At 49.4% G+C, this 47,142-nt stretch carries 38 protein-coding genes and 1 riboswitch (1 of these 39 cut by a window edge); of the genes, 11 read left to right on the top strand and 27 right to left on the bottom strand.

Features of this window, described 5'->3' with window-relative positions; genetic code table 11:
- Positions 1-272: 272 nt before the first annotated feature.
- Complete coding sequence (locus tag AB4124_RS30235; RefSeq protein WP_441975120.1) at positions 273-1,313, bottom strand: Gfo/Idh/MocA family protein; 1,041 nt, start codon at positions 1,311-1,313, stop codon at positions 273-275.
- 187 nt (positions 1,314-1,500) lie between these two features.
- Between AB4124_RS30235 and AB4124_RS30230 the strand changes: the two genes are divergently transcribed.
- Entirely contained in the window at positions 1,501-2,388 is an 888-nt protein-coding gene (locus AB4124_RS30230; protein ID WP_441975119.1) for an AraC family transcriptional regulator, read from the top strand.
- Positions 2,389-2,565: 177 nt separating this feature from the next.
- Here the strand turns inward: AB4124_RS30230 and AB4124_RS30225 are convergent, their stop codons facing one another.
- The 9 genes from AB4124_RS30225 to AB4124_RS30185 form a co-directional block, all read right to left on the bottom strand.
- A complete protein-coding gene (locus tag AB4124_RS30225; RefSeq protein ID WP_441975118.1) occupies positions 2,566-4,935 on the bottom strand; it encodes a DUF4962 domain-containing protein in 2,370 nt (789 codons plus the stop codon).
- A complete protein-coding gene (locus tag AB4124_RS30220) occupies positions 4,919-7,162 on the bottom strand; it encodes a heparinase II/III domain-containing protein (RefSeq protein ID WP_441975117.1) in 2,244 nt (747 codons plus the stop codon). Before AB4124_RS30220 ends, AB4124_RS30225 begins: the two co-directional genes overlap by 17 nt.
- An 8-nt stretch (positions 7,163-7,170) precedes the next feature.
- Positions 7,171-7,938, bottom strand: a complete 768-nt coding sequence (locus tag AB4124_RS30215; RefSeq protein ID WP_379416685.1) for an SDR family NAD(P)-dependent oxidoreductase — start codon at positions 7,936-7,938, stop codon at positions 7,171-7,173.
- Between the two features lie 15 nt (positions 7,939-7,953).
- On the bottom strand, positions 7,954-9,825 hold the full coding sequence (locus tag AB4124_RS30210; protein WP_441975116.1) for a cache domain-containing sensor histidine kinase: 1,872 nt from the start codon (positions 9,823-9,825) through the stop codon (positions 7,954-7,956).
- Entirely contained in the window at positions 9,822-10,871 is a 1,050-nt protein-coding gene (locus tag AB4124_RS30205) for a response regulator transcription factor (protein ID WP_441975115.1), read from the bottom strand. Before AB4124_RS30205 ends, AB4124_RS30210 begins: the two co-directional genes overlap by 4 nt.
- A 110-nt stretch (positions 10,872-10,981) precedes the next feature.
- Positions 10,982-12,559, bottom strand: a complete 1,578-nt coding sequence (locus tag AB4124_RS30200) for an extracellular solute-binding protein (RefSeq protein ID WP_441975114.1) — start codon at positions 12,557-12,559, stop codon at positions 10,982-10,984.
- A 125-nt stretch (positions 12,560-12,684) separates the two neighbouring features.
- The gene (locus AB4124_RS30195; protein ID WP_215162994.1) at positions 12,685-13,557 is read right to left on the bottom strand and encodes a carbohydrate ABC transporter permease; all 873 of its coding nucleotides are present in this window, start codon (positions 13,555-13,557) and stop codon (positions 12,685-12,687) included.
- Between the two features lie 18 nt (positions 13,558-13,575).
- Positions 13,576-14,538, bottom strand: a complete 963-nt coding sequence (locus AB4124_RS30190) for an ABC transporter permease (RefSeq protein ID WP_441975113.1) — start codon at positions 14,536-14,538, stop codon at positions 13,576-13,578.
- A 6-nt stretch (positions 14,539-14,544) separates the two neighbouring features.
- Positions 14,545-14,727, bottom strand: coding sequence for a tautomerase family protein (locus AB4124_RS30185; RefSeq protein WP_076321763.1), 183 nt, complete (start codon positions 14,725-14,727; stop codon positions 14,545-14,547).
- A 261-nt stretch (positions 14,728-14,988) separates the two neighbouring features.
- Here AB4124_RS30185 and AB4124_RS30180 point away from each other — a divergent pair, with 261 nt between their 5' ends.
- Positions 14,989-16,182, top strand: a complete 1,194-nt coding sequence (locus AB4124_RS30180; protein WP_441975112.1) for a glycoside hydrolase family 88 protein — start codon at positions 14,989-14,991, stop codon at positions 16,180-16,182.
- Between the two features lie 25 nt (positions 16,183-16,207).
- On the opposite strand, the gene AB4124_RS30175 is transcribed toward AB4124_RS30180, so the two are convergent.
- The 13 genes from AB4124_RS30175 to AB4124_RS30115 all read right to left on the bottom strand — a co-directional run bounded on the left by AB4124_RS30175 (position 16,208) and on the right by AB4124_RS30115 (position 32,929).
- Positions 16,208-17,290 (bottom strand): sensor histidine kinase, encoded by a 1,083-nt coding sequence (locus tag AB4124_RS30175; RefSeq protein WP_441975111.1) that lies wholly within the window; start codon positions 17,288-17,290, stop codon positions 16,208-16,210.
- Positions 17,287-17,979 carry a response regulator transcription factor gene (locus tag AB4124_RS30170; RefSeq protein ID WP_441975110.1) on the bottom strand — a complete coding sequence of 231 codons (693 nt, stop codon included), beginning with the start codon at positions 17,977-17,979 and terminating at the stop codon, positions 17,287-17,289. The genes AB4124_RS30175 and AB4124_RS30170 overlap by 4 nt, the downstream gene beginning before the upstream one ends.
- Before the next feature lie 149 nt (positions 17,980-18,128).
- Positions 18,129-18,968, bottom strand: coding sequence for a sugar phosphate isomerase/epimerase family protein (locus AB4124_RS30165; RefSeq protein WP_441975109.1), 840 nt, complete (start codon positions 18,966-18,968; stop codon positions 18,129-18,131).
- A 3-nt stretch (positions 18,969-18,971) separates the two neighbouring features.
- Positions 18,972-20,045, bottom strand: a complete 1,074-nt coding sequence (locus AB4124_RS30160) for a Gfo/Idh/MocA family oxidoreductase (protein WP_441975108.1) — start codon at positions 20,043-20,045, stop codon at positions 18,972-18,974.
- A gap of 405 nt (positions 20,046-20,450) precedes the next feature.
- Positions 20,451-21,470: a galactose/methyl galactoside ABC transporter permease MglC gene (mglC, locus tag AB4124_RS30155; RefSeq protein ID WP_100537674.1), complete on the bottom strand. Its 1,020-nt coding sequence runs from the start codon at positions 21,468-21,470 to the stop codon at positions 20,451-20,453.
- Positions 21,448-23,004 carry a sugar ABC transporter ATP-binding protein gene (locus tag AB4124_RS30150; protein ID WP_441975107.1) on the bottom strand — a complete coding sequence of 519 codons (1,557 nt, stop codon included), beginning with the start codon at positions 23,002-23,004 and terminating at the stop codon, positions 21,448-21,450. Before AB4124_RS30150 ends, mglC begins: the two co-directional genes overlap by 23 nt.
- 95 nt (positions 23,005-23,099) lie before the next feature.
- Positions 23,100-24,125, bottom strand: coding sequence for a galactose ABC transporter substrate-binding protein (locus tag AB4124_RS30145; protein WP_372238789.1), 1,026 nt, complete (start codon positions 24,123-24,125; stop codon positions 23,100-23,102).
- A 199-nt stretch (positions 24,126-24,324) separates the two neighbouring features.
- A complete protein-coding gene (locus tag AB4124_RS30140) occupies positions 24,325-25,326 on the bottom strand; it encodes a substrate-binding domain-containing protein (protein ID WP_441975106.1) in 1,002 nt (333 codons plus the stop codon).
- Positions 25,319-27,148, bottom strand: coding sequence for a cache domain-containing sensor histidine kinase (locus AB4124_RS30135; protein ID WP_441975105.1), 1,830 nt, complete (start codon positions 27,146-27,148; stop codon positions 25,319-25,321). The genes AB4124_RS30140 and AB4124_RS30135 overlap by 8 nt, the downstream gene beginning before the upstream one ends.
- A 6-nt stretch (positions 27,149-27,154) precedes the next feature.
- Positions 27,155-28,789 (bottom strand): response regulator, encoded by a 1,635-nt coding sequence (locus AB4124_RS30130; RefSeq protein WP_441975104.1) that lies wholly within the window; start codon positions 28,787-28,789, stop codon positions 27,155-27,157.
- Positions 28,790-28,988: 199 nt separating this feature from the next.
- Positions 28,989-30,347, bottom strand: a complete 1,359-nt coding sequence (locus AB4124_RS30125) for an MATE family efflux transporter (protein ID WP_441975103.1) — start codon at positions 30,345-30,347, stop codon at positions 28,989-28,991.
- Positions 30,348-30,668: 321 nt separating this feature from the next.
- Positions 30,669-31,829: a phosphoribosylglycinamide formyltransferase 2 gene (gene purT, locus AB4124_RS30120; protein ID WP_215163008.1), complete on the bottom strand. Its 1,161-nt coding sequence runs from the start codon at positions 31,827-31,829 to the stop codon at positions 30,669-30,671.
- Between the two features lie 80 nt (positions 31,830-31,909).
- Positions 31,910-31,990, bottom strand: a riboswitch (ZMP/ZTP riboswitch).
- A gap of 63 nt (positions 31,991-32,053) precedes the next feature.
- Positions 32,054-32,929 (bottom strand): LysR family transcriptional regulator, encoded by an 876-nt coding sequence (locus tag AB4124_RS30115; protein WP_441975102.1) that lies wholly within the window; start codon positions 32,927-32,929, stop codon positions 32,054-32,056.
- A gap of 111 nt (positions 32,930-33,040) precedes the next feature.
- Here AB4124_RS30115 and dapA point away from each other — a divergent pair, with 111 nt between their 5' ends.
- From dapA to AB4124_RS30100, 3 genes are all read left to right on the top strand, one after another.
- Positions 33,041-33,940 (top strand): 4-hydroxy-tetrahydrodipicolinate synthase, encoded by a 900-nt coding sequence (dapA, locus tag AB4124_RS30110; protein WP_441975101.1) that lies wholly within the window; start codon positions 33,041-33,043, stop codon positions 33,938-33,940.
- A 243-nt stretch (positions 33,941-34,183) separates the two neighbouring features.
- Positions 34,184-35,626 carry an ATP-binding protein gene (locus AB4124_RS30105; RefSeq protein WP_441975100.1) on the top strand — a complete coding sequence of 481 codons (1,443 nt, stop codon included), beginning with the start codon at positions 34,184-34,186 and terminating at the stop codon, positions 35,624-35,626.
- 27 nt (positions 35,627-35,653) lie between these two features.
- On the top strand, positions 35,654-36,106 hold the full coding sequence (locus AB4124_RS30100) for a hypothetical protein (RefSeq protein ID WP_076321779.1): 453 nt from the start codon (positions 35,654-35,656) through the stop codon (positions 36,104-36,106).
- A 30-nt stretch (positions 36,107-36,136) separates the two neighbouring features.
- On the opposite strand, the gene AB4124_RS30095 is transcribed toward AB4124_RS30100, so the two are convergent.
- Positions 36,137-36,769, bottom strand: a complete 633-nt coding sequence (locus tag AB4124_RS30095) for a YdcF family protein (protein ID WP_441975099.1) — start codon at positions 36,767-36,769, stop codon at positions 36,137-36,139.
- Positions 36,770-36,914: 145 nt separating this feature from the next.
- Positions 36,915-37,436 (bottom strand): GNAT family N-acetyltransferase, encoded by a 522-nt coding sequence (locus AB4124_RS30090; RefSeq protein ID WP_339265614.1) that lies wholly within the window; start codon positions 37,434-37,436, stop codon positions 36,915-36,917.
- A gap of 820 nt (positions 37,437-38,256) precedes the next feature.
- Between AB4124_RS30090 and AB4124_RS30085 the strand changes: the two genes are divergently transcribed.
- The 4 genes from AB4124_RS30085 (at position 38,257) to AB4124_RS30070 (ending at position 43,347) form a co-directional block, all read left to right on the top strand.
- Entirely contained in the window at positions 38,257-39,429 is a 1,173-nt protein-coding gene (locus AB4124_RS30085; RefSeq protein ID WP_441975098.1) for an ROK family transcriptional regulator, read from the top strand.
- Positions 39,430-39,447: 18 nt separating this feature from the next.
- On the top strand, positions 39,448-40,728 hold the full coding sequence (locus AB4124_RS30080) for a hypothetical protein (RefSeq protein WP_441975097.1): 1,281 nt from the start codon (positions 39,448-39,450) through the stop codon (positions 40,726-40,728).
- Position 40,729: 1 nt separating this feature from the next.
- Positions 40,730-41,911, top strand: coding sequence for an MFS transporter (locus tag AB4124_RS30075; RefSeq protein ID WP_215163016.1), 1,182 nt, complete (start codon positions 40,730-40,732; stop codon positions 41,909-41,911).
- Between the two features lie 227 nt (positions 41,912-42,138).
- Positions 42,139-43,347, top strand: a complete 1,209-nt coding sequence (locus AB4124_RS30070; protein WP_441975096.1) for a peptidase — start codon at positions 42,139-42,141, stop codon at positions 43,345-43,347.
- A 121-nt stretch (positions 43,348-43,468) separates the two neighbouring features.
- On the opposite strand, the gene AB4124_RS30065 is transcribed toward AB4124_RS30070, so the two are convergent.
- The gene (locus AB4124_RS30065) at positions 43,469-44,188 is read right to left on the bottom strand and encodes a YebC/PmpR family DNA-binding transcriptional regulator (protein ID WP_076321809.1); all 720 of its coding nucleotides are present in this window, start codon (positions 44,186-44,188) and stop codon (positions 43,469-43,471) included.
- Positions 44,189-44,367: 179 nt separating this feature from the next.
- Between AB4124_RS30065 and AB4124_RS30060 the strand changes: the two genes are divergently transcribed.
- On the top strand, positions 44,368-44,709 hold the full coding sequence (locus tag AB4124_RS30060) for a LysR family transcriptional regulator substrate-binding protein (RefSeq protein ID WP_441975095.1): 342 nt from the start codon (positions 44,368-44,370) through the stop codon (positions 44,707-44,709).
- A 75-nt stretch (positions 44,710-44,784) separates the two neighbouring features.
- Positions 44,785-45,993, top strand: coding sequence for an MFS transporter (locus AB4124_RS30055; protein ID WP_441975123.1), 1,209 nt, complete (start codon positions 44,785-44,787; stop codon positions 45,991-45,993).
- A 49-nt stretch (positions 45,994-46,042) separates the two neighbouring features.
- Here the strand turns inward: AB4124_RS30055 and AB4124_RS30050 are convergent, their stop codons facing one another.
- A protein-coding gene (locus AB4124_RS30050) for a DUF4179 domain-containing protein (protein ID WP_441975094.1) crosses the window boundary here: on the bottom strand, positions 46,043-47,142 show its 3' portion. It continues 28 nt past the right edge of the window; the window shows 1,100 of its 1,128 coding nt (coding positions 29-1,128); its start codon lies beyond the right edge, outside the window; it ends in the stop codon at positions 46,043-46,045.

Raw genomic sequence — 47,142 nt, 5'->3', positions numbered from 1 at the left:
CATCTAAGACCATTCCTTTCTTTGAGCCTGAACATCTCAAGTTTATCGGAATGGTCTTAGTGGTCAAACCCTCAATCCCTCCACCCGCATAGCGGGTGGTTTTTTGTTTCGCGCGTTTCACGCACTCAACTGGCTAAAGCCATAACAAAAAAGCCGCGAATCCGCGGCTTCATTTACCCTATATGTTTTCGTCCCCAACAACACCTGCATGAGCAGGCTACCGTCCAGCCAAAGTTGTATCAAAATGTCCTAAGGCTTCTCTCTTGTTCCCTTCAACCCTTCATGAACTCCGAAATCATGACTTTTCGTCCCGTCTTGGCACTCTCCAATGCAGCCAGCACCATCGCCATGCTGTAGACGTTGTCGCTGCAATCCGTCTCCGGCTTGATGCCGGCTTCGAGAGCATGAAACATATTTTCCAGGCAGCCGTGATGTCCGGTCTTCTCCATTTCGGGCAGCGTCCCTTCAATCCGTTCATACTTCCGGTTAAAGTTTCCTGATTGATCCCCTTCCGCCACGATCTCCGCATAAATATCATCATGGCCGTCCCAGATCGCCGTTCCTTTCTCTCCCGTTACGCGCCATGCGGCTTCCCAGGAGGTTTGGGCTCCTTCGGCGCACCAGGAACCGCGGTAATTGAACACGGAGCCGTCCGACATTTCATAGATGCATATCGCCATCGCGTTTCCGGCATACCAGGAACCCGGCGGGTTAAACTCCTGACAGTACACGGATACCGGATCGGCACCGCTGATCATTCGGGCCTGATCGAAGGTGTGAATGGCCATGTCAAGCAGCAGGGGACTGTCCATCAGGTCCCGAAACCCGCCAAAATGGGCGCCAAGGAAAAAATCCGCCCCTATGAACCCGGGCTTTCCAATCACTCCACCTTCAATCAAATCCTTGTATGCCCGAATTCGCGGATCAAATCGGCGGTTTTGCATGACGGCATGGGTTCTGCCTGCCCACTCTGCGAGCCTCACGATATCCAGGCATTCCGTCATCGATTCCGCTAACGGTTTTTCGCTGAATACATGACACCCGTGCTTAAGCGCTGCTGTGCTAATCCCATAGTGGCTGGCGGGAATGGTCACATCAAATACGATATTCGCTTCGCTTGAAGTAAGGGCCTCCGTAATATTGGTATATAGGGGACAAGAAAGTCCATGCCGATCGGCAAATGCCTTTGCAAATTTCTCCTGGATATCCACGAGGCCCACGATTTCAACGTCCTCTCGCCCTTTCGCATATTCCGCCCATGTATTCGCCATACTGCCGCATCCTGCTATCACAACTTTAAATATCGTGGTCATGCTAACTCCCCCTGAATACGTCATAATGTTGTAAACCGCTTACAATTTCACATCCTAACCCGTTGTCATCATTCCAATATTGGCTTAATGTAAATGAAGCAACTTCATTATAATGGCGAAACTCAACAATTTCTCTATACAACCTTGTGCATTACCACTCTTATCTTGCGGTCCGAGGTGAATTCACATGTCCAATCCAAAAGAGCTTCATGAAAATACGAGACTAGACTATAAAGCCTATCCTGTGCAGGTATTTAATAACTTCTGCTCCCATGCCAAAACGAAAGACTGTATCCTGTATCTCCACTGGCATGAACACTTTGAGATCATTAGCATGCGCCAAGGGCACGCGGTATTCCATATTGATACAACTCCGTATGAAGTAAAGGCTGGAGAAATGATCATCATCCCCGGCGGCAGCCTGCACGTGGGATATGCCCTTGAAGATGGCGACGTGCGATTTGATTGTGTCGTGGTGAATGCATCCCTCTTTAATGATTTCCTCCATGATCCGATTCATGTGCGTTATGTTGCTCCCTATATGGAAGGCCAGCTCCGTTTCCCGGTCAAGCCTGCCGAGAACCACCCTGCTGGCGCAGACTGCTATCCGCTGCTGGATGAAGTGATTGAAGAGCTTGTTGCCCGCCGTCCGGCCTATGAGCTCATTGCCAAGTCCAAGCTGTACACGGTGTTCGTTCTGCTGGCACGTACATTTATGCCCACACAGTTCACGGAGAAGTCGGCCGAGCCGTATTTTGCGAATCGGGATCGTTATAAAAAACTCATTCAGCACATCGAGAGCAACATCGGTGAGAAATTGTCGGTAGAGACCGCTGCTGCAGAGGTCGGTTTGAATCCGTTTCATTTTTGCAAAATGTTCAAGCGTTTAACAGGGCGCACATTCGTCGATTACGTCAACCTGACCCGGATGAATGAAGCAGAGAAGCTGCTTCGTGAACGGTCGTTGACCATCACGGAGATTGCCGGCATCGTCGGCTGCAGCAACCCGAATTATTTTACCAAGCTGTACAAACAGTACAAGAGCATGACGCCTTCTCAGGCTAGGCAGATTTAAGCGGCGAGTTTAGCCTGACTCCTTAGCTGTTATTTGCGATTGCTCCCTGCACGATGATAAATTGGCACCATGCATAGCATCAGTACTGCTTCCTATATGCAAAAAAAAACTCAACTCCAGCAAAGGCTGTATGTTGAGTCTTTTGGTATTCGTTAATCCCATCGGCGCTTCCACATCTTAATACGCTTTAAGCACTTCGACCTTTCTGGTGTTCCCATCCTCATTGGTGAAATAGATATGAACCCCATGGTCCTGATCGTCCAGAAAATATGAGACGTATTTACTCTCATGTGCCCTCATGGGAACCAGGAGGGTCGCGATGCGATGGCTTGTGGCTGATTTCGTTTCAGCATGCAGATGCCACTGGTTATCCAGCCCTTCAATCTCTTCGGGATCGACGTCAGTGAATTGATTATGCTGATTCAGCGATAGATCGCCTGATGAGCAGTACACGAATCGCCCTTCCATTTCCGCTTTGCTGCCCATCACCCGAAACGTCTGCCCGGACAGCTTCATCCGGTTCAGGGTATGAAACAGCCACTCGATGCTGGCTGGCTTGGCAAGATCCACCGTATCCACGATGACAAAATAAGATTCGTCAAAAAAATAGATCTCACGCACATACCGCTCCAGATAAGGGACATTCTCCCGATAGGCCTGCGTAGCGTACATACGGGCGTACCCATATCCCGATGACGCATCTACTTGCTCGACCTTTCCGCTGGCTTCGATGCAAAGCACCTTATCTTTTCCCGCATACTGACCATGGCCATCGATGAGAATATTGTTCGTGGAACGCGTCTGCCTGCGCCAGTTCATATGCATCGTGCTTCCAAAAGCGATGTAATATCCACTTTCAATTGCGAGAGGTTCGCCATACGCGTGCAGCAAGAATCCGTTCTGGTCACCGTGACTGTGGCTCATGGAGCCGTAACGGCTGCTCTTTGCAAGCAGCATAATGTGCTCATCCGGATCATCCATGCGGTGATGCATCGCCACCCAGTCAATATCGCGGAACCATTTGACGGCTTGGATAGTTCCTTCCTTCGCTTCCGAGACGTTATCTATAGAAAACGGAACGGTAACAGAAGGAGAAACAGCTTCCACCTGAGGGTAATCATGCCGATACAGCATATCGTCAAAGCGGAAATCCCACCAGCCGTAATTGTAAAACTTGGAGTCGGCGTCCGTATCCGCCTTAGCTACTTGTTCATAATACCACTGATATAATCCATTCCCTGTAATGCCTGCAAACTGGCGAATATTGAAAGCCGTCTTCAGACTGACGGGTTCGCCGAGATAGGACTGGTCCCCGAAGCTGGCCCGGATCGTATCCGGACTGCTGCAGTAGAGTGGAAAATCGCCCGTGCGCCCAAAGAACGGCCGTTGATAGAAATCGATGGATACGTAGTTGCGAATGAGATTGAGCGCATCGATCACAAATGCCATGCCCGTTGTCCAATAGAGCGGCCCCTCGGCCCAGCCTCCATCTTCTCCGCCCCAAGGCGAATAGAGGCAGGCGTAGTATTCCAGCGTGTAATCCAGCCATGTCTGTGCCTCAGCCTCTTCATGAAGCATGGCAATACAGGCCGGAACAAGCACGGAGGACAACGAACGAACAGCATGGCTGTCATAAGGGACATGATGGATGTTCGAGCGCTCCATCACATGGAAGGCCACCTGCTCCGTACGTCGCAGAAGAGCTCCCCTGACGAGATCAATCTCCTCTGCGCTGAGGTAATCGTGGAGCCAGTCGTATCCCCATGCAAGTGCACCAACCATCCGAAACGCGGCTTCATCGTTATAATCTCTGGATGTTGTTCCCTCCGTATCCCACCGGGCCGCGTGGAGCAGCCAAGTCTTCGCTTTGGCTATTAAAACATCATCCTGCAAAATGACCCCTGCCACGCTTAAGTGCCGGATAACATACAACGTTTCTTGGCAATCCATGTACATTTTTCTCCACAGCTTGGCGACACGCTTATTGCCGGGATAACGTTCCGGCTCCGGGATTAACGGCTTATCCAGCCACGGAAGGACCGATTTCTCGTAAAAAGCGCGCCAGCCGCAGTAATCATCATCCTTTCGGAGACCTTCCCGGAACGCCTCAATCCCCTGTTCGTCCAGCCATAACCGCGGATGACCGGTATGCGTGCGTTCGTACCTTTCCTCTCTGCCAGGCAGGGGAGTCTCGGGCAGCCCCTCCGGGACATGAAACATTCGGGATTGGCTCCAAGAAGAACGGTTATGGTCCAAGTCTGCCGTATCCTCCATTTGCTCCCCGGTCAGCAAGGCATATCGCCAATAATAAGTACCCGGCTCCAGAGGTTGCTCCGGAGTGTATAAGTTATAGGGAATCGGCGATATCGTTGTTGTCACTTCCGTTTCATACGAGGGCGAGGTCGAAATTTGCAGCATATAACGGTCGTTCTCCAGTTGTCCCGGCATCCAGGTGAAACGAGGAGGATTCTCAAGCAGCTTACTCTCTTCATCCGGTTGATATGGCACGGACAACAATCCGCTTTTCGGTTCAAACAAGGTTTTCATCGAGTACCCTCTCCTTCAACCCGTTGTTGGTCATCGTAAAGCTTCTCGCGGTCCTTCCATCGGACAGGCTGAGCCAATCCCCATCTCCCGACCGGTTCCATTCCAATGTGAGCGGCTCGGTGCCGGTACGGTAAACGGCAATGAAGCGGGCTTTCGAATCTAATCGGTGAAGCCGGATTCCTTCCATGAGGCGGCCGGGATCGTCAGCAAGCCCAGGTGACTCCACCTGTGAGCATTCCATACCCTCGAAGGCGATAAATGAGATTACCGCCAGCGGCCCTGATGCATTGGCAATGTGGAGATTGAATTGCAAGCCATCCTGGGACAAGACGTGGGTGCATCTCTCTTTTACATATGCGTATCCATCTTCGTATCCAAGATCCGTTTTAACGCGGCCCTGATCAGCATTTTGAAGTCCGCTCAGCTGTCGCATGCCAACGTGATGGAACCACCAATCCACGGCTGCCGGTTCATCCAATTCCACTTCAAACCAATCCAGCAGCCAATCTTCCGTCAATATCAAATGCCGGTCCAGAAAGGCTTGATCGTAGGCCTCATCGGCCCGAACCCAGAGATAGGAGAATTTCGTACCGGATTCATACCGAATGCATTTGCCTTCTGCCGGATTCTGAGAGCGACGTCCAACCGAGACGGTATTGTGGCAGGCTGTATGGGGATACCACTCCTTCTTCAGGATCGAACCGTACGGTACGGTTCCACGGTCTGGTGAAAGAGGCTGGTTCCCGACATGAATCATCAGATTCAGTTTATCGAAGTGACCATGTGATCCTCCATGAGGGCCGAAATCGACTAACGCCTGAAGCCCATTCGAATGCTGCGACTTTAACAGGGCAAATCCACTGTGAGGAAGAACGACGGCAAGAGTAGACAGATCGGACAAGTCATTCTCGTTTCTGCCTTCGATGTCCCATTCTTCATTACCTTCAAGTTCATGACCTGCTTGGTTTGCATGTTCTGCATCGCCTGCTTCTTGGACTTCTCGTGTAACTCGTACTTCGATGATGTCCCCTACTTCCCATACTCCTCCCGCTGTCTCCCTATGAGAACCCTTCGTCTCAGAAGAAGCCACTCCGGATCTTCCATCCCAATGGCCCGTTCCGTATAACAGAGCTTCCAGCATGCCAATCCGGCCGGCTTCTCCATTCAGTTCACGATACACATTGTCTAGCAGTCGTTGATAGCTCTTGTCTCCAAATACGGATAAACCGATTTCCGCTATTTCGGCAATTTCTCGCGCATATGGAGCCCTGCAATAAGGACCGTCGTGAAGTGCAGGCAAAAAGCCGTTTTGGCCTGATAATTGAACAAGTACCCCCAACATTCCCTGCATGGATTGGCCTTGCCCTCCTCTCAGGGAAAAAAGCTCTTCACCAACCCGGGTCCCCATTTCCGCAGCAATCAGATAAGCACGGAGTACGAATACGTGGTAATAAATGCTGCCTTCGAATTCAAGCTGATCCGGCCTGACGGCAATGCTGAGATGATGCCGCAGGCCGCCTTCCTTCACGACCAGCTGCCGCAGCTTCTCCGTTTCGCCTTGTACTGCATAGATACTGAACAGCGCGGCAATCAGCCAGGCGGTATAGTTGTTCTCGGGATTTCCGCGCTCCCGGGTCAAAATATGATGATACTCTGTCATGCTGCTCTCGAGCATGTGCAAGAACCGGTTAATCTTCCGGCGATCAGCCTCGTCGAACGACACTTGCGCATCCTCCAGCAGCAGGTAGCCGCGAAGCAATGTCGTTGCCCATATGGCCTCGGTCAAAGCCTGATGGAATGCGCGGCCTTTCAGCATCCAGGGCTGGGCATCGGGATGTACCGGGTATAGCGGAAATTGCTCCGCATAGCGGACAATCAACTTTTTTCCAAGATCGGCGTAAGCCTTCTCTCCGGTACCGGCATAGACGGCGGCAGATTGCAGGACGTATCGGGCCATGGCCTGATGCTTGAATACCAGCCACGCCCCCCTGTACGGTTCTCCTTCCACTTCGCAACCATACGTACAACGAAAGGTGCTGCAGTCCGCCTCCAGCGAATCAAACACCAATTCCGTGTGATGTTCGGGACACACGTATTGGTGCCACCAGCCGCCTGGATCAACGGGAACATCCAGCCTCCGGTCGATGACTTGATCGAGCTCGGCCTTCAGGATATCGATCGTTTGCACGCTCCACGCATACGAGTTCAGCTTCGCCTTGACCTTCATCCAATCCCTCATCGCATGAACATACCGCCGTTGATTTCGATCGTCTCCCCCGTTAGATAAGAAGACAGCTCCGAGACGAGGAACAGCACGGAGCCGGCGACATCGTCCGGGGTGCCCTCTCGGCCTAGCGGGATACCCTTGATCGTTGCTTTTCGCGCATCATCCGGGGTAAAGGTCGCATGAAACGCCGTTTGCCCGATAAAGCCGGGGGATACGGCATTCACATTAATTCCGCTTGAAGCGAGCTCCTTCGCCAAGCCTTTGGTAAAGCTCAGGACGGCAGCCTTGCTCGCTGCATAAATGCTTGCGCCCGGTCCACCGCCATTGTGCGCCGCAACGGAAGTCATGTTCACGATACGGCCTTGACCGACCGCTTTCATCCCCGAAATGACGGCTTTGCTCACGAATACCGTGCTTTTCATATTCACATCCATGACCTTGTCGTAGAGCTCCTCGGTCATTTCCGCATTCGCCAGACGCTCAACCAAATGCCCTGCATTATTAACCAGAATCGTAACCGGGCCGCCGAATGCCTTCTCTACTTCCGCTACGAGCGCCTCTGCCTGCTCCACATGCGTAACGTCTGCTTGAAATGCATGAGCCTCACCGCCAAAACCTCGAATCTCCGCTACGGCTTCTTCAGCGGCATCCTTGCTGCTCAGATAGTTTAGGGCTACCTTAGCCCCACTTCTTGCCAGCTTCAACGCAACTGCACGACCAATCCCTCCACTCGAACCTGTGACTAATGCGATGTTACCCGATAAGTTAATATGCATGTTGATCCCTCCTGATTAGGTTTGCAGCTGTTTCAGTCTGCTTTCTTGTTCACGCACTCTTTCCATTCGCGGCATCGTCATGACGATGCTTGTGCCTTGATCCGGCGAACTATGAACCGTTATCCCGTACTCTTCTCCGTAAACCATCTGAATTCGCCGATGGACATTCACGATACCGATGCCACCCCTGCGCCGCGCATGCATCCCCTCTTCATCATCGACCAGGCGGTTTTCCTCAAGCCTTTTGCGCAGTTTATGAAGCTTATGGTCCGCTATGCCTGCCCCGTTGTCCTCGACGATAACCAGCAAGTTGTCCTGTTCGATTCTCGTGTCGATCCGAATGTAATGCCATGCTTCGATCCCTTCCGGAAAAGCATGCTGAAAAATATTCTCGACAATCGGCTGTAAGGAGAGCCTGACCATCTTCTCCAATAGGAGCTCGGGCGGCGTCGCCACCTCGATCTCGAAATCGCGCCCGATCCGATGCTTTAAAATCATCATGTAATGCCGCACATGATTCAGTTCGTTGGCAATGGTGATTTCCTCCAGGTTGGTCTGAATGGAATATCGAAGCATGAAAGCCATGGCCTCCACCATGTCCGAGATCTCGTCGGAATCCTGAACGATCGCGTAACAATTGATCGTTTCCAGCGTGTTGTACAGAAAATGCGGATTGATCTGTAATTGGAGCGCCTGGAACTCTGCCCGCTGGCGCTCCAGTTGGATGTCCTGCAGCTCCAGCTGCGTTTTCTGATTGTAGAGCTCCGTGTCGTATACCTGCTCGATCATATCGGACAAGCGGCTAACCATGAGATTGTAGCTATGGATCAATCCGCCGATCTCGTCCTCCCGCGGCTTCACATCGGTGATATGCGTCCAGTTTCCCTTCTCCGTCTGCCTCATCCCGTTCTTCAGATTGCGGATCGGGTTCACGATCGATTTGCCGAATCGATAGGCAAGAATGAGCGCAATGATCAGCGTAACGAAGCCTACGATAATGGTGGTGGAGCGAATGCCTGAAATCGGCGCCCGAAGCTCATCCAGCGGCATCATAATGACGAGGCTCCAGCCCGAATACTCGGACTGGCGCGAGATGATCATCGCTTTCTCGCCTAGCACCGGTTCAATGAAGCGATGATCACCCTTAGCGATAATGCGCTTCGGCAGGTCCGTGGTCGTGATTCCCTCCATATCCACGTGATCTGGGGCATAGACGACCTCGCCTTCGCGATCCAGGATGAAGAAGAAACCCTGCTCTCCGAGATCGACGCCATTCCATAAACCCGACAACTGATCTTCATTGAACTCCACCGCGAGCACGCCTTTAACGTCGTAGGAATCCATTCCCCGGATTTTGCGGGCAACCGTAATGACGTTGTCGCGATCCTGTTCCAGCAGGCTGGTCTTCAAGATGACGATCTCCCCGTTCCCCGGCGTCTTCTCCGTCAATTCACGAAGTCGGTCCGACGGATCGATCGACATGGCGGAGAAATTCTGATTCTGATCGAAAATCGACCGGCCATGGAACCCCAGAATGTACATCATATGGGTCTGCGTGGGGTATTGAATGAAGATCTTCTGAAAGACATCCTTTCGAATGAGATGGGTGAACCGGTAATGCTCGTAGCTGTCGCTGGGGTGCATATCCAAAAATCGCTTCACCGAATCCTGCAGCAAAATCGTATTGCTGATCCGCTCAAACATCTTCAGCTGATTATCCGTTTGCCTTGCGGCGTTCGTGATGACGGTGGTCATATACTTCTCGACCTGCTCGTCAATCGCTTCGGATGATTTCATATAGAAGAAGACGCCGACCGTCGTAAGCGAGAACATCACGACGATGAAAAAGTACAGGAAGATTTGACGGGACAGGCTCCTCCGCATCATTGTATCCCCAGCATCTCCCGGTATTCGGAAGGGGTGTATCCGGTGACCTTCTTAAAGGTTTTCGTAAAATGGGGATGATCCGCATACCCCACTTCGAACGAAATGTCAGTAATTTTATAATGCGGAATGGCAAGGAGCTTCTTCGCCTTCTCCATTCGTTTCTTGATCCGGTAATGGACAAAGGTCTCGTCCGTCATCTGTTTGAACAGCTGGCTGAAATACGACGGATTGAGTCCGAGCATATCGGCAACCTCATCCAGCGAGAGATCGCGGGACAAGTTGCGCTCGATATAGGCTTTCGCTTCCTCTACAGGCTCCTTCGCATTTCCTTTTCTCTTCTCGCGTATGAGTTTCACCGTCTGATTCACGGCCAGACGAAATCTCTCGAAATAATGATGGTTCCCTCCGGGTTCAGACCCCGTGATTCCCGTCATGCGTTCAAACGAATATACGTCCCTGCCGTTTAACTGCTTGATCAACTTTGCGTACAGCTCATCCAGCAGCTCCTGAAGCTGGATCGATTCGAGCCGGCGCTCATTGCAATAATCCTCGATTTCCTGCAGCTTCGCCTGGATATCGTTCATTTGTAAATGCCATACGGCCAGTTCCAGCTGCTCGAGCCAATCCTCCAGCTTGGAGAGCGGAAAATAAAACCGCTGCTTCTCCTGCATGGACTTTCGATCCGCCATCAATTTATTCATGGTGTTATGTACCACCGATTTGGTCACAGGCTTGAGCAGATATTCTTTAACACCATACGACATGCATTTCTGGGCGTATTCGAAATCGCCGTAACCGGAAATGACGACCACCGTGATATCGCCGTATTTTTCATAAAGCTGCTTGCTTAGCTCCAAGCCGTCCATCTTTGGCATTTTAATATCTGTAAAGATGAAATCCGGTCGTGTTGTCTGGATCGCTTCCAATGCTTCCATGCCGTTTCCGGCCGTTGCCGCTTGAATCATGGCCGGATCCGTCTGCGTGATCAGTTTCGCCAAGCCCATCCTTATCATAGGTTCATCATCAACGACCAGAATGCGGTACATCACCCATTCCCCTTTCAAAACAGCGAGAGTAGTTTAGCTTTAGCAAGATACTCCTCTGCTTAGACAAGCAGAGGAGTCATTCTTCAACACTATACTAAAACATGCTCTGCTTATTCGAAAGCGTTTTCTTTTTCGTTATATCGTTTCGTGGCTTCCTCAATAATCTCGCTGCCGCCTTTGGACAGATATTCCTCGAGCACCTTGCCATAGTTATCGATAGGCTCCCTGCCGTATACCATGCGGAGCACATGCTCTAGAATCAGCGGCGGCAGTTCATCCGATTTCGGATTCAGCTCCGGATATTTCACCATCGCCTCCAGACGCGGATCGAATTCAATGCCGCGGCGGCCCTCTTTCGTAAGCATGTTATCAAAAGCATTAATCAGCTCTTTGCCGGAATCTGACAACTCGGATACGCGTTTGTTGTAGGTCGTGTCCTGCACCAGCCACAGCCAGTAGTTCAAATAACGCATTTTATCCGCTCCTGCCGTGTCCGTTGGAACCTCGAAGACCGGCTTGCCGTCGGTTACCTTATAATCCTCGCCTTCAAGGCCGAAGCTGAAGAACAATTCCGCATCTTCACTGACCATCCAGTTGAAGAACTTCACGATATCCTCCGCTTTATCCTTCGCCTTCGCGTTGATGAAGAAGGAACGCGTTACCGGATTGTAATGGGCATATCCCCCTTTACCGTCAGGTCCTACAGGCGAAGGAATCAGCGCCACTTTCGCGTCCGGCACATTCTCCTTCAACTGGGTGCCCCAGATCGGGAGCTCATTGGCATTCATGGACCACATGCCCGCTTTGCCGCTCGTGACGATGGATTTGAAATCCGCGCTTTCAATCGTCGCGAATTCCTTGCTGATCAATCCTTCCTCGTGCATCGTCTTATAGATCTGAATGGCTTGCTTCATGCTTTCTTCATCAAAGAAGGTTGGCTTTACCTTCCCGTCCGGGAACACCTTGAATTGGTTCAGGTAACCCAGCACGTCATACGCACCGAAGAAGGTATCCGCATATTTGAAATTCTGACGTCCGGCATACGGCTGCTCCACCCCGGCTTCCTTGAACGCGCGCAGCACATCCATCGTCTCTTCCACCGTTGTCGGGATCTCCTTGCCTACCTTCTCCAGCAGGTCGGTCCGAATCCATGTGGCCCGTCTCGACGGATTGGACAAGATTTCGGGAATTCCGTAAATATTGCCCGTCTTGGAATCCGTCATCCGCTTCCAGGCTTCCTCCGGGATAAACTTGAGCAGGTCCTGCCCATGCTCCTGCAGGAGATCGTTCAGCGGGAGAAAGACTCCGTTCTCCACGGCACCCGCCAGCTCGGGACCGCTGATTCCGCCAGTGCCCTGCACCACATCCGGAATGTCATTCGTTGCGAACATCTGCACCATTTTATCCTGATATTCGTTATGCGGAATCAGACGGATATCCAGGTCCGTATTTGTCATTTTCTCTAGCTCCAGCACGTACTTATCCTTGTTGATATCCGGATTCTTCTCAACGTAGGATACGTTAAGCGTCCGCATCGAAATGGAAAAATTCGTGGCTCCCGCTTCATTCCCGCCTTGGTCGTCTCCGCCGGCATTGGTTCCCCCGCCTCCGCCATTGTTGCCCGAACAGCCAACGAGCATGGCCAGTACGAGACCTGACGTAAGCGCACGTGTCCAGCTTTTTCTCATGAATACCCCTCTTTTCAAGCTAATATAGTCGCTTATAATAGCGCTTTCAAACTTAATATCAGTATAGAGAGCCGTCTGGGCGGGAACAAGGAATGTCTTTGGCTCGGTTTGTCGTTTTTTTAGGGTTATTCTTTGATCGACCCGATCATCATCCCATGAATGAAGAAGCGCTGCAGAAACGGATACAAGAGAATGATGGGCAGCGTGGCTACCAGAATAACCGCCATCTGAATGCCCTGCACGGACTGGGAGCTTGCTTCGAATGCCATATTGCCCGTATCGGTCAGGCCCTCGTTCACCAGAAGCTCCCTCAATTTTACCTGAAGCGGATACTTGGCCCGATCATTGATATAGTAAAGGGCGTCCATATATTTGTTCCAGTTGGTTACGGAGTAGAATATCCCTACCGTCGCCAGCGCCGGTTTCGATAACGGAAGCACGATGCTCCACAGGGTACGGACTTCGCTGCATCCGTCGATTCGGGACGAATCGATCAGTTCGCTCGGAATTTGGGTGAAGAAGGTTCGAAGCACAAACAGATTGAATGCGCTGATCGCGGATGGCAGCATCAAGGACCAGAGCGTGTTGACGAGATTCAGCTCGCGCATCAGAATGAATTGCGGGATCAGCGGTGCCGTGAATATCATGGTCATCAGGATGATAATCATAATTGTTTTTCTGCCGACGTATTCGGGCCTAGAGAGCGGATACGCCAGCGAAGCGGTTGCTGCCAGATTGATGAAGGTTCCGAATAGCGTAATATAGACGCTGATCCCGAATGCCCTCCAGATGGAAATATCGTTGAATACATGCTTATAGTAGGCAAAGGTAAATTCCACCGGCCAGAACATCACTTCTCCGCGATCGATAGCGCCTGGGCTGCTGAACGACTGGGCAATGACGTTGAGAAAAGGGAGCAGCATGGTGAGTGCAAGAAAGGTAAGGATGATATAGTTCAATACAAGAAACAGTTTTCTGCCCGCACTGTCATATTTCACGTTGGTGGTCACTCCCCTCTAATACAGCGACTCGCCGGTCGCTTTCTTGCTGATGGTGTTTGCAATGGAAATCAGGAACAAGCCGACAACGGATTTGAACACCCCGATGGCGGTGGCATAGCTGTACTGCAGCTGCTGCAAGCCGGCTTTGTAAATGTACGTGTCCAAAATTTCGCTGGACTGGATGTTGAGCGGGTTCTGAAACACGAATACGCGTTCAAACCCGTAATCCATAAAGTCCCCGATCTTGAGCAGGAACAGGATCGTTATTACGGGAAGCAGCGCTGGCAGGGTAATGCTGAGGGTCTGGCGCCATCTTCCCGCTCCATCAATTTCGGAGGCTTCGTAGAGATCCGGATTTATGCCTGCGAGCGCCGCCAGATAGATGATGGTCCCCCATCCGACATCTCTCCATAATCCGGAGCCCACCAATACCGTTCGAATGTAGGAATCTTCACCAAGGAAATAAATCGGCTCTATGCCGAACCAGCCGAGTATCACGTTCACGATCCCCGATGATGGGGACAGGATACCCACAAAGATACCGCTTACAATAACCCATGACAGAAAATGTGGCGCATAGAATATTGTCTGGACAATTTTCTTGTACACGACCTGACGAACCTCATTGAGCAATAAAGCCAGAACAATGGGGGCCGTAAAAGCAAACAGAATGTCATATGTACCCAGCAGAAGCGTATTACGCAGAATTTTCAAAAAATCATAGTGCTGGAACATTCGTTGAAAGTGCTCAAGACCCACCCAGGGACTTCCCGTTACTCCCGCAAACAAATTGTAGTTCTGGAATGCGATCACGGAGCCCATTAACGGAACATATTTGAATAATCCGAAGAACAGCAGTCCCGGCAGCGATATGAAGTACAGCGCCTTGTATTTCCACATGAAGCCAAGTATCTTTCTCCGTTTATCGAGCTTTCCCACCACATTCGGGCTTACCGCTGCTTTGTTTGGCTCGGCCATCTGTCATCACCTCTTGTTTCTCAAATTGGCCGGTGCGTTGTCATCTATCGGAATTTCGTCAAACCGGATGCTGATAAATTCAGGCTCACGGTCAATGATCCGCGACAGCTCCTTTGTAAAAACATCAACGATTTCGTTTTTCTGCTCATCCGTGCGTCCTTCGTACATTTTAATCGTAATTTGCGGCATCGGCTTATCGCCTCCTTAGGTAATGGATGTGATGAATATCCTTATCCTATAAGTTTTCATGACCGGGCAGCAATGGAGGAAGATCGGTTCCTTTGTGTTTTTTTTAGGTGGTTCGAAAGGCTTGTGTTTTTTTAAGATCGGCTTGTTATTTCAATAGTTCTTAAGCGGTTGGTATAGAATTCCGAAGCGTTCTGTGGAACAATGGTTCAAAGCAGATGCCAACTCGGGCCGCTCGATGCCATCAGTTATGGGAGGTTAGCGATGAACGGACAGGTTAAGGAAGAGGTAACAACCTATGGGTCGTTATGGGGGAAACTGGAAAAGAAAGTAATGCGTATGACGGGACAGCTACAAGACAAAGTTCCCCATGCGACAAAGAACGGGATCTATGATTCCACCCGGATCGATTGGTGGACCTCCGGTTTTTGGCCGGGAATGCTCTGGATCATGTATGATATGACCAAGGAGCCGCAGTATAAGGAATGGGCTTGGGAATGGGATGTTCGACTTGAACAAGCGCTGATCGGGGACAGTAATTTTCATCACGACGTCGGCTTTCAATTTCTGCCGACAGCCGTCATCAAATATAAACTGACCGGCGATCCGGATGCCAGGCGGAGAGGATTGTTGGCGGCTACCCTGCTTGCCGGGAGGTATAACCCGGTCGGCAGATTTATTCGTGCTTGGAATCAAGTGAAACCAGCCTCATGGAATCATGGGAATGAAGGCTGGTCCATTATCGACTCCACCATGAACCTCTCCCTCCTATTCTGGGCTTCCGAGGAGAGTGGCGACCCGAGATTCGCTCATATCGCCAGCGAGCAAGCCAATACGGTTGCCGAGTTTTTCATAAGACCGGACGGCTCCGTTCGGCACATCTGCCGATTTGATCCGTTAACGGGAGAATTCATCGAAGCGCTGGGAGGACAAGGCTATGGTCCGGAGTCTGCGTGGAGTCGTGGAGCGGCCTGGGCATTGCATGGCATGGCTAATACCTATCGTTATACCCGCGATATACGGTATCTTGAAGCCGCCAAGCGGGTTGCCCATTTTTTCATAGCTTCCCTTGAGGAGGATTCCATACCCCGCTGGGATTTCCGTGCGGAGCGCAAGGAGATGGGACCATCCGATCGTGAAGAGACGGAATCGACCCCGATGACTTCCGAACCACGGGATACGTCAGCAGCATCCTGCGCTGCTTCCGGTCTGCTTGAAATCGCGGACCTGGTGCCTTTAACCGAAAGCGCTCTGTACCGCCAAAGTGCCCTGCGTATCATCGACTCCTTGACGGCCCATTACGCCGAATGGGATGACCCCGCGTATGAAGGCATCCTGAAGGAAGCCACGGGACATCTGCCTGCAGGACAAAATATAAATGTCTCGCTTATCTATGGCGATTACTATTATGTTGAGAGCGCAGCCAAGTTAATGGGATGGAAAAACCGGATCTTCTGATCCGGTTTTTTGCATGTCCATTCATCTATTCTTCTTTCGGAATCCGGATATAGAAGCAGCTCCCGCCGACATGCTCATCTCCGCTTTCGGCCCACACTTGACCGCCATGAGCGGAAACCAGCTGCTTGACGATGGCCAGCCCCATCCCGCTTCCGCCGCTTAACCGATTTCTTGACTTATCGCCCCGATACAGCCTTTCGAAAATATACGGCAGATCGGAGGAAGAAATCCCCTGACCTGAATCTTTGATTCGAATCAGGGCATTTGCCCCTTCGTCCACGAGCTCGGCTTGTACCGTTCCGCCAGCTGGCGTGTAGTGTAAGGCATTACTTAACATATTGATTAGAACCTGGAGCATCCGGTCGGCATCCACCTCGGCTAGGATCGGCGAACCGCTGACATATTGCAGGTCCACCTTTTTTTCTTGATACATTGCTGCCGCCAAGGTGATGGCCCTCTCCATAATTTGACCAAGCTCCTGCTTGGATCGGGATAGTTGAAACTCCGGCGATTCCATATCGTGCAAATCTTCGAGCTCCGTGACGAGCTGAATCAATCGATCAATCTCTTTCAGGCACGTTTGAAACCGATCTGCGGTCGGCTCCCATATGCCATCCTCAAGTGCACGGGTGTGACTCTTTAATGTGGTTAACGGCGTTCGCAGTTCATGTGCGATATCTTGGGTCATATTCCTGCGAAGCAACTCCTGCTTCTGTAACTGCACAGCCAGCTCGTTCAGCGAAGAGCCGAGTCCCGCGATTTCATCGTACCCTTTGGTTGTCACACGGATGTCCCACTTCCCCCGCGTCATCATTTCAGCCGCTCGCTTCATCTGGACGAGGGGGGCCGATATTCTCCTTGCAACATATATGCCTATTACGGAAGCAATCGCAATGGATAAAAGACATGTCAAAATGATGGATTGCATCTGCGCCTGCTCCAAATGATAATTCAGCTCAGCCATCCCATGTTGCACGGATGATTGCTGTTCAAACATGGCGATATGATAATGGTTGGTCACAATATTGATCACGGTAAACATGATTAGAATCCCTGCCGTGATACTGATAATGATGGCGGCAAGCCTCAGGTCCAGCCGATGCTTCAAGCCCCATCACCTCCAAAGCGGTATCCGAATCCGTATACGGTGATGATATACTTGGGCTGTCTGGGGTCTGATTCAATCTTTTGCCTCAGATTCTTGATATGCTGATCAATGATTCGGATGTCGCCGATAAAGTCATAGCCTAACACCCGGTCGACCAGTTCTTCGCGCGAAAAAATGCGCTGGGGGTACTTGGCCAACAGAAGCAGCAGTTTGTATTCGCTTGGCGTCAAGTTTACAACCTTTCCATGGCAGGTAACTTCGTGTTTCATTGAATGAATGGCCAGCGCGCCTTGGTGATATACAATAACGTCCGCCAGCAGCTTGCTGTCATCTCCCCGTCTCAAGACGGCCTTGACTCTGGCCACAACTTCCCGAGGATCGAACGGCTTCACGATATAATCATCGGCTCCGATGGCAAACCCGCCAATCCGGCTGCTCTGGGCAACCTTAGCCGTTAACATCATGATGGGTACCGAGCTGAACGTACGAATTTCCTGGCATATCCGCTCACCATCCATATCCGGAAGCATGAGGTCCAGTATGACAAGATTGACGGATTGCTCTCGCAGGAAATCGAACGCTTCGGCACCGTTGGCCGCTTCCAGCGTCAGATAATGTTCTTTGTTCAGATAAGATACAAGAACTTCTCGAATATTCGGTTCATCATCCACGATTAATATGGTCTTCATTCTGGTTTCTCCTTATTGAATCCTTCATCAGTACAAATCAACTTTAACATAAGACCCCATTGTAACTGAAACTTGTGAAGATTCAATGAGGATGAACCAAGAAGCCCATAACATTCATGGGTGTTGCTGTTATTGCGTTGAAGTTCGTGTCATAACATGGCCGCTGTGAATTGGGTCTTCAGATAAGAGACGCTTTGCGGCACCTGACGTTCATGCAGGCCATGAAGAATCAGCGGACCCTTGAAATGATAAGCGTGCAGCAATTTCATGTAAGCTTTATAATCCAGTTCACCGGTTCCTGCAGCCGTATAATGGAGTCCGTCTACGGTCGAATAATCCTTGGCATGTGCAATAATGACATGTTCGCTGAGCAGTGACAGCGCTTGACCGATAACTTCTGCCAGGGGCCTCCTCTCAGTCGGACTGAACAAGTTCGCTGCATCCAGAACGACCTTTAACCGGGGAGAATCCATCGTATCCAGCAGCCGTCTGGCTTTGACAGCATCGCTGATCACATTGGCAGGCTCAGGTTCAATAGCCAGTTCCAGCTCGAACTCCTCTGCCATATTCACTACTTCACGCAGGGTCGTTAGCAGGTCATCCCACGCTTCCGGTGAATCGTTATCCGGATGCCTTCTCCACATATCGATTGGATCTCTCGTGCCTGTGCACAGGGTAATGACTGACGTCCCCATTGAATGGCACATCGCTGCCAAATGGCGAAACCGGCGAATGTCATCCTGCACGCGCTGCCGGTCCGGGTGAATCATATTGAAGGTTCCGGAAACTGCGGCCATATGAAGATGCCGCTTCTTACATTCTTCTCTTATTTGCACCGCGGTTTCCAATTCGATCTCGTCCGGCAACGACCGAAGACCGGCGCAGGTAAGATTGAATTGAATCACACTCAGTCCGTTTGCTTTCACTGCGTCCAAATTTTCCTCCAATGTAGGTCGTTCAAACGTCTTGGAGAAAATGCCCAGCCTCATGCCTCATACACCTCCCGTTACATCAGCCAGCTTCACCGTATTCCCACTCTCCACCGATCGTGCAATTGCCGCCATGGCACGCATGGCTGCCACTCCATCCTCCAGATTGGCCCCTCGCATGGGTGCCTGCTCCATAATCGTATCCGCAAAGGCTTCAACCTGCAGCTTGAAGAAATGCGCATCTTCCCCGAGCGGACGATGATAACAACCGTCGCGTGAGGAGAATACCTCGACGTCGCTGGACTTAAAAAGCCAAGGATTATAGGTCTTGCCAATAACGCTTCCGTGTTCGCCGTAGATCTGAAAGCCCTCATGCCAGTCCATCCGCACGGCAACCGTTAGATCCAGATGTCCTACAGCGCCCGAGGCATACTGCACCGTGACAAACCAGTTATACGCTCCGAACTTTTGCGTGTTCCAGGCTGTAACGCTATTCATCTCTCCACCTAAAAATCGAGCCGTATCCACCAGATGGCTGCCATGTGTCAGCATGAAGTAACGCAGCTTATCCAGCTTGGGATTGCCTTCCGGCCTTAAGGCATTCGGACTAAGCTGCACCATGGGCTGCACGTTACCGGTGACCGTATATCGGTAGGTTGAGTCGCAGTACCACGCTTTCAGCGCCAGCATCTCACCCATTTCTTGATCAATAAACTGCTTGGCATACGCGATGCCGGGGTCAAAGCGCTTCATATTGCCGATTTGGACAATACATCCGGAATGCCGTGCCTTCCGCTGCAATTCCTCACACTGTTCTACGGTGACCCCAAGAGGCTTCTCCACTAGAACATGTTTTCCTGCTTCGATGGCTTTAAGAGCGGCTTGCACGTGAAATTGATCCGCGATGCCAATGATGACAGCCTCTACCTCGGGATCGGCCAGCATCTTGTCATAATCATTGTAGATCTTGGAAGGCCGGTGGATTTCGGCCATGCGGTTCAGCAAATCCTCCGCGACATCGCAAATCGTGTATAGCCTCGCATTGTGCGCTCTCCGGCAAGCCTCGAAATGTCCGTACTGCGATATGGGACCACAGCCCAGCACGCCGATATTTAATTGTTTTTTACCTGTAGTCATGACGGCACCTCCTGTAATGGATGATTATAAGAAAAACGTCTATCGACGTACTTTCTCAGAAGACAGACCGCGGGTATAGGATGTTTTTCTTGCGATATCAGGAAGGCCCGTGCTTCGAAGTTTATACTTTCTGATATCTAAAGAAAAACGTCTATCGACGTACTTTCTCAGAAGACAGACCGCGGGTATAGGAAGTTTTTCTTGCGATATCAGGAAGGCCCGTGCTTCGAAGTTTATACTTTCTGATATCTAAAGAAAAACGTCTATCGACGTACTTTCTCGGAAGACAGACCGCGGTTAGAGGAAGTTTTTCTTGCGATATCAGGAAGGCCCAAGCCTCGAAGTTTATACTTCCTGATATCTTTACAAAAGCCGCGGGATATATTCCAGCGGCTTCTTTTCCTTTTATTTTTTGGCCATATATTTGCGAATATCAAACGCGACTGCTGCTACGATAATAAGCCCTTTAATGATCAATTGCCAGTATGGGCTGACGCCGATAAAGGTTAATCCGTAATTGATGACGCCGAAGATAAGAACCCCGGCCATCACACCTGGCACCGTACCGATGCCTCCCGCAGTGGATACCCCGCCAACCACGCATGCGGCAATCGCATCCAATTCATACATATTGCCGTAGTTATTCGTCGCGCCCCCGGTTCTCGCAGCCTCCAGTACACCGGCGATGCCATACAACGCACCGGAAATCGCGTAGATCGCTATAAGATTACGGGCTACATTGATCCCCGATACATGCGCTGCTTGCACGTTGCCGCCGATGGCATACATGTTTTTGCCGAGCCGGGTTTTGTTGAATATGACCCAGCAGATGAACGCAACGAAGACGGCGATAATGACGATGTAAGGGAGTGAATATCCGCCGCCGAAGTCAATGTAGCCGCTGCCCCACACGGTAAAGTCCGGTCTCAAGCCGCCAATCGGCTGGGATTGGTTCGGCTCCATATCAAAATAGATGGAATTGATGCCGTAAATGCCGACCATCGTACCGAGCGTGGCTATGAATGGCGGCACATGCAGTTTAGCTACAATGAAACCATTGATTAACCCAACGATAAGCCCCGCTAATATACCGATAAGAATCGGCAATACAACCGATACTTGGGGCAGGTCCGGGAAGAAGCGGTTTGCGTATACATCCGTTTGCAGCATGGAAGCCGATACAACCGCCGTTAATCCGACAACGCGTCCTGCGGAGAGGTCAACCCCGCCGGTGATCAGAATGAACGCCGCGCCAAGGGCGATAATTAATCGGGTGGAGGATTGCTGCAAAATATCCCGCAGCGTGGAGAAGGCCAGAAAATTGGGATCTGCGACTGCAATCCCGACAACAAGTAATATCAATACTACAAATATGGCGCGCTGCGCCAAATAATCTTTCACCTTACCGATGGTTTGCGTATTCATCGACTTCCCCTCCCGAATCAGCTGACCGCTGCTGTGCGGCAAGCCGCATGATTTCCTCTTCACTTGCTTCCTGCCCTGCGAGAATTCCCGTCAGCCGCCCTTCGCTCATCACCATGATTCGGTCGGACATTCCGAGCAGCTCGGGCATTTCGGAGGAAATCATAATAATGCTCTTTCCTTGCTTGGCTAACTGCGTAATGATCGAATAAATCTCAAACTTAGCGCCCACATCGATTCCACGTGTCGGCTCATCCAGCAGAAGGATTTCAGGCTCAGTCAGAAGCCACCTCGCCAGCAGCACCTTCTGCTGATTGCCACCCGACAGGTTCCGTATCTGGGTATGGACCGATGGCGTTTTGGTTCTCAGCTGCTCCACGTTCGTTCGCGCATCCTCGATTCCTCTGCGTTCATTTAACAGAAACGCGAAGTTCTGATACCTGCGAAGATTGGCAATGACGGTATTCTCATAGACCGAGAGAACCGGGAATATGCCAGTAACTCTGCGCTCTTCAGTCAGCAGCGCCATGTTATTTTTCTTGGCATCAGAGGGTGATTTGATCTTTACCAGTTTCCCGTTAATCGAGATGGTTCCGGATGCCACCGGACGAAGCCCGAATATAGCTTCAACCAGTTCCGTTCGCTGTGCACCGACAAGGCCGCCAATACCCAGGATCTCTCCCCGTCTTAGCTCGAAGGATACATTCTGAAACGATTTCGGATTCGTGGAACTTAATTGGTGGACCTGCATCCGGGTTTCGCCGGGAACGTTCGTCCGTTCAGGATAGCGCTCCGTCAAGTCCCGCCCCACCATACGGGTGATAATCAAATCGGTCGTCAGCTCGCCGGCTTGCCAGGTTCCCACATATTTCCCATCGCGCATGATCGTCACGTCATCGGATATGCGCAAAATCTCTTCCATTTTGTGCGAGATGTAGACAATCGACACGCCTTGCGAACGCAGCCTGTTCATGATGCTGAACAGATGCTCCACCTCATTCCCGGTCAGCGATGAGGTCGGTTCGTCCATGACAATCACCTTGGAGTGATAGGACACGGCTTTGACAATCTCAAGCGATTGGATCTTGGATACAGAAAGCGCTCCTGTTCTTGCCCTGGGATCAATATCGATATCGAGCTCGCGAAACAGGCGGAGTGTATCTTCTGCCATCTGTTTCTCATTCACGAATTTCAAAGGCCAGAAGCCCGCCATCGGAAATCTTCCAAGCCATATATTCTCCATCACGTTGCGATGCGGCACGGGATGAAGTTCCTGATGGATCATGGATATTCCATGATTCAGTGCGTCCTTGGAGCTGTTGATGGCTACCTTGCTGCCGTTTAAATAAATATCACCTTCATCAGGCTTGTATATGCCGAATAAACATTTCATCAACGTTGATTTACCTGCCCCATTCTCGCCCATAAGAGCATGCACGGTGCCTGGTCTCACCTTGAATGTTACGTCGTTTAGCGCCTGAACGCCGGGAAACGCCTTCGATATATTCCGCATCTCCAGCACATACGGTTCCGTCACCTTCGGGATACCTCCTTCGCTAGCCGGATCGAAAAAAGCCGAATATAAAGGGACAACGCTTTGATTAGCCGCTGCCCCCTCCTATAACCCTGCTATTATTTCGCGTCGGCGATATTGTCCTTCGTTATTTTTTTGTAAGCGATCCATACGTATTTGCCGTCGGTAATATCAAATCCGGTGTTGTCCTTGTTCGGCGTTTCCCCTTTGGATAGTGCTGCGGCAATCGCAACAGAAGCTTTGCCCTGGCTCTTGGCATCATTAAGCACGGTGCCGAGAAGCGTGCCATCTTCCAGCGCCTGAATAGCCGGAGCTGTCGCATCTACGCCCACGACCGGCATATATTTGTCGCCGCTGAAGTAACCCGCTGCTTTCAATGCCTCAATAGCGCCGAGCGCCATATCGTCATTGTTTGCCAGAACCGCTTCAATCTTGTCGCCATGGGATGCAAGGAAGGCTTGCATCTTTTCCTGTCCTTTCACGCGGTCCCACATGGCGGTATCCACCGCTAGCGCTTCGACTTCTATCCCCGCATCTTGAATCGCCTGGACGGAGAATTTGGTTCGCAGCTCGGCATCCTGATGCCCCGGCTCACCCTGCAGCAATACATACTGCAGCTTGCCATCCCCGTTCTTGTCCGCCTTTGGATTGGCCTTCCAATAATCGACAATAAGCTGACCCGAAATCGTTCCGGATTCCTCCGCTTTCGCCCCTACGTAATACACCTTATCCCATTTGTTCATGTCTTCCGCGATCGGCTCCCGATTCAAGAAGACCACTGGTGTATTCGCAGTTTTAGCCTTATCGATAATGACACCGGCCGCCGTCCGATCCACCGGGTTGATAATCATGGAGCTGTATTTCTTTGAAATAAACAGATCGATTTTCTCATTTTGAGTTGGCTGCGCATTTTGGCTATCCACGATATCCAGTTTGGCTACGCCATTCGCTGCATCGGACATCGCATTCCGAACGCCTGTCATGAACGTGTCGTCAAACTTATAAATCGCCACCCCGACTTGAGGGGTGCTGCCACCCGCCGCTTCACTTCCCTTGCTATCGCTGCCGGTTGAACTGCTCCCGCCATTATTGCATGCCGCCGTGGTCAGCATCATGCCGGCCATAAGGATTATCAGCCATTTTTTCTTCACCTGGGTTGACCTCCCTTGTTTCATTCGAATTTTCAGTGACGGGTACGGCATTTATATGCCATATCTCACTGTCTACCGCCATTATGCCGCAAAGCTCCTGACATTCGAATTCAAAATCCTCATGCTTTCTAGCAAAATTCTCATCACTTTACTTCTAAGCATCGCATCTTCTTTACTTCACAAATGGAAATAGCACCTTCTGATTATCCATCCAGAACATGTTGTCGGCATCAATTACCTTGGTCTCTATCACAATCGGCTTGTCATATTTCGAACCATCTAAGACCTTCACGGCCTGTTCTACTCCCAGATAACCCGTGCTGAACCCGTTCTGCACAACGAGCTTATGAAGGATGCCATCCTGCAGAAGCTGAAGCTGCTCCAGATCACTTCCGAAGGTGACAATCTTGATCTTCCCCTGAACTTTCCTTCTCGCGACTTCTTTGGCCGCTCCCAAGGAAGCCTGAATATCAAGAGCCAGAATCCCGTCGACCGATTCCCGGTCCAGCAGCTGCTTGGCTGCCTGCCAGCATGCATCTTCACGTTTGCCGCACGCAGCTCCGTCCGCGATTTGAATCCCGCTCATTTCCGACAGTACACTTTTGGCGCCCTCTTCGCGGGCCATTAGGTCGGGATCCTCCCTGTCGGATCGAAGTATGGCGATAACACCCCGACCTTCAAGTAAGTCAGCCAGCTGCTCACCCGCCTTGCGTCCGGCCACCTCATTATTGATTGCAATGGCGGACAGGACACCTGTGGTCATTCGCTCATCATTCAAAGCAATGACAGGGACATCAGCCGCTGATGCCTGATCCCCTAATTTCTGCAGTACGGCTTCGGATGCCGGATCGATCAAAATCGCGGAGGAGCCTTTCTCCAGCACCTTCAATGCAGCTTGCAGTTGCTCCGCTTCATCGTCACTTGGCTCCAGCGGGATATAATCGAGCACCAATCCATTTTCCTTGGCAGCCGCCTCGGCGCCTAATCGGATGGCATCCCCCTGCTCTTCGGCGTGTATGGGAGCCACGAGGGCAATATGCCGGAGTTCGGGCTCATTCTCATCCATGGTTGCGCCTGATGAACACGATGTTAAGAGGATCAAGGATAGGATAAGCACAACGAGACAGCCCTTAGGTACAACCGGTATCCGTACCACACGATGAATTCTAATCATTCTCCCGCCCCTCCCCCTTGTCGTGAATGACCGGAATCCGTATGCGAACGGTAGTGCCCACTTCGAGCTCACTCTCAAACTCCAGACCGAAACGATGCCCATAATACAATTGGATGCGGTCATGAACATTTCGAACGGCCACGCCGGAGCCTGCCGTATTGATAAATCGAGCCGGATTTTGACGCAGTGCTTCAACCTCCAATATCCTTTCAAGCATCTCGGGGGACATCCCGACTCCATTGTCCTTCACCGTCATCTCCAATAGGTCACCTTTGATAGCAGCCGTTATGTGAATATGTCCATGATCCACCATATACTCGATGCCATGTACAATGGCGTTCTCGATTAAAGGCTGAAGCACCAGCTTTAGCGTGTAACAAGACTGCGCCGCTTCATCCGCTTCGATCATAAAATCGAATTTCTGTTTATATCTCATCTGTTGGATGGTCAAATAATGCCTTGCATGTTCCAACTCCTCACGGACGCTTATCGATGTTTTTCCTTTACTCAAGCTCAAACGAAACAGCTTCGACAAGGAAGTAATCATCGTAATGACCTCCTCCTTCTTGCTCATGCCCACCATGCGGACCACCGAATTCAAGGTGTTATATAAAAAATGCGGGTTGATCTGAGCCTGCAAAGCTTCCAGCTCGTATCTACGCTTCGATTCCTGCTCCTTCACAATCTGCTTCATGAGCTGCCTGATCTTATCCAGCATCAGATTGAAGCGGCTGGACAACTGTACCACTTCCAGCGGCCCCTGCATCGGGAGCTCCACATTGAAATCACCCCGTTCCACTGCCTTCATCGTTCTGCCCATCCGGCGGATGGGGCGGGTCAGCATAGCCGAGAGAATCAGGGAAACCACGATGGCTAGCACCAGAACAATCGCCACAACCTGAACCAGATAACGATTGACCTCTTCTCTTGTGGTCATGATTTCATCCAAATAGGAAACCCCAACGATTTTCCATCCGATATTAACGACCGACTTCACCGTATTCAGCCGCTTGACTCCATCCGATTCATCAATGTAACTGTCCGAAGAAGTAAGTGCCCGTTCTACGCTCTCATTCCGAAGCCCCATGTAAATTAACTGCTGCTGGGGATGATACACGATGTTTCCCGCTCCTTCATCGATGATGTACGCATACCCTCGCTTCCCCAGGCTGATGCGGCTGCTCAGCTCATCGATCTTCTTGAAGTTGATATCCACCAGCAGAATGACATACGTCGGCTCTCCGTTATGAACAACCGTAATTCCTTTGCTCATCGTGACCACCCATTTAAATGTATGGTCGTACAAATTCTGAACATGCGGCAGCGAGAAGCTCAGATGGTTGGAGACTCTCATGGCCGAGTGAAACCAGCTCTGCTCCGTCACCCTGGCGCTGGGCTTAACCGGCATGGCCGGGTGGTTCCTCAGCATATCGCCCTGTTCATTAAATAAAGCGATGGAGACGATGTCATCCCGACTTCGCATGATGGTGTTCAACTGTTGAGTCACCTGCTCATCGTCCCATTGCCCGTCCGCGAGCATATTTTCCTCAATGGCCCGATACAGCTGTGCCATCCCGTCCACATAATCCTCGAGATTATAGCTGACCTGATCCACGATTTGCTGGGCATTCAAAAACACGCTTTGCTCCGCCGATCGCGAGAATTTATTGAACAACAGAACAGCTACCACGATCACGATAAGCAGAATAAATGCCGAGAAGGACCACATGATGATCGATTGAATGCTGTGTGCGCGAAATCGCCTAACCCAACGCTGAATGGTTGGTTTAAACGAGTCCCGCTTAGCATACGTGATTTTCACCGAGTTCTACCCCCTCGCTTGTGTCCGGTATTCCTTGGGTGAGATGCCGACCTGCTTCTTGAAGCAGAAGCTGAAATAATTCGGATCTGCAAATCCGACACGCTCCGCGATTTCGAACGCTTTAAGTTCCGATGATCGAAGAAGCTCTTTGGCCGTTTCCATCCGAAGCTGCATCAAATACTGCACGTAGGTCATTTTGACTTCTCTTTTGAACACAGCGCTAAAATAGCCTGTACTGATATGAAGCTGCACGCACAGCTCCTGCAGCGATAGCTCCGAGTCACCGTAATGCTCCCGGGTATATTGGAGTGCCTTCTCCACGATGTCTTTGTACGCATGCTGCCTGGAGCTGGCGATATGCTTGCGTATAGTCAAACAGACATCCTGAAGCCAGGCTTTAGCCTCCTGCAATCCGGAAAACTTGAAAATCTCCGCATGCAGCTGAGACCCTGCGCCGAACAACGCCTCGATCTCAATCCCGGATTCTTGAGCCGATCTCAATATAGCCGTTACAACCTCCAAAAGGTATACCTGAACGTCCTGAATGGTACAGGAGGCACCCATGAGTTCATCAAATATGTGCGAGATTGCTTCAGTTAATTCCTCTTCCGTTCCGAGTTTTAGACTGCGGATCAGCGCTTGCTCCTTTAATTCATCCAGACGAACTCCCTCCGGTCTCGGGCGCTCAACATCATCAATGAAGATGACTTTCTCGGCACCAAGAATCAACCGGTAGTCGAGCGCCAGCAGCGCATCCTGATAGGAATACTTAAGGTCGGACAGACTCCGCACCATAGAGCCCACTCCAATCGTAACCGGGAGCTTCAAATAATGAAGAATGCTTTTTAACAAGCGGTCAAGTGTCATCTGCAGCTCGCTAAACCACGCTTCGTTTTCGCTCTCGTCATTCGTAATCAACAGCACAATGCTGTCCTGATATATGAATACGCTTCCAAAAAATTCGGGATCCAGCAGCTCCTTAGCAATGTTCAGCATGGCATGCAGCATTAAATCCAAGTCTCCCGAATGGCGAAGGGAAGTTGAGGACGTATGCTCCTTATCTACAGAAGCGGGATATAATGCCATAACCGCAGCCAGGTAACTCCCCCCATTCAAAGACAAACCGTAATTTCGAGTCTTCTCCTCAATGATCGAGCGGGGCAATTTCCGGGTGAGCAGAGACGCAAGAAACGATTCCCGAAGCAAAGGCAAGCTCGTGCGGTAATGCTCCTTCAACTGGCGCACATCCTCACGCTCCGTAACCTCCATATCGATCTTGTCTTTGATCTTCCCCAATAGCTCCGTGAAGCTTTCGGCAGAGAATGGCTTCAGCAAATACTCGTCCACGCTAAGCGTAATCGCTTGACGGGCATAATCAAATTCATCGTATCCGGTTAAGATCACGATTTTGCACAGCGGCTGAAACTCTCTGAGCCACGAGGCCAACTGGAGCCCATCCTGAAACGGCATACTGATATCGGTAATGACGACATCCGGCTCCAATCGCTCCGCAAGCTCCATGGCCTCTCTCCCGTTCTCCGCCGTTCCCTCGATCGTAAATCCGCAGGCTCCCCACTGGATTTCCTGCACGAGTCCCTCCCTAACATCGGCTTCATCGTCCACTAACAGCACTTTATACAAGGCAACCTCTCCTGTTCTAATCTGTCAAATTAGTTAAAAGAATCTAATGTGATCTTACCCCGGCGCATCCAAATTTGGAATGCATCTTTTTTCAAGCTTGATGAAGCAAAAAAAAGAACGAATGCATGGCTCTTGAACAACAGAATGATTTCTGTTCATTAAGTCATGATTCGTTCTGATTTCAATTGTGTAAAAATCCTTACGCCTGAACAGGTACGGAGACGGGTTTAGCAGGCGCGCTTAATCTTTTAATGCTCAGGTAATAGGCAATGCCGAGCGGAATGACGGCTCCGAGCCAAGCCAGCGGATTTGCCAGGCTTGCGCCGAGGAACCCGATCTGCGCGGTCAGGAAGATGGCTGCCAATACCCGCATAATCAGTTCCATAATGCCGGCTACGGTTGGGATAAAGCTCTGCCCCAGTCCCTGCAGCGTGAAGCGGTAGATGAACAACAGCGACAGCAGCAAATAGGTGCTGCCGTTCGATAAGAAATACAGCCTGCTAAGGGACAGCAATTCTTCCTCTCCTTGACCGACAAAGAGGCTGACGGCTGCAGGACCCGCAAATATAACCAGCAAGCCCACGGCGAGGCTGAAGGATCCCGAGACCCATATGCATTGTTTAACTCCAAGCTTGATTCGGTTTATGCGATTCGCTCCGAAGTTCTGGGCAGCAAAAGTCGCCATCGTAATGCCAAAGGAACTCATGGGTTGCGTAGCAAGCATGTCAATCTTCTGAGCTGCCGTATAGGCGGCTACGGCCGTTGCCCCAAGACCGTTAAGCGTAATCTGTAGAATGATGGCTCCGATCGCTATGATGGAGGCTTGGAAGCCCATCGGGAAACCGACCCACATATGCTTGCGTATAAATGTCCAATCGATGGACCAATCGGCATTCTTGAACTGCAGAAGCGGAACCTTTTTGTGAATGTATAATAAGCAGAGCAGGCAGGAGAACAGCTGCGATACCACCGTGGCAAGGCCTGCTCCGGCTACGCCCATCTTGAATATAAGAATAAACAACAGATCGAGTACGATGTTCAGAATGCTTGCGACCACCAAGAAGAGAAGCGGCGTCCGGCTGTCCCCAAGTGCTCTGAGCAGGTTAGCCAGCAAGTTGAACAGAACGGCTGCGCCAACACCCCAGTTAATGACGATTAAATACGAATAAGCATCATCCAAGATTTCTGCCGGCGTGTTCATCATGACGAGAACAGGCCTCGTGAATATAACACTCACAATGGTAAGGAAAACCGTGAATATAAGACTAATCCATATACTTGTTCCCACGCTTTTTCGAACGCCCGCGATATCCTTAGCGCCAAAGCGCTGCGCCGTTATGATGGACAAACCTGCCGTCAAGCCTTGGGCAAAGCCAATAACAAAAAACAATATACTGCCTGTCGAGCCCACAGCCGCAAGTGCGTTCACACCAATAGTACGACCCACGATCAGGGTATCCGCCATATTATAAAATTGTTGAAAAATATTTCCGATCAAAAGCGGGATCGTAAACATGATAATCAGCTTGATCGGACTTCCTTGCGTCATGTCTCTCATGTAGATTCTCCTATGCCGTCTTATACGTTCCTCTTTATATTTATTTGATATTATGACGTTACAAGCCTTGCCTATATAGCATCGCCTTGAAAACATTATAATGGGTGAGGGTCGTTTGTATTCTTGTGTATCTTATCATGAAAGAACATAAATTACTGCATATTTATCATCAAAACTAAAACAAGAACAGGTTATCAGCATTTGAACCGTTCGTAGCCGATTTTGATCCATGATCTTTCCATAACAGAAGAGGCCAACCGGTTATTCCGGTTGACCTTTTCAACATAATATAATGAGCTATATCAATGGAATCCCGATGATTTATGCTTCTTCAACAGCAAGCTTATCCAAAGCCAGCTTCGCACGCGAACGGGCTTCCTCCACTGTGCCGGCGGTTGACAACGCAACTGCGATCCGTCTTCCGATCTTGGTCACCGGTTTCCCAAAAATGCGCAGCTGCGTATTCGGAACAGCCAGTGCTTGCTCGGCGCCGGTAACTGTATAATTCTCCAGCTCTCTCGCCGCTTTTAGCGGACGGCTGGCTCCCGGCGTTATCAATTCGATCTCCGGGATCGGAAACCCAAGAATGGCACGGACGTGAAGCGCGAATTCAGATAAATTTTGCGTGACCAGTGTAACCAACCCGGTATCATGCGGTCGCGGAGACACCTCGCTAAAATACACTTTATCCTCAGTCAGGAACAATTCAACCCCAAACAATCCATAACCGCCAAGCTCATCGGTAATCTTCCTTGCAATATATTTAGCTTCCTCGATTTGCTCTTCCGACATATTGTGTGGCTGCCAGGATTCGATATAGTCCCCGCTCTCCTGAATATGTCCGATTGGCGCACAGAAGCTTGTTCCATTGACGGAACGAACGGTCAGAAGCGTGATCTCCGACTGGAATATAATGAATTCCTCAATGATCACTCTTCCGTTCTGCACACGGCCGCCCTCCATGGCGATGTTCCAGCAGGACTCGATATCTCCTTCGCAGCGGCATACGCTCTGGCCTTTACCTGAGGAGCTCATCAGAGGTTTAATTACACATGGAAACCCCATGTCCAGAACAGCCTGTTTAAACTCCTCATAAGTATCGGCAAATCGATAGCCCGCAGTAGGCAGCCCTAACTCCTCTGAAGCTAACCGGCGAATCCCTTCTCGGTCCATCGTAAGCTTTGCAGCTCTGGCAGTAGGAATGACCCGGTACCCCTCTTCCTCCAGCTTAACCAGTTCCGAGGTAGCCAGCGCCTCGATCTCAGGTACGATCAGGTCCGGCTTCTCCTGCTCAATGATTGCGCGCAGTTTCTCCCCATCCAACATATCGATGACATGGCTATGATCGGCAACATGCATGGCAGGAGCGTCGGCATAACGATCGACGGCTATGGTTTCCACACCCAGTCTCTGTGCCTCAATCACGACTTCTTTTCCCAGTTCTCCCGAACCTAGCAGCAGTATTTTTTTCGTTTTTAACATCGTTGTTTTATCCCCTTTTCGTAGTTTCAGAGACTTATAGAATCAGAAATAATAAAGAGGTAAGGGAAATAAGCTTCCCTTACCTCTGCCCAGGCGTACGGCCGTCGTCATCTATGTGCTCCCTCATGGTCCCCCATGCTGCGCCAGTCACACATAAACCTATACATTGTTATTTAAATCATACTGAATCTTCCCGTTAATTGCAATATCACCATTAGGCGACATTAGGATTTAGACTTCAGCATATCGATCGCATCCTTCAGCGATTGAGAAAACCACTTCTTGGGGTGAATAACCAACTGAATGTCCAGTCGAATGTCGGAATGCGCAAAGGGAAGAATCGCAAGCTCACCACGTTTGATTTCCTCCTCTGCTACCATTTTCGGCAATAATGAGATGCCCGTACCGGACATCACATATCTCTTGATTGCCTCCGGATTGCCCAATTCCAGGCCTATTCGCATTGGAACTCCGCTAGCACGCAGCACCTTTTCCAACATCATGCGGTAATTACAACTATCCTCGGGCATAATCCATTCGGCATCAGCCAGGTGTTCCAGCTCTATGACAGGTTTAACAAGAAGCGGATGATTCGGATGGGCAATCAGCAGAAGGGGCTCTTCCCGAATGGCGATCCAATTCAAGGAGGAATCCTCTGGTTTTCTATCCAAAATAAGACCGAGATCATACTCGCCCTCTCTCACCTTACTGATAATGCTATCTTCACGATCCGGTTGTATGCGGATGACAAGATCTTCATGCCTTTGTTTCAGCTGGTGAATGACGGACGGAAGAAAATAAGCTGCCAGCGAGTCTATCGTTCCGATCGATAAGGTGCCTCCACCTTGCTTGGTCAGCTTTTCCTTCGACTGCTGAAACAGATCCAGCATTTGAACGGCATACTTAAACAGCTCCTCACCGGACTTCGTCAGGCGCAAGCCTCTGCCATACCGCTCAAACAGCTTGACGCCATATTCCTTCTCCAGCTTCTGAATCTGGGTGGTTACGCTGGATTGAGCATAACCCAACTCATTCGCGGCTTTCGTAAAACTCTGGCGAATCGCAACCTCCCTGAAGGTTTGCAGGTAGATGAGTTCCATCGCTATCTCCTTATCAATAATATTGATAGTAATTATCTATTATTATAGATAACTCCGATCTTAATTCCCATGTTAAAGTATAGCCATCACACATGAATTGGAGGAAAGGTTATGTTGAGTCAGCAAGAACTGCATGGCATTTTTGTTCCTGTGATCACTCCCTTTTTACAGGATTACGAACTGGATCTTCCTTCTTATCGTCATTATTTGAAGAGTTTGTTATCCTACGATATTCAGGGATTGGTCATCAACGGAACGACCGGTGAAGCGCCGACCGTAGCTTGGGAGGAAGTCGTGCAGGTTGTGGAGGAAACGCGGGGGAGTCTGGGCGGACGGCTATTGCCGCTCATCATTGGTACCGGTACGAACGATACGGTATCCAGCATAAAGCGAACGGAACTGGCAGGCCATATCGGTGCTGATGCGGTATTGGTCGTCACGCCGTATTACAGTCGCCCTTCGATCGATGGCATTCTGCAGCATTTCCGAAGGGTGGCCGAGGTTGGGATCCCGGTAATTCTGTACGAAGTTCCATCGCGTACTGGAATCCGGTTACCGGTTGATGTCATAAGAAGAATCATGGAGATCCCCGGCGTGATCGGGATGAAAGACAGCACTGAGAGTACGGAGCTCATGAGAAGCTTATCCCATTATGATACGAAGCCCGTTCTATGCGGCAACGATGTCCTCTTTCATGAAATGCTGGTTCATGGAGCCTCTGGTGGAATATTGGCGTCGGCCAATGTGAATACCGAGGTTTTCATTCGGGTGTTTCAATTAGCTGCCCAAGGAGATTACTCTCGATCCGAAATGGAGTTCGAAGGCCTGCTTCCCTACATTCGTAAGCTGTTTGAAGAATCCAATCCCGCTCCGCTAAAATGGTTGCTTGCCAAGCAGGGTATCATCTCATCGGACACCCTTCGACTGCCTATGGGACCCATTACGGAAAAGCTTAAGCTCTCATTAGATCATGCAATTCAACAACTGAAAAACACCAACTTCTCGGTGTGACCCGCTTTCTCCTGGAGAACGGTTAGGCGTACTCGCTGCCTTGCCATTCTTAAGCTGAATGATTCATATTATGGGGCATGCACACTTTCAATTCAGGACAAATGTGATGGATGATGCAGATATTTATGCGAAAGTATGAAATTCCTGCTTAGATCTATCGCTTTAAAGGATTGATGAATGATTTCGACCCACTTATAATATGGGTACATTCAATCCTCCCAAAATTTTGAAAGGAGATTTGCAGTGCTGCCCTATTCCAGCCCTAATCATGATTTTGCCTTTGAACAATCTGTAATCGGAATGGCAATGGTATCGCTTGATGGAACGATTCTCAAGGTGAATTCGGCACTATGTGATCTATTGGGATACACACAGCAGGAGTTAACTGCCGGGGCGCCGCAAGAAGAAAACAGCTTCCGCGAATTACTGAATCGAGTGGTTCAGAACGCAAAAGCTGCACATGGGCTTCAGCAATCCCTAATCCCGTTTGAATATGCTTATTGCCATCCGTCCGATCGCGAGTTATACCTTAATGCACGTTGCAGCGTTGAGCAGGATCCGGAGCAGGGTCCCAAGGGATATTTGGTACAATTTGAGGATCGAACGCTGCTGAGACAGCTCATGAAACAGCTGGACCAGAAGGAACAGAAGCTCAACGAGAAGGAACATTCGTTTCTGCAGCTGCTGGAAGGACTTCCCCTCTCCGTACTCATCACAAAAAAAGGCTTTGTCCACTATGTTAATCCTGCCGCGCTCAGACTTGTTAACGCTGCGCATCCCCGTGACGTCCTTGGAATTTCAACTGACGTGATCGTCGACGCATCGTACCATAACGCATTGATGAAACGCAGGGCAAAATATGCGGAGAACGGAGAGCTCGGAAGCTTCAATTATCTGATACGCTGTCTGGACGGACAAAAGAAGATGGTCACCGGGTTCACGTTAATCATCAATTATGAAGGCGAGAAGGCCGCTGTCGGCATCTTTAAAGACATCACAGAGCAGCGGGCAGAAGAGGATCGCGTGATGCAATCCGAGAAGCTGACCACCGCCGGCCAGTTGGCCGCTGGCATTGCCCATGAAATTCGGAATCCATTAACTTCGATTAATGGATTCGTGAAGTTGCTGCGATCAGCGGAACGCAGCAACGAGCTCTATTTTGAAATCATTGAATCGGAGCTCAAACGCATCGAGCTCATTGTCAATGAACTCCTGGTCCTCTCGAAACCGCAGGGCGTTCACATCAGCGGACCCATCGACGTGTTTGCCATTATGGAACAGATCATTACGCTGATGAAGGTTCAAGCTGCCCTCAAAAATATCGAGATCATCCCACATTATCCGAGGGTTCCGGTCTTCGTTCAGGGTGAAGTAAACCAGCTCAAGCAAGTATTCATCAATCTGCTAAAAAATTCCATCGAAGCGATGAATCAAGGTGGTACCATTACCTTAGACATTTTGCACAATTCTCAAGAGGTTCAAATTATCGTGCAGGATGAAGGGGTTGGAATGACGCAGGAGCAGATCCAATCTCTGGGACAGCCCTTTGTTACGACCAAAGACACCGGGACAGGACTCGGAATGATGATTACTAAGAACATTATTCATAATCATGGCGGAACGATGAACGTAGAGAGCATACCTGATCACGGGACAACCTTTACGATCCATTTACCGGCTTTATAACGCATACATATTATCGGAGGAAAAGGCATGGACAATCAGGAACCAAAAACACATAAACAATTTGCGATGGACTGCTTCAATCAGGTATGGGATATCTTGGAGAACAAACAACGTACACCGGAAGACGAAGAAAACATGATTCACATATGTCACAGCTCGTTTTGGCACTGGACACGGGTTGAAGATCATACACAGCGCAACCTTTCCATTGGATATTGGCAGCTCTCCAGAGTGTATGCGGTAGCGGGTCAAGGCGAACAAGCACTGCGTTATGCCAAGCGCTGCATCATTGTCGGATCATCGGCAAGCCTCGAACCATTCTATATAGGTTACGGGTATGAAGCGGAAGCCCGAGCCTATCTGGTCCTGGGAAACAAGGAGCAAGCTATGGCGTCCAAAGAAAACGCGACAAGGTATCTCGATAGGGTAACCGACAAGGAGAGCCATCAGATGCTTGCGAACGATCTCAAGAATCTGTAATAGCACACGGCCTTCCTCTGGGCAGACCCTTTATCGGAATGGTGCAGCCAGTTGATAACCGACATAATAAAAGACTTCTCTGATTAAAAAGGGGACTCTGCTTCTCAGACTCTGATACGCGCTCTGAGATGCGGGTGAAGGATTGGCTTCCAGCCCCAAATCTTCTGCCATCATCATCGCCCGCTTCATATGCAGCGGGTCACTTACAATAAGGTAGGAGGACAGCCCTGCTGAATCTCCTACCTTATTGGCATAATGCAGATTTTGCTCGGTGATCCTCGAAGCCGTTTCGATAAGGATATCGCTCTCTGGAACACCGTGCTTGATGGCATACTGCCTGGCGACTTCCGATTCAGCAAGTTCATCCTCCGAACTACGTCCACCTGTAAATATCAGCTTGTTTACGAACTGACGGTCATACAGCCAAAGTGCATGATCAATGCGTCCCTGAAAAACAGGCGAAGGCTTTCCATCCCATACTGCAGCCCCCAGCACTATTGCTGCATCAGCCGGGATATTTACTATTCTTTGTGCGTAGTTCCAAATCGTGCTGCCCACATATATCGTATAAATCAGCAGGATTCCCATTAGTCCCAGCAAAACTCGAATCACGATACGCTTTCTTCTGCCCCCCGCTTCCCTTGCCGGCATATTTCGCATCATGTTGCACCTCCAAGCCCAATCTTAATCTAGCTAAGGCATCCGTTCTAAGCAAGCCGCCCTTATTCACAGATTTCAGAAAAAATAAGCCCAATGCACCTCATTGTTATGAGAGATACATTGGGCACAGCATGTTAAAACATCAGAACTATGAAATAGTACGCCATTCAGACTTTAGCATAGCATAGGAATACTCATCCCACCAAATATCGCCACGAGGGATACACTGTTGAAAATAGCCTTCTCTCCTCATGCCCAGCTTCTCCATCACCCGGTACGAGGGTGTATTCTCGGGCTGGCATGTCGCAATGATTCGATGCAACCCCAATACCTCGAAGCCGTGCTGAAGCAAAGCTCTGGCGGCTTCCGTGGCAAACCCCCTACGATGATAGGTCGAATTAAACACCCAGCCGATTTCATACGTATGTTCGCCGAACCATGGATGAAACACCATGTGACCAATCACATGCTGATCTTCCTGCAGCATAACCGCATAATGATGAGCTTTTTCGCCCTTGTTCTGCTCCAAAAATTGCTTCACTGTTTCTTCCGTATGCACCGGCTCAGGCATGTAATGCATCACCACCGGATCGGATGTATACTGCAGAACATCCTGCCAATCATCTGGTTCAAACTCGCGAATCACTAATCTTTCGGTAACGATATCCATTTGCCTAACTCCTCTTCAAGTTGTATTTAAGTGTCCTCATTCCTCACACTTCAATACAGAGGCAAATGCGATTCGCCGTATATGCAGATCTTTCTTGATAACGCCGGGTCACCCTCTTTCACTGTACAGACTACTCCGAATATATTCGCCCTAAATTATGAGACTCCTTCATAATATGTCAAATTTCCGGATATTTTGGCTGAGAATCGATTTCATTTTATCAAAATGCATGCCTTCATGATATAAGCAAAAGCTTAAGAATTCTTCTACCCTGGTTAACTTTAAACCTTTAGAGGTTGTATAGGGAGATAAAACCGTCTCGTGCAGATGCGCCCTGAACCTGTGTTCGATCCGCTGGACCTGACCCTCAAGCAGTTCAATAAATTCTTACATGGAAGGCCACGAAGCGCTAATCTCCCTTGGCTTAGAACCCGTCCGGAACAGCTCGGTATCATGCTCGGGAAGGTGCATTGTCTCTCCAGATAGAATGTTTGTTGCTGATTCAACTCGTCCAATAGCTGAAGCAGCGTTTCTTCCTTCACTGCGCTACCCCCTCGTCTTTTTTATCAATAACATGATCCTCCAACAATATGGTATCAGATATGCGACGACTTGAACGTGATCCAGTCGGCAACCATTTATTGTTTAATGAATTTCCATTGACACCGGTTTCATTAAGGATATATTATAAACTTAAATAGAGTTTTCCAATATTAATTCTTCATAAACGTTTTGATAATCCCACATCAATGTCCATTTAAGTTTATTTATTAAACTTAAAGGGCAGAGTGTTTAAAGAGGAAGGTAGTGATCGCACACAATGGAAGTACATTTGCCCAGCACGATTCGCAGGATGAACAAAGAGATTGTGCTCAACACCATTAAGGATATGGGACCTATAGCCCGGACCGACATTGCCAAAGAGACCGGGATAACCAAGGCAACCGTGTCCGATATCGTCAAGACACTCATTGAGGAGAAGTTAATTTTTGACGAGAAGGATGACGCCGATTTAAGCAAACGCGGCACAAGACTTCATTTTGCCAAGAACGCCGCCTTCGGTATCGCCGTTGATCTTGGGGGGACTACCCTCCATTTCGGACAATTCAATCTGGCCGGCGAATGCATCGCTAAGCATACCGTTGCTACTTATAAGCATCAGTCAAGCCGGGAATTTCTAGACCATATGGCAACCGACATCAAAGATTTCATTGAATCTACCAGACAGCCGGCCAACCGCCTCGCATTCATAAGTATTGCCACTCCCGGAATCGTTGATCCATCCTGCGGCATGGTCCTTGAAGGATCTCCCAACTTGCCGGAATGGAAGAACATTGATCTAAGGCAGTACTTTAGCAACGTATTTCAGGTACCCGTTACCGTTGAGAACGACGTGCGAGCTGCGCTTGTCGGCGAGATGTATGCCGGCGCGCTCCAGAATTTAAACTCTGCTGTGCTCATTGGCATTGGAACCGGGCTGGGTTCCGCTATTCTGATTGACGGCAAATTGATACGAGGTGCAAGAAACGCAGCAGGTGAAATTGGTTACATGCTGTTTCAGCAGCATCATTTGTATACCCCATCGGACAAGGGACACTTTGAAATTATATGTTCCGGTTCCGGTTTGGAAGCTGCTGCGCTTAAGATTTTCGATAAGAAGCTTACGGCTAAAGAAGTATTTGAGATGTCTGTGGAGGGAGATATCCAGGCACGTCATTTGGTTTCTAGATTCGAGGAGCATTTGGCCCTGGGCATTCTGAATATTATTTCCCTGCTCAATCCGGAGAAGATCCTGCTTATGGGTGGATTAACGCAATCCCTCTCGCTCGAAGGATTGAATGCCAAAGTGGGCCTCCACACTACGGACGTGACCGATGTTACGATCGAGATATCAACCCTACAGCATCAATCGGCACTGCAAGGCATAGCCATTCTGGGCTTAAAGCAAGCTTGCCCGTCACTTCAATATATGAATGACAAACAACTCTACTAACAGGAGCGTGATTATAAAATGTCAGGAATCCAATTGCACCCGCATGATATTGTAGACGAAGGTATACCGCAGATTATGTCTTATATTCGTAAGCTGAAGGATGTCCGTTACATCTTCCCTGAAGTTAATACCATTTTCGAACGAAATCCGAACCCTGTTGGCCGTTTACCGCGAAACGCCGTGCACGATGTTGTATTCGGTACGGGAACGATGCACGCCATCCTACCTTCTTATGAGGGCTCTGGACTTGATCAGCGAAGAGAACTCACCCTCAGCCCGGATCAGGACCCTTTGATGATGATTAAAGAATCACTGCAGGACGAAGAGTACGAAATTATCCCGTGGCTGAATATTTTAAATGGCCATTTTGAAGGCCGTTTGCTCGCCAACAACCTAGTTACGGATATGGATGGACAAGTCATACCTCACTGGCTCTGTCCCAATGCCCCTGATGTCATCGGCTTCTGGGAAACAGCATTGCTCGACTTGCGCAAGCGTTACGGATACACCACTTACATGATTGATCGCATCCGGTATCCGGATTGGGGCGGCGAAGAAGTGAACCCGAAAGGATTGTTAACTTGCTTCTGTCCACACTGCGAGAAGAAAATGCTGAAACAGCACATTGATGTAAGCGCCCTCAAGGATACGCTTAGACAATGGACCTCCCTAATTGCAGAGAAAAAATTCGAGGAAGCCGTAACGTTTGCCCAAAACCATGAGCTTATACAAGAATGGATCACGTTTCGTCAACGAAGCGTAACCGGCTTCGTGGAACGTCTCATCGATCGCGTAAGGAAAGTAAACGAAGACTTTACCTTGTGGCTGGATCTCTGGCCTCCTGCTTACAGCTGGATGCTCGGTCAGGATTATGCAAGCATCACGAAGTTTGCGCCCGCCTTGAAACATTTTCCGTATCATAAGTTGGGCGGCGGTGCGGACGTACAAGGGCTGATTCATTATTTAGCGGATACTGCAGAGGAACAGGAACGTGCATTCCGGGCTTTTAAAAGATTCTTTGAGCTTCCGTACGACCTGTCCTATGAGACGTTTAAGCGAGAAGGGTTCCCTATTCAATTTGTCGCTGATCAGAACAACAAGGTGCGAAATCTATCCGCCCCCGATACACGTATCTATAGCGGAATTCAGATGTGGAACATCTCTCCTCAGAATCTGATCGAGGCCGTGAAAGCCGGTGAGCGTAGTGCCGCAGATGAACTGCTGTACTACTGTTACGGCTGGGCTGCGGATGATCTGTTTGAAGCCATACAAACCTATCGAGAGAAAGGAATGAACTAGCATGCAAAAAATACAGCGCCCCATTATTTACTTTCTCATCTTTGCTACCATGTTTGTACTCGGCGGAATTCAGAACACCAAGGGTCTCATTCTGGAGAAGGTCCAGACCGATATCAATCTGGATCTCAGCCAAGTCGGCGTTATGGTATCCGTCTTTCAAGTAGGATTTTTGCTGGCAAGCCTTGTGGCCGGTATATTCGCAGACCGTAAAGGTATCAAGATCGTCATGACCTTCGGTACGGTTCTGATGATTCTCGGTTTAATCGGAACCGGCTCCTCCTATGCCGTGGCCTTCTTTCTCGGATTCTATCTGATTGTCGGTGTTGGTATCGGCTCCATGACAGTCTCTGTTGCGACGCTGATCCCCACCTTCTTCAAGGAACGATCCGGCGTGGTGTTCAACCTAGCCAACGCGTTATTCGGAGTTGGAATGATTGTTACTCCGCTCGTACTGAATGCGATTTTCTCTCACAACATCAGTTGGCGGATGTTCTATATCGGAGTAGCCGTCGTGATTGCCCTCATTCTGGCTGGACTTATGATGTTTAAACCGGAACGGAAGGTCGTCTCCGAAGGACAAGATAAAGTCAGCTTGATGTCGGTTGCAAGATTGTTTAAGGATCGCCAAATCTTATACGTCATTCTGTTCATTTTGTTCTATGTTGCAGCAGAAGCCGGATTCCTGAATTTCTTCCCTATCTTCTATACGTCGCTGGACATAGCCGGGATGGACGCGGCGCAGAAAGCCTCAACGGCAGCGTATATCATTGCCAGCTTTGCTTTCTTATTTACCATTGGACGTTTCGTGGGCGGGTTCATCATCTACAAGCTTGGCGAAAGACGCACCTTGATCGGATTCTCCGTATTCGCTTTTCTAGCCTTGATTCTCGGGCGGGTCCTGGTTGTGAACGCCAGCTATCTGATGATGCTGTTCGGACTTGCCCTGTCCGTATTGTTCCCGACGGCTCAGGGCATTGCTTCGAAACTCACGAAGCAGGCCGGGTCACTGCAAGGCCTCATCTACGTTGCCTCTGGTTTGGGAGGTGCCGTTGTTGGACTCTTGATCGGAGAAGTATCCGATTCCTTTGGCATTCAGCATGGATTTAATATGATCTTTCTTTTTACAGCAATTATTACAGTGTTGGCCCTGCTTATTCGCACCCCTGGACGGACAAAAGCCTAATCATTTCTGCATAATCATTACGCTCCCCAAGATCGCCCGCAGCATCGGGCGATCTTTTTATTTTTGGACTGCCACGATGCTCACAAGAGATTTTTCATCTTCTGTGCAACATTAGCACGTCCCGTCCGTCTATGGATATATAGCAGCAAGTACATTTTACCAATTCATGATAAGACTTAGCTGAATCCTAGCGTACTAGGATAATCTACATTTGGAGGATAACTACCATGAAAAAAATCTACAAAGTACTAGCAACCGCTACGGTTCTCGCGATGGCGGCAATGCCGATAGCAGCAAATGCACAGGACGTCCCTCCTGCTTCAGCCCATACGGGACAAGGTAACATCATGAACCAGGTGAAGAAGAGCGTGCCTGGAACGATGGGCTACATAACGGACTTCGTAAATGACAAAACAGGCACATGGATTACCGTAACCGGCCGGGGGTTGGCAGCAACCGATCAACAAGAAATCAGGCTCTCCGTATCCAAAGATACTAAAATCATCGATGCCCAAGGGAACCAGGTCCAGCTGCAAACGATCGTGGATAAAAACAAAGCGATAAAAGCTTTCTATAGCCCAAACATAACGAAGAGCTTACCCGCTCAAGGTTCGGCGCTTACGATTATTGTTCAGGATCACGACTTTGCCGTTATAGATGGAACTATCTCCGAGGTTAACAAACAAGGTATCCTTGTGGAGGGAACCAATCTGTACAACGACAGCCAAGAGACCATTCTGCTTCATCTGGATCCAAAAGCAAAAATCATCGATCAAAATGGCAACACAATGAAAGCAAGCGACCTGAAAACCGGCATGAGCATTCGTTCCTTCTATGGACCTGCCGTTGCGTTAAGCATGCCGCCTCAATCCTCAACGAATTATATACGGGTTGACACGAATGCCGAGAAGAACGATCAGGAGCAAGCAGCCGGCATTGACGGAATCCTTACAGAAGTGAAGGATGGAAGAATTGCGATTTCCGGTAAACCAACAAAAGCAGGTGACTTCGAATACGCCGTACTCGCTGTTGATGGCGACACAAAGATTGTAGATGCCGAGGGCAAACCATTAACAGCTGAAGCCTTGAAATCGGGTCTGTCAATCGAAGCTGAATACGTGTCCGTGATTTACCCTGCCCTGTCGCATGCAGATAAGATCGTGGTCTCCGATACCTCAGCGCCCAAAGTCGAAGGCACGATAACTGCATCCGAACGCACTTCTAAGGATCAACTGTATATCAATGTAGGTTCAGATCAATCCACGGATAACGATATCATCATCAACATCTCCAAGGATACTCAAGTGATTGGACTGAATCCCGACGAGAAGCTGGAACCCGGCATGAAAATCGTGGTCTTCCACTCCCCGATCATGACCATGTCCATACCCGCTTTCACTTCCGCCGAAGTGATTATGGTTCAAGCCGACAACTAAGCTGATGTTCTGGCTGCTTACCGTAGCTAAAATAAATCGCCAAAAAACAAAAAAACATCGTACTCAGGAATTCCTGAATACGATGTTTTTTTAATGTAGTAAGATATCAATCGTTACTTCACTATTCCTCAAATTCTACGTTGTGATATACCTGCTGAACATCCTCGAGGTCTTCCAATGCGTCGATCAGCTTCTCGAACTGTACCTGTCCTTCTTCCGGTAAGGTGACAAAATTTTGAGCCAGCATGGTAAGCTCGGCAACGGTAAACTCCGTAATTCCAGCGGCTTTGAATGCTTCCTGAACCGCATGGAACTGGTCGGGTTCGGCATAGACGATCACCGCTTCTTCCTCTTCCAGGATGTCTCGGACATCCAGGTCAGCTTCGAGCAGCAGATCCATGACTTCCTCTGCCGACTTACCTTCAACGCCGATTACTGCGGTTGGATCAAACATATAAGATACCGAACCGCTGACGCCCATATTGCCGCCGTTCTTATTAAAGGCAGAACGTACAGCAGGCGCCGTACGATTGACGTTGTTGGTTAAAGCGTCAACAATGATCATCGAACCATTCGGACCAAAACCTTCATAGCGCAGCTCTTCATAATTCTCATCCCCGCTGCCTTTGGCTTTATCCAAGGCACGGTCAATAATGGCTTTCGGCACATTGTATGTTTTGGCACGCTCAAGAACAACCTTCAGCGCACGGTTGGACTCGGGATCCGGCTCGCCTTTTTTGGCAGCAACATAGATTTCTACACCGAATTTCGCGTATACGCGACTTGTATTAGCATCCTTGGATGCTTTCTTTTCCTTAATATTATTCCATTTACGGCCCATACATTTCCGCTCTCTTTCATCATTGAATCTGTAGCCGGTATTCAATAAATACCCCTGTCCATTATATCTCTATTAAGTCCCTTGAACAAGGTTAAGAGCGTATATCCGGAAAATAGACACATCCCAGTAATCATCAATCCGTGATGATCGCCGACGAGTAAGATTATCTTTCCCATGCCATGCCCCAAGGGCACAGCCTCGCTGACCATACACCAATTAACTTGGATGAATTGAAGGATAAAACTTTTATTGACTTTAAGGAAGATTTTATATTCCAACAAATGAACGAGAAATTCTTGAAGGAGGCTGGAATTGCCCCGAGATATGTATGCCGGGTTGACGAACCTCCGGCCATTGCAAGTCTTGTTCGTGCTGGTCTTGGTGTTGCCCTCTTCGAATGTCTCAAAGGCACTTCCTGCTCATGTACAAATGCGGGAAGCGCTTTTTTCACAAAAAAAGTAGATGAAATAAAAAAACAGTTGATTATTTATAGACAAAATAATATTATGTCTATGTATTAAACAACGAAATGCGCATTCGCTTGTTTTTTACGATATCCGATCTGTTAAGTACAGATCCCGAAAGGAGACACCTTCATTTTGCTTAACAATCCCTATGTTCGAACGATTGTCTTGTCACGCATTCTCTTGAATCTTGGCATTTGGGTTCGTAACTTTGCCATTCTGCTATACGTTACCGACTTGACAGGCAATAACCCTGTGTATGTATCCCTCATATCCGTAGCTGAATTTGCGCCCATTTTCTTGTTTGCCTTCATCGGCGGTACTTTCGCGGACCGCTGGCGACCCAAGCGTACTATGGTCAGTTCTGATGCATTGTCTGCGGTATCGGTATTTCTCGTGCTGATTGCCGTTCATAACGGGTCGTGGCAGGCGTTGCTGGTACTCACGTTCTTCTCAGCCGCCTTGTCACAATTCTCTCAGCCCTCAGCGATGAAGCTGTTCAAACAGCATGTACCCGCTGAACAGCTGCAATCCGTGATGGCCATGTTTCAATCCATGGTTGCCTTCTTTATGGTCATCGGCCCGATCGCAGGTGCATTTGTATATCAAAGGTTCGGCATTGAAATATCGCTGATCGCAACAGGCGCGTTATTCCTGGGTTCTGGATTGATTCTGACTTTGCTGCCTCGTGATTTGCAGGAAGAGACACAATCCAAGCAGCAGAACCTGAAACAAGAGCTTATCGAAGGACTTCGTTATGTATGGAATAATCAAACGCTCCGAACACTGGGCGTGACCTTTGCCGTGGCTGGCTTGGCAGCCGGACTAATTCAGCCGCTCGCGATATTTGTGACGATTGAGAATCTCGGTCAGGATAAGTCATTCTTGCAATGGCTGTTAACGGTCAATGGGGCGGCGATGCTCGTCGGAGGAGGTTTCGTCATGGCATTTGCCAAGAAAATAACCCCTCAAGCCTTACTAGCGCTCGGTCTGACCGTAAGTGCTGTCGGGAACCTCGGTATCGGCTGGTCAACCAGCATAATATTTACGCTGCTGCTTCTTGTGCTTAACGGATTCTTTTATCCCTCCATCCACATTGGAATCAATACTTTGATCCTAAACAATACGGATGGGCCATACATTGGTCGGGTTGGCGGGACCCTGACCCCGATCTTTATGGGAATGATGGTGCTGGGCATGTCGCTGGGGGGGTTGCTCAAAGACCAACTGTCCCTGTTCGCTGTTTATGCGGCCAGCGCACTCTTGTTCCTGACAGGTTCGGCGCTGCTGATCCCATTGTTTAAAAAGAATACGAGCACAGCCGGCGTATTGGAGCAATGAACAACAATAAGAGCCGCCTCACACATTTCTAGAGGCGGCTCTTATTCTCTTATTTTATTTTGAACTCCAGCATATGTTTTTCTACTTCTTGTTCAGATGCATACGATGAACGGGATTCAGGATACAACTTCAGTACCATAGACTCTGGATCATCCAGCATATTGCTGCTGAACGTATACTGAGACCCATCCTCCGTTCCGTGTCCCGACAAGCTGGACAATTTAAAGCTTCGCCCATCCTCCGTCTTCGATACAATTTCAGATGGTTGTAACATGTCACTTATCGAAAGCTTGGTGTGAAAATCAATTTTTTTCCCAGGATCGTAAGCGAATCTTACTTGTGTCATGAGCGGAGAAATCTCAACCTCAGATAACACAATCTGATGATCGCCTAGCTTGAATGTTTGATTTGGTTGATACGTCTCCGTCTTGATTGAAGCAAATTTCGGATCCAAGTTGAACTTAATTTTCATCCTCTCGGAGTAATTCATCTCTGACTTGACCGTTCCTGTCTTGGGATCAGACAGTTTGCCTCGATCTACGGATGCAATTTGAAAATCCACTTCAATGCTTCTAGGGAAAGGTTGGCTGCGATCCAACTTTAATGTTCCACGCCCTTGCCAGCTTTGACTCTCCCAGCCTCCTATTTTTGAGGTATTTCCTAAAGAACGGCCTGTTTGCGCATCCTTCATTCTAACACTGTTCACATCATAGATCTCCTGGCTGTAATCCGTCTTGGCTGAATATAACAGTATTAATTTGTTCTCGTCCGCTGTAACAGCATCGATGTTAATCTCGTAAAGTCCCGATTTCACCGACTTGTTGATCATCTGAATATAATTGTTTCTTATCGCCGACTCCAATGTACTTTGATCGATATCATAGTCCATTCTCTTAAACTTGCTCAGTGCTCCCCAGTCCAACGTCTGCTCCTTGGCTGCCTGTGGAGCAACGGTGTCCTTGAACGGACTGAGCAGCCACAAACCGGCAGCCATAATAGTTATGAGTGTGATAGCAGCCACTTTCAAAGAATGATTTCGAGATTTCCCGCGCGTCCGTCCCATCGCCAACCCGCGCTGAATAGCGTATGTAGCATCGATAGCATGAAGCTGCTGCCGTTGTTCCTGACGGATCTGTTCCGCATCGGCAA

Source organism: Paenibacillus sp. 2KB_20, from assembly GCF_052115765.1.
Classification (GTDB): Bacteria; Bacillota; Bacilli; order Paenibacillales; family Paenibacillaceae; genus Paenibacillus_AQ.
This window is presented reverse-complemented; position numbering and strand designations above follow the sequence as displayed.

Excerpts from the sequence above, each read along its gene's own strand:
- purT (WP_215163008.1), bottom strand. The coding sequence starts at position 31,829 with ATGTTAAAAACGAAAAAAATACTGCTGCTAGGTTCGGGAGAACTGGGA.
- AB4124_RS30235 (WP_441975120.1), bottom strand. The coding sequence starts at position 1,313 with ATGACCACGATATTTAAAGTTGTGATAGCAGGATGCGGCAGTATGGCG.
- AB4124_RS30180 (WP_441975112.1), top strand. The coding sequence starts at position 14,989 with ATGAACGGACAGGTTAAGGAAGAGGTAACAACCTATGGGTCGTTATGG.
- AB4124_RS30190 (WP_441975113.1), bottom strand. The coding sequence starts at position 14,538 with ATGGCCGAGCCAAACAAAGCAGCGGTAAGCCCGAATGTGGTGGGAAAG.
- AB4124_RS30230 (WP_441975119.1), top strand. The coding sequence starts at position 1,501 with ATGTCCAATCCAAAAGAGCTTCATGAAAATACGAGACTAGACTATAAA.
- AB4124_RS30225 (WP_441975118.1), bottom strand. The coding sequence starts at position 4,935 with ATGAAAACCTTGTTTGAACCGAAAAGCGGATTGTTGTCCGTGCCATAT.
- AB4124_RS30095 (WP_441975099.1), bottom strand. The coding sequence starts at position 36,769 with ATGATGCGAAATATGCCGGCAAGGGAAGCGGGGGGCAGAAGAAAGCGT.
- AB4124_RS30125 (WP_441975103.1), bottom strand. The coding sequence starts at position 30,347 with ATGAGAGACATGACGCAAGGAAGTCCGATCAAGCTGATTATCATGTTT.
- AB4124_RS30210 (WP_441975116.1), bottom strand. The coding sequence starts at position 9,825 with ATGATGCGGAGGAGCCTGTCCCGTCAAATCTTCCTGTACTTTTTCATC.
- AB4124_RS30060 (WP_441975095.1), top strand. The coding sequence starts at position 44,368 with ATGCCCCAAGGGCACAGCCTCGCTGACCATACACCAATTAACTTGGAT.
- AB4124_RS30115 (WP_441975102.1), bottom strand. The coding sequence starts at position 32,929 with ATGGAACTCATCTACCTGCAAACCTTCAGGGAGGTTGCGATTCGCCAG.
- AB4124_RS30170 (WP_441975110.1), bottom strand. The coding sequence starts at position 17,979 with ATGAAGACCATATTAATCGTGGATGATGAACCGAATATTCGAGAAGTT.
- AB4124_RS30085 (WP_441975098.1), top strand. The coding sequence starts at position 38,257 with ATGGAAGTACATTTGCCCAGCACGATTCGCAGGATGAACAAAGAGATT.
- AB4124_RS30215 (WP_379416685.1), bottom strand. The coding sequence starts at position 7,938 with ATGCATATTAACTTATCGGGTAACATCGCATTAGTCACAGGTTCGAGT.
- mglC (WP_100537674.1), bottom strand. The coding sequence starts at position 21,470 with ATGAATACGCAAACCATCGGTAAGGTGAAAGATTATTTGGCGCAGCGC.
- AB4124_RS30200 (WP_441975114.1), bottom strand. The coding sequence starts at position 12,559 with ATGAGAAAAAGCTGGACACGTGCGCTTACGTCAGGTCTCGTACTGGCC.
- AB4124_RS30090 (WP_339265614.1), bottom strand. The coding sequence starts at position 37,436 with ATGGATATCGTTACCGAAAGATTAGTGATTCGCGAGTTTGAACCAGAT.
- dapA (WP_441975101.1), top strand. The coding sequence starts at position 33,041 with ATGTTGAGTCAGCAAGAACTGCATGGCATTTTTGTTCCTGTGATCACT.
- AB4124_RS30065 (WP_076321809.1), bottom strand. The coding sequence starts at position 44,188 with ATGGGCCGTAAATGGAATAATATTAAGGAAAAGAAAGCATCCAAGGAT.
- AB4124_RS30165 (WP_441975109.1), bottom strand. The coding sequence starts at position 18,968 with ATGAGGCTGGGCATTTTCTCCAAGACGTTTGAACGACCTACATTGGAG.
- AB4124_RS30185 (WP_076321763.1), bottom strand. The coding sequence starts at position 14,727 with ATGCCGCAAATTACGATTAAAATGTACGAAGGACGCACGGATGAGCAG.
- AB4124_RS30220 (WP_441975117.1), bottom strand. The coding sequence starts at position 7,162 with ATGAAGGTCAAGGCGAAGCTGAACTCGTATGCGTGGAGCGTGCAAACG.
- AB4124_RS30080 (WP_441975097.1), top strand. The coding sequence starts at position 39,448 with ATGTCAGGAATCCAATTGCACCCGCATGATATTGTAGACGAAGGTATA.
- AB4124_RS30205 (WP_441975115.1), bottom strand. The coding sequence starts at position 10,871 with ATGTACCGCATTCTGGTCGTTGATGATGAACCTATGATAAGGATGGGC.
- AB4124_RS30140 (WP_441975106.1), bottom strand. The coding sequence starts at position 25,326 with ATGATTAGAATTCATCGTGTGGTACGGATACCGGTTGTACCTAAGGGC.
- AB4124_RS30145 (WP_372238789.1), bottom strand. The coding sequence starts at position 24,125 with ATGGCCGGCATGATGCTGACCACGGCGGCATGCAATAATGGCGGGAGC.
- AB4124_RS30160 (WP_441975108.1), bottom strand. The coding sequence starts at position 20,045 with ATGACTACAGGTAAAAAACAATTAAATATCGGCGTGCTGGGCTGTGGT.
- AB4124_RS30100 (WP_076321779.1), top strand. The coding sequence starts at position 35,654 with ATGGACAATCAGGAACCAAAAACACATAAACAATTTGCGATGGACTGC.
- AB4124_RS30075 (WP_215163016.1), top strand. The coding sequence starts at position 40,730 with ATGCAAAAAATACAGCGCCCCATTATTTACTTTCTCATCTTTGCTACC.
- AB4124_RS30070 (WP_441975096.1), top strand. The coding sequence starts at position 42,139 with ATGAAAAAAATCTACAAAGTACTAGCAACCGCTACGGTTCTCGCGATG.